This is a genomic window from Pseudoalteromonas luteoviolacea (genome assembly GCF_001696455.1).
GTDB lineage: Bacteria > Pseudomonadota > Gammaproteobacteria > Enterobacterales > Alteromonadaceae > Pseudoalteromonas > Pseudoalteromonas luteoviolacea_C.
On sequence record NZ_MAUJ01000002.1, the window covers coordinates 230,687 to 288,357 of the forward strand.

Annotated in this window: 47 protein-coding genes and 1 pseudogene (1 of these 48 cut by a window edge); 24 read left to right on the top strand and 24 right to left on the bottom strand. The window is 41.3% G+C overall.

Going from position 1 to position 57,671, the window contains the following annotated elements:
• The first annotated feature begins 332 nt into the window (after nt 1–332).
• The 3 genes from A7985_RS09620 (at nt 333) to zapE (ending at nt 4,226) form a co-directional block, all read left to right on the top strand.
• Nucleotides 333–1,940 carry an AbgT family transporter gene (locus tag A7985_RS09620; RefSeq protein WP_065790487.1) on the top strand — a complete coding sequence of 536 codons (1,608 nt, stop codon included), beginning with the start codon at nt 333–335 and terminating at the stop codon, nt 1,938–1,940.
• Between the two features lie 328 nt (nt 1,941–2,268).
• A complete protein-coding gene (locus A7985_RS09625) occupies nt 2,269–2,904 on the top strand; it encodes a glutathione S-transferase family protein (protein WP_065790488.1) in 636 nt (211 codons plus the stop codon).
• Between the two features lie 239 nt (nt 2,905–3,143).
• Nucleotides 3,144–4,226, top strand: coding sequence for a cell division protein ZapE (zapE, locus tag A7985_RS09630; RefSeq protein ID WP_065790254.1), 1,083 nt, complete (start codon nt 3,144–3,146; stop codon nt 4,224–4,226).
• Nucleotides 4,227–4,380: 154 nt separating this feature from the next.
• On the opposite strand, the gene A7985_RS09635 is transcribed toward zapE, so the two are convergent.
• Both A7985_RS09635 and dapA read right to left on the bottom strand, forming a co-directional pair.
• Nucleotides 4,381–5,679, bottom strand: coding sequence for a DEAD/DEAH box helicase (locus A7985_RS09635; protein WP_065790255.1), 1,299 nt, complete (start codon nt 5,677–5,679; stop codon nt 4,381–4,383).
• 56 nt (nt 5,680–5,735) lie between these two features.
• Nucleotides 5,736–6,650 carry a 4-hydroxy-tetrahydrodipicolinate synthase gene (dapA, locus tag A7985_RS09640; RefSeq protein ID WP_065790256.1) on the bottom strand — a complete coding sequence of 305 codons (915 nt, stop codon included), beginning with the start codon at nt 6,648–6,650 and terminating at the stop codon, nt 5,736–5,738.
• Nucleotides 6,651–6,799: 149 nt separating this feature from the next.
• On the opposite strand from dapA, the gene A7985_RS09645 reads away from it, so the two are divergent.
• Entirely contained in the window at nt 6,800–7,453 is a 654-nt protein-coding gene (locus A7985_RS09645) for a DUF6058 family natural product biosynthesis protein (protein ID WP_065790257.1), read from the top strand.
• Between the two features lie 138 nt (nt 7,454–7,591).
• Here A7985_RS09645 and A7985_RS09650 read toward each other — a convergent pair whose 3' ends face one another.
• Complete coding sequence (locus A7985_RS09650; RefSeq protein ID WP_065790258.1) at nt 7,592–7,852, bottom strand: hypothetical protein; 261 nt, start codon at nt 7,850–7,852, stop codon at nt 7,592–7,594.
• Nucleotides 7,853–8,043: 191 nt separating this feature from the next.
• On the opposite strand from A7985_RS09650, the gene A7985_RS09655 reads away from it, so the two are divergent.
• A complete protein-coding gene (locus A7985_RS09655) occupies nt 8,044–8,301 on the top strand; it encodes a type B 50S ribosomal protein L31 (protein ID WP_065790259.1) in 258 nt (85 codons plus the stop codon).
• Between the two features lie 95 nt (nt 8,302–8,396).
• Nucleotides 8,397–8,537: a type B 50S ribosomal protein L36 gene (gene ykgO / locus A7985_RS09660; RefSeq protein WP_063365231.1), complete on the top strand. Its 141-nt coding sequence runs from the start codon at nt 8,397–8,399 to the stop codon at nt 8,535–8,537.
• Nucleotides 8,538–8,729: 192 nt separating this feature from the next.
• On the opposite strand, the gene A7985_RS09665 is transcribed toward ykgO, so the two are convergent.
• Nucleotides 8,730–12,779 (bottom strand): rhombosortase-dependent cadherin domain-containing protein, encoded by a 4,050-nt coding sequence (locus A7985_RS09665; RefSeq protein ID WP_176716720.1) that lies wholly within the window; start codon nt 12,777–12,779, stop codon nt 8,730–8,732.
• Nucleotides 12,780–13,016: 237 nt separating this feature from the next.
• Here A7985_RS09665 and A7985_RS09670 point away from each other — a divergent pair, with 237 nt between their 5' ends.
• Nucleotides 13,017–14,849 (top strand): TonB-dependent receptor, encoded by a 1,833-nt coding sequence (locus A7985_RS09670; protein WP_065790261.1) that lies wholly within the window; start codon nt 13,017–13,019, stop codon nt 14,847–14,849.
• Here A7985_RS09670 and A7985_RS09675 read toward each other — a convergent pair.
• Nucleotides 14,846–15,235 carry a cytochrome b562 gene (locus A7985_RS09675; RefSeq protein WP_065790262.1) on the bottom strand — a complete coding sequence of 130 codons (390 nt, stop codon included), beginning with the start codon at nt 15,233–15,235 and terminating at the stop codon, nt 14,846–14,848. The two genes, A7985_RS09670 and A7985_RS09675, sit on opposite strands and share 4 nt — an antisense overlap.
• A 151-nt stretch (nt 15,236–15,386) precedes the next feature.
• Between A7985_RS09675 and A7985_RS09680 the strand changes: the two genes are divergently transcribed.
• Nucleotides 15,387–16,394 carry an ABC transporter substrate-binding protein gene (locus A7985_RS09680; protein WP_176716721.1) on the top strand — a complete coding sequence of 336 codons (1,008 nt, stop codon included), beginning with the start codon at nt 15,387–15,389 and terminating at the stop codon, nt 16,392–16,394.
• 190 nt (nt 16,395–16,584) lie between these two features.
• A complete protein-coding gene (locus A7985_RS09685; RefSeq protein ID WP_065790264.1) occupies nt 16,585–18,234 on the top strand; it encodes a S8 family serine peptidase in 1,650 nt (549 codons plus the stop codon).
• Here the strand turns inward: A7985_RS09685 and A7985_RS09690 are convergent, their stop codons facing one another.
• The 6 genes from A7985_RS09690 to dnaK form a co-directional block, all read right to left on the bottom strand.
• Complete coding sequence (locus A7985_RS09690) at nt 18,235–19,053, bottom strand: DMT family transporter (RefSeq protein WP_065790265.1); 819 nt, start codon at nt 19,051–19,053, stop codon at nt 18,235–18,237.
• Nucleotides 19,054–19,060: 7 nt separating this feature from the next.
• Complete coding sequence (locus A7985_RS09695) at nt 19,061–20,014, bottom strand: phosphotransferase (RefSeq protein ID WP_065790266.1); 954 nt, start codon at nt 20,012–20,014, stop codon at nt 19,061–19,063.
• 77 nt (nt 20,015–20,091) lie between these two features.
• A complete protein-coding gene (locus A7985_RS09700) occupies nt 20,092–22,344 on the bottom strand; it encodes an acyl-CoA dehydrogenase (protein WP_065790267.1) in 2,253 nt (750 codons plus the stop codon).
• Nucleotides 22,345–22,555: 211 nt separating this feature from the next.
• A complete protein-coding gene (gene ybaK, locus A7985_RS09705; RefSeq protein ID WP_065790268.1) occupies nt 22,556–23,014 on the bottom strand; it encodes a Cys-tRNA(Pro) deacylase in 459 nt (152 codons plus the stop codon).
• A gap of 525 nt (nt 23,015–23,539) precedes the next feature.
• Nucleotides 23,540–24,679, bottom strand: a complete 1,140-nt coding sequence (gene dnaJ / locus A7985_RS09710) for a molecular chaperone DnaJ (RefSeq protein WP_065790269.1) — start codon at nt 24,677–24,679, stop codon at nt 23,540–23,542.
• Nucleotides 24,680–24,798: 119 nt separating this feature from the next.
• Nucleotides 24,799–26,721 (bottom strand): molecular chaperone DnaK, encoded by a 1,923-nt coding sequence (gene dnaK, locus A7985_RS09715; protein WP_065790270.1) that lies wholly within the window; start codon nt 26,719–26,721, stop codon nt 24,799–24,801.
• Between the two features lie 219 nt (nt 26,722–26,940).
• Between dnaK and A7985_RS09720 the strand changes: the two genes are divergently transcribed.
• The 4 genes from A7985_RS09720 to A7985_RS09735 are packed head-to-tail and all read left to right on the top strand — an operon-like array spanning nt 26,941 to nt 31,259.
• A complete protein-coding gene (locus A7985_RS09720) occupies nt 26,941–27,750 on the top strand; it encodes an acyl-CoA thioesterase (RefSeq protein WP_065790271.1) in 810 nt (269 codons plus the stop codon).
• Nucleotides 27,751–27,808: 58 nt separating this feature from the next.
• The gene (locus tag A7985_RS09725) at nt 27,809–29,014 is read left to right on the top strand and encodes a paraquat-inducible protein A (protein WP_065790272.1); all 1,206 of its coding nucleotides are present in this window, start codon (nt 27,809–27,811) and stop codon (nt 29,012–29,014) included.
• Nucleotides 29,011–30,669, top strand: a complete 1,659-nt coding sequence (pqiB, locus tag A7985_RS09730) for an intermembrane transport protein PqiB (RefSeq protein WP_065790273.1) — start codon at nt 29,011–29,013, stop codon at nt 30,667–30,669. Before A7985_RS09725 ends, pqiB begins: the two co-directional genes overlap by 4 nt.
• Nucleotides 30,666–31,259, top strand: a complete 594-nt coding sequence (locus tag A7985_RS09735) for a PqiC family protein (protein WP_065790274.1) — start codon at nt 30,666–30,668, stop codon at nt 31,257–31,259. Before pqiB ends, A7985_RS09735 begins: the two co-directional genes overlap by 4 nt.
• Here the strand turns inward: A7985_RS09735 and A7985_RS09740 are convergent.
• Both A7985_RS09740 and A7985_RS09745 read right to left on the bottom strand, forming a co-directional pair.
• Complete coding sequence (locus tag A7985_RS09740; protein ID WP_081310493.1) at nt 31,213–31,758, bottom strand: GNAT family N-acetyltransferase; 546 nt, start codon at nt 31,756–31,758, stop codon at nt 31,213–31,215. The genes A7985_RS09735 and A7985_RS09740 overlap by 47 nt on opposite strands.
• 584 nt (nt 31,759–32,342) lie before the next feature.
• Nucleotides 32,343–35,216 (bottom strand): insulinase family protein, encoded by a 2,874-nt coding sequence (locus A7985_RS09745; RefSeq protein WP_065790275.1) that lies wholly within the window; start codon nt 35,214–35,216, stop codon nt 32,343–32,345.
• A gap of 349 nt (nt 35,217–35,565) precedes the next feature.
• On the opposite strand from A7985_RS09745, the gene A7985_RS09750 reads away from it, so the two are divergent.
• Nucleotides 35,566–35,754 carry a hypothetical protein gene (locus A7985_RS09750; protein ID WP_065790276.1) on the top strand — a complete coding sequence of 63 codons (189 nt, stop codon included), beginning with the start codon at nt 35,566–35,568 and terminating at the stop codon, nt 35,752–35,754.
• Nucleotides 35,755–35,817: 63 nt separating this feature from the next.
• Nucleotides 35,818–37,401 (top strand): bifunctional UDP-sugar hydrolase/5'-nucleotidase UshA, encoded by a 1,584-nt coding sequence (ushA, locus tag A7985_RS09755; RefSeq protein WP_065790277.1) that lies wholly within the window; start codon nt 35,818–35,820, stop codon nt 37,399–37,401.
• 34 nt (nt 37,402–37,435) lie between these two features.
• Here ushA and A7985_RS09760 read toward each other — a convergent pair whose 3' ends face one another.
• Both A7985_RS09760 and A7985_RS09765 read right to left on the bottom strand, forming a co-directional pair.
• A complete protein-coding gene (locus tag A7985_RS09760; protein ID WP_065790278.1) occupies nt 37,436–38,359 on the bottom strand; it encodes a hypothetical protein in 924 nt (307 codons plus the stop codon).
• Nucleotides 38,356–39,246, bottom strand: a complete 891-nt coding sequence (locus tag A7985_RS09765) for a hypothetical protein (RefSeq protein ID WP_256096693.1) — start codon at nt 39,244–39,246, stop codon at nt 38,356–38,358. The genes A7985_RS09760 and A7985_RS09765 overlap by 4 nt, the downstream gene beginning before the upstream one ends.
• Before the next feature lie 221 nt (nt 39,247–39,467).
• Here A7985_RS09765 and A7985_RS09770 point away from each other — a divergent pair, with 221 nt between their 5' ends.
• On the top strand, nt 39,468–40,304 hold the full coding sequence (locus A7985_RS09770; RefSeq protein WP_065790279.1) for a S1/P1 nuclease: 837 nt from the start codon (nt 39,468–39,470) through the stop codon (nt 40,302–40,304).
• Between the two features lie 60 nt (nt 40,305–40,364).
• Nucleotides 40,365–43,586, top strand: coding sequence for a TonB-dependent receptor (locus A7985_RS09775; RefSeq protein WP_065790491.1), 3,222 nt, complete (start codon nt 40,365–40,367; stop codon nt 43,584–43,586).
• A 434-nt stretch (nt 43,587–44,020) separates the two neighbouring features.
• On the opposite strand, the gene A7985_RS09780 is transcribed toward A7985_RS09775, so the two are convergent.
• Nucleotides 44,021–44,476: a MarR family winged helix-turn-helix transcriptional regulator gene (locus A7985_RS09780; protein ID WP_065790280.1), complete on the bottom strand. Its 456-nt coding sequence runs from the start codon at nt 44,474–44,476 to the stop codon at nt 44,021–44,023.
• A 119-nt stretch (nt 44,477–44,595) separates the two neighbouring features.
• Between A7985_RS09780 and hmgA the strand changes: the two are divergent.
• Both hmgA and maiA read left to right on the top strand, forming a co-directional pair.
• Nucleotides 44,596–45,889 (top strand): annotated as a pseudogene (gene hmgA, locus A7985_RS09785) (homogentisate 1,2-dioxygenase).
• A gap of 79 nt (nt 45,890–45,968) precedes the next feature.
• Nucleotides 45,969–46,595, top strand: coding sequence for a maleylacetoacetate isomerase (maiA, locus tag A7985_RS09790; protein ID WP_065790281.1), 627 nt, complete (start codon nt 45,969–45,971; stop codon nt 46,593–46,595).
• Nucleotides 46,596–46,610: 15 nt separating this feature from the next.
• On the opposite strand, the gene A7985_RS09795 is transcribed toward maiA, so the two are convergent.
• Nucleotides 46,611–46,841, bottom strand: coding sequence for a TIGR02647 family protein (locus A7985_RS09795; protein ID WP_065790282.1), 231 nt, complete (start codon nt 46,839–46,841; stop codon nt 46,611–46,613).
• A gap of 191 nt (nt 46,842–47,032) precedes the next feature.
• Between A7985_RS09795 and A7985_RS09800 the strand changes: the two genes are divergently transcribed.
• Both A7985_RS09800 and A7985_RS09805 read left to right on the top strand, forming a co-directional pair.
• The gene (locus A7985_RS09800; protein WP_065790283.1) at nt 47,033–47,317 is read left to right on the top strand and encodes a DUF1496 domain-containing protein; all 285 of its coding nucleotides are present in this window, start codon (nt 47,033–47,035) and stop codon (nt 47,315–47,317) included.
• A gap of 25 nt (nt 47,318–47,342) precedes the next feature.
• On the top strand, nt 47,343–47,591 hold the full coding sequence (locus A7985_RS09805) for a VF530 family DNA-binding protein (protein ID WP_065790284.1): 249 nt from the start codon (nt 47,343–47,345) through the stop codon (nt 47,589–47,591).
• Between the two features lie 36 nt (nt 47,592–47,627).
• Here the strand turns inward: A7985_RS09805 and A7985_RS09810 are convergent, their stop codons facing one another.
• The 3 genes from A7985_RS09810 to A7985_RS09820 form a co-directional block, all read right to left on the bottom strand.
• On the bottom strand, nt 47,628–48,329 hold the full coding sequence (locus tag A7985_RS09810; protein ID WP_256096697.1) for a substrate-binding periplasmic protein: 702 nt from the start codon (nt 48,327–48,329) through the stop codon (nt 47,628–47,630).
• A gap of 169 nt (nt 48,330–48,498) precedes the next feature.
• Nucleotides 48,499–49,611 (bottom strand): arginase family protein, encoded by a 1,113-nt coding sequence (locus A7985_RS09815; protein WP_065790285.1) that lies wholly within the window; start codon nt 49,609–49,611, stop codon nt 48,499–48,501.
• 283 nt (nt 49,612–49,894) lie between these two features.
• Nucleotides 49,895–50,674 (bottom strand): DUF2189 domain-containing protein, encoded by a 780-nt coding sequence (locus tag A7985_RS09820; RefSeq protein ID WP_065790286.1) that lies wholly within the window; start codon nt 50,672–50,674, stop codon nt 49,895–49,897.
• A 256-nt stretch (nt 50,675–50,930) separates the two neighbouring features.
• On the opposite strand from A7985_RS09820, the gene udp reads away from it, so the two are divergent.
• Nucleotides 50,931–51,695 (top strand): uridine phosphorylase, encoded by a 765-nt coding sequence (udp, locus tag A7985_RS09825; protein WP_065790287.1) that lies wholly within the window; start codon nt 50,931–50,933, stop codon nt 51,693–51,695.
• A gap of 8 nt (nt 51,696–51,703) precedes the next feature.
• Here the strand turns inward: udp and cdd are convergent, their stop codons facing one another.
• From cdd to ppc, 3 genes are all read right to left on the bottom strand, one after another.
• Nucleotides 51,704–52,567, bottom strand: coding sequence for a cytidine deaminase (gene cdd / locus A7985_RS09830; protein ID WP_065790288.1), 864 nt, complete (start codon nt 52,565–52,567; stop codon nt 51,704–51,706).
• A 43-nt stretch (nt 52,568–52,610) separates the two neighbouring features.
• Complete coding sequence (locus A7985_RS09835; RefSeq protein ID WP_063378654.1) at nt 52,611–52,979, bottom strand: hypothetical protein; 369 nt, start codon at nt 52,977–52,979, stop codon at nt 52,611–52,613.
• A gap of 191 nt (nt 52,980–53,170) precedes the next feature.
• Nucleotides 53,171–55,804, bottom strand: coding sequence for a phosphoenolpyruvate carboxylase (gene ppc / locus A7985_RS09840; RefSeq protein ID WP_065790289.1), 2,634 nt, complete (start codon nt 55,802–55,804; stop codon nt 53,171–53,173).
• Between the two features lie 177 nt (nt 55,805–55,981).
• Between ppc and A7985_RS09845 the strand changes: the two genes are divergently transcribed.
• Both A7985_RS09845 and A7985_RS09850 read left to right on the top strand, forming a co-directional pair.
• Complete coding sequence (locus A7985_RS09845) at nt 55,982–56,701, top strand: SDR family NAD(P)-dependent oxidoreductase (protein WP_065790493.1); 720 nt, start codon at nt 55,982–55,984, stop codon at nt 56,699–56,701.
• A gap of 4 nt (nt 56,702–56,705) precedes the next feature.
• Nucleotides 56,706–57,341, top strand: coding sequence for a flavin reductase family protein (locus A7985_RS09850; protein ID WP_065790290.1), 636 nt, complete (start codon nt 56,706–56,708; stop codon nt 57,339–57,341).
• A 75-nt stretch (nt 57,342–57,416) separates the two neighbouring features.
• On the opposite strand, the gene A7985_RS09855 is transcribed toward A7985_RS09850, so the two are convergent.
• Nucleotides 57,417–57,671, bottom strand: the 3' portion of a protein-coding gene (locus A7985_RS09855; protein WP_065790291.1) for a VOC family protein. 150 nt of this gene lie beyond the right edge of the window; 255 of the gene's 405 nt are visible here — the last part of the coding sequence; its start codon lies beyond the right edge, outside the window; it ends in the stop codon at nt 57,417–57,419.

Genomic DNA, 57,671 nt, shown 5'->3' on the forward strand with positions numbered 1-57,671 from the left:
TGGCCCAAACAAAATTGTAAGCATAGATAAAAGAATAAGCCTAAAGTGATGTGGATGGGGGGTTGGCTTCGTCACTTGACTGTACTTATCTTTTTGAAAGCCAAACACTTAGCAATAGAATATTTCATACCTCAATTCACACGAGAAATATAATAGTTCATTTTTCACTCTAAAAAACATCAGAACTTGAGTATAACCTTGTATCACAGCGCTCTTTATCAGCATAACTTGTAATTTTATCTCATTTTCACTTTTAGTTAACTTTAATAAATGACCACTGAATGAAAAAGTGATAAGGTATGCCGCATTTTTTGGAACCGAGAAAAATTGCTATGTCGAATGCAGTAGAGACTAAAGCTAAGCAAGACTCCCAATCTCCCGAGCAACAAGGTGGTTTATTTAACCGCTTTTTGGCGACGGTAGAATTTTTAGGAAATATGCTTCCTCACCCTATCACTCTTTTTGCGATGTTCTGTATTGCAATCGTTATATTCAGCGGTATCGCCGACTGGATGGGATTAAGCGCAATTGATCCTCGCCCAGAAGGCGCGAAAGGTCGAGACGCAGATGGTGTTATCGAAGTTGTTAGTTTATTAAGTGCAGAAGGTCTACAGAAAATTGTCACTGGCTTAGTAACTAACTTTACTGGGTTTGCTCCGCTAGGTACTGTGCTTGTTGCGCTATTAGGCGTAAGTGTTGCCGAACATTCAGGCATGTTATCTGCGGCAATGCGTGGCATGGTGATGGGGGCTTCAAAACGCCTTGTAACCTTTATGGTTGTTTTTGCGGCAATCCTTTCAAACACAGCATCAGAATTAGGGTATGTCGTTCTGATCCCACTTGCTGCCATGATTTTCCATAGCCTTGGCAGACACCCGCTAGCAGGATTAGCCGCAGCGTTTGCTGGTGTATCCGGTGGCTATAGCGCCAACCTATTACTTGGTACCATTGACCCGCTTCTTGCAGGTATTACGACGCCAGCAGCTCAAATGATAGATCCTACCTATCAGGTTGGCCCAGAAGCAAACTGGTATTTCATGATGATTTCAGTATTCCTGATTGCGATTGTGGGTACATTGGTCACGGAAAAAATTGTTGAGCCAAGACTTGGCAAATACGATCCAAATGAAGCGAGCATTGACCTTTCAGAAAATAATATTGAACATCTTACTGAAAAAGAAAAATCTGGCTTGAAATGGGCTGGTGTTTCTCTGTTAGTTGTGTCAGCACTTCTCGCTTTGACAATTGTGCCTGAAGACGGCATTTTACGCCACCCTGAGACTGGCGCAGTAGCTGGCTCTCCATTCTTAAAAGGTATTGTAGTATTTATTTTTGTTACCTTTGCGATTCCAGGCTTTGTTTATGGCCGCGTTGTTGGCACCATGAAAAATGACCGCGACGTTATCGATGCGATGAGTAAAAGCATGAGCTCGATGGGCATGTACATTGTACTTGTTTTCTTTGCGGCTCAATTTGTTGCGTTCTTTAAGTGGACAAATTTAGGTACTATCTTGGCAATCAACGGGGCAGCCCTCTTACAAGCGCTAAACCTAACGGGGCCTGAAGTCTTTGTATTGTTTATCCTTATGTGTGCACTGGTAAACTTGAGTTTAGGTTCATCTTCAGCTCAGTGGGCTGTCACTGCACCTATTTTCGTTCCGATGTTAATGCTGGTCGGTTATGCGCCAGAAACCATTCAGGCTGCTTATCGTATTGGTGACTCTGTTACTAATCTAATCACACCAATGATGAGTTACTTTGGCTTAATACTCGCTGTCGCGACCAAATACAAAAAAGATATGGGCATAGGTACTCTAGTTGCAACTATGCTGCCTTATAGCATGTTCTTCTTTGTAGGTTGGGTTGCCCTATTCTACATTTGGGTGTTTGGGTTCGGTCTTCCAGTAGGCCCTAACTCTCCAATCTATTACACGCCTTAAGTCGTTATATAAGGGCATTATGTGTGAATTCATTTAATGCCCTTAATATCTCTCTCTTAGCTTCTAAGCATATATTTTATACATAATAATATTCATTATTTAACAACACCATTCAAATCCCCTTCACAGAAAATCCCCAATTAAGGTAAAATCATTAACGCTTGAGAAAGTTATGGTTAATCTTGTAAATGACTTTTGCTGGATATAAATTTTTGAATAAAAATAGAGCATTTTATTTGTTATTGTTCAAATGCTGTCCTAAAGTCCTTAAGGAATTACCATAAAAGGAGCTTTCCAGCCAATAAAAAACTTGATGATAAGGCCAGCTATGTACACTTTGTTTTATTACCCACGTAATGCCAGTCTCGCCCCACACTTTGTTTTAGAAGCACTTAACGTTCCCTACCAACTTGAGCTTGTAGATAGGAAAAAGCATGCTCATAAGTCTGCCCAATACTTAAGACTAAACCCCACAGGAAGGATCCCCACCTTAGTCGATGATGATTTTGTTCTATTTGAAAGTGGAGCCATCTGCTTATATCTCGCTGAAAAACATCCTGAATCTCAACTAATACCATCAGAACCAAAAGAAAAAGGCGAGTTTTACCAGTGGCTTATGTACTTTACGACCACAGTTCAAGCAGAGTTAATGATCTATTTCTACCCTGAACGTCACACTCAGAGTGCGTTAATGTACGATGACATAATTAAAACGCAGCAAAGCCGACTAGTTGGTATGCTTGAAATTATCGACCGCCATTTAGCTGGAAAAAACTACGTTGTGAACGAGCAATTCACAATTTGTGACTGTTACTTGTTTATGCTTTGTGTGTGGGCTGATGAATTAAACAAGCCACCACTTCAATTTGAACACTTGGCGAGTTATTTAAGATCGATGGCAAAACATCCCGTGATTAAAAAAGTATGTGAAACCGAACAAACCGATCTTAGCCCTTATAAATAATGATTAACGTGAAGGCGGTTTGCTCACCGCCTTTGATTAACTACATTACCCACTGATTAAATATATAGAAAGGTGTAATTTTACATAATCATATTTATAGCATCTGCGACTAAATAAAATACAACACAAGCACTCTCCGCTAGCCAAACAAACATATAAGGCAATGGCGCTTTCAACCCTTCATATTACTTCCTTGCCACGCTACTATAGTCCGCAGTAAATATTCAATAATAAGTTAAATGTACACCATTCAAACTAAATACGAACAGCTTGTGAGTGAAGGGTCTTTAACCTCTGATAACGCACAGAGCGAAGCAATACTCAAATTAGATCAATTGTTACTTCAACTCGAGCAAAGCCAAGTAAGTAAGGGTATATACCTCTATGGTCCTGTAGGTCGAGGAAAGTCTTTTTTAATGGATTTATTTTTCAAAGCGGTAAAATCAAAGAAAAAGAAAAGGTTACATTTTCACCACTTCATGGCTCAGATCCATCAGCAGCTTAAAGAGATTCAAGGCACTAAGAACCCCTTGCAAAAAATAGCTAAAATATGGGCAAAGACTACAAAAGTACTGTGCTTTGATGAGTTTTTTGTGAAAGACATTGGAGATGCAATGATTTTGGCTGGCTTATTAGATGCGTTCATTAAATCCGGTATCATTTTTGTTACGACCTCTAATTCACACCCGACTGAGCTCTACAAAAACGGGTTGCAGCGGTCCCGTTTCGAGCCAACTATCGATTTGCTGTTAAAACATTGTCACGTAGTTGGATTGTCAGGTGAAATTGATCATCGATTTAGGCATGGCTTTCAAAGCCATTTTTATTTCAACGATAACCAAGAGATGTTTGATTCGCTATTTACTCAAGCCTCAGGCTCTAGACATCACTCAAACATAGAACTTTTGGGCCGAACAGTGCCTATAAATGGCTCATCGCCATCAGCGCTTCTATTTGAATTTATGTCTTTATGTTCCTCACCAAGGGCGACAGCTGATTACATTGAATTAGCTAATCGATACGATGTTATTTTTGTTCAGTCAGTGCCTAAAATGGGCTGTACTCCAACTCAAAGTCAGTTAACGCAAGGTGTTGAAGATGGTTATATTCGTCAAACGTCAATGATACAAACAAGTCGTTTAGATGATGAAGCAAGACGCTTTATCGCACTTATCGACGAATTTTATGACCGCAAAAAGCTTGTTGTTATTTCAGCAAACTGCCCTTTAGAGACACTATATGTGGGAGAACAGTTGTCTTTTGAGTTTGAACGCACAAAAAGCAGGCTAGTCGAAATGCAATCTTGGCATTTAACCATTTAACCATTTAACGCTCAAAATAACGCATTATAGCATCAGCTTTTTGTATGCGAGTACTCAATCGAGTATGTGGATTGAAAAAAAGAGGTGGGAATAGGACTAAGTGAATAGTGGTCTGAAATTAAAACCACTATTCACCGATTAGCTAGTTAAACGCTTATTTGTCCAGTTTCAGTTTAACGCCCTTCAAACGGTTTCTTACCGAGCTTACTTTGCTACGGTTCTTGGCTCTCGCTTCACCACTCGCTTGGTTACTCGGTCTATTTGTACGAACTTTTCTTCTTTGGTGGCTCGGCTTCTTGCTCAGGTTTTCTATTAGATTATCTCGGTTTGCAACTTCGTAGCCTGGTAGATAGTAACGCTTGATCTTCTGCCCAATCAAAGTTTCGATGTGCAATAAGAATTGTTCTTCTTCTCTGCTTACAAACGAAATAGCTTGCCCAGAATTACCTGCACGACCTGTCCGACCAATTCGGTGAACATAGTCCTCTGCGAGGTAAGGTAAATCGTAGTTTACGACTCGTGGTAAACCTTCGATGTCTATACCACGAGCTGCGACTTCAGTTGCAACAAGCACGCGTACCTTACCTTCTTTAAACTCTCTTAGAGCGCGACGCCTCGCGCCCTGCTTTTTGTCTCCGTGACATACGGTCGAGGCTATACCGTCTAGTTCTAGCTCTTTAACAATCGCGTCTGCATCATCTTTCATATTTACAAAGACAAGTACTTGCTGCCAATTTTTCTTACCAATAAGCTCTGATAACAACTCTTTCTTACGTTGTTGCTCTACTGGGTAGACAACATGACGTACGGTTTCAGCAGTCGTATTCTCTGGTGCTGTCTGAACTAGCTTTGGATCTTTTAAAACTTGCTTGGCAAACTGTTTAACTTCTGATGGGAAAGTAGCTGAAAATAGCAACAACTGTTTATCTTCGCGCGCAAGGCCTATAACTTTACGCATCTCATCGATAAAGCCCATATCTAACATACGATCTGCTTCATCCAGCACTAAGTGCGCAATATTCGATAAATCAACACTGCCAAGTCTTACTAAATCTAATAACCTACCAGGTGTTGCCACTACAATATCAACCCCTTGCGCCAGACGTTGTGACTGGCCTTCTACACTAACACCACCAAAAACGGCGACCGTTCGTAATGATGTATTTTGTGTGAAAGACTCACAGTTATTCGCGATTTGTTCAGCCAACTCTCGAGTTGGAGCGAGCACAAGAGCACGTGGAGATGTCGACGCAGTGCCTTTTAGCAGGTTGTGAATTACTGGGAGCGCAAATGCTGCAGTTTTGCCTGTGCCAGTTTGCGCAGTCGCGAGTACGTCGTGCCCTTTCCTAATAACAGGAATGGCCGCCTGTTGAATAGGTGTAAGCTCTTTGAAGCCAATACTATCAAGGGCTTCTAACATAGGCTCTGGGAAACTAAACGATTTAAAATTCATAACGACAAACCTGCGACCAATAATGAGGGTCGCAGATTATACGTCATTAATTGACATTAACAAAGCTTAAGTAGTGTTTCATCCACTAAATTTGCTTTTCCGCCAACGATGTATTGCTCGTCAATGGCATTGATCAGTGATTGCCCCTGCATTTGCTGCTCTTTACTTAGAGGTACATATGGCAATCTGAATACTGGGCTAATTACGCCAGTCATTATCAGAGCGGTGTTAATAGCAATTGGGTTTGGTTCACAGAACAGCCAATTTACCAATGGGTTTAATTCTTTGTTTAACGCATCATTGCGCTCATCCATTAACTGTCTAAACAGCTTAGGTACTAGGTTTGAAGTTACTGAAATTACACCGTGAGACTGAGAAAGGTGTCTGCCATCATGTGCTTCATCGTCATTCCCAGACCAACATGCAATGCCTTGTGCTTCATAATGCGCAATTCTTTCATTACCAGCACATTCTTTAACGCCAATGAAGTGCTTACTCTTAGATAACGGCTCAATAATATCAGGCGTTAAGTCTTGTCCAGTTCGACCAGGTACATTGTAAATAAATGCAGGACCTATTTCGAGTACGCGATTAAAGTGTTCCATCACGCCTTCAGTAGAAGTACGGCCATAATAAGGATTTATTTGAAGCGCTGCGTCCATACCAGAAGCAAAACCATACTCCGTCGCCTTTACGGCTTCTCGAGTGTTGTTACTCCCTGTATTTCCAATGATAATAAGGCGCTCAGAGAACTTACTGACGCTGTGTGCGATCAGCATTAAGTGCTCTTCCCAATTCATTAACTGACCTTCACCAGTCGTACCACCTACAATAATACCATCAACACCGGCTTCAATCTGAGTTTCAACCAAGGCGTCATAAGCAACAAGGTCAATCTCTCCATTCATTTTATATGGGGTTTTTATAGCTGTAATTAAGCTGGCTTTTTTTATGGTTTGTATACTTCGCATGCAAATTCTAACTGATTGTGAATATACGATATGTTGTAACACAATTGGCTCACTATGCCGAGAGTAAAAATAAAGAAATGCGAATTTTCTTGCTTAAATATGAGATTTAATACAAAATCAAAACACTGTACATTTAACCAGTATATACAATGCGACTTTCTGAGTACCTTAAAACGAATTTTTATGACACCCAAGAGTTATGCAGCTTGTTGAAAATTAACTTAGCCCAGCTGCAACTATGGCAGGACAATAGTCTGTTTCCAAATGCAAGCTATAGTATTGAAAATCACATTAAGTGCAGTTCTTACTTGGGGCTATATGAATGTACCGAGATGACCGATTATTACCCTCGCGGTCTTACCGATTGGGCACAAATATTAATAAAAAACGCAATCTCACAATCGAGCCATGCCTTTGAGCTCTTTCAGCAAAAGTATGTTACCACTTTGCAAGCCTGCGCCCAAAGAGGCATCGTTTCTCAAGATGCTAGGTTTTCGGACGATTTACCTGAACATATCCAGCAAGTTTGGCAACAGTTTTTATGTAGCAAATATGGCGTTATCAGCTTGAATGGGCTTATTGAAGAAGTCGTTTATATTGACCTTGGCAGAGCCATTGTAGACTCTATTACCGATGATAGAACAAGCTCTTCTATCCCTGTCGAGTTGAGAAGCCAGCTTCACGATGCAATCAAACTACTAAATCGGGCACTCAGTCACCATGCTAGCCATGAGCGAAACGTTTCGTTACGCGAAAAGTACATTGAGAGTTTGATGCAAAAATACGATTTATCAATCGGATAGCATAGTCACAGTATTTTCAATAAATGGTCTGCCATTAAATTAAATTGTTAAATGAACCATCTAGGGTAAGCCACTTAAAACATCAAGTGGCTTTACATACTTTGTTAATAAGACGACACAGGGTTGGGGATGAGACACCTAATTGGCGTCTTCATAATGGGCACGATATATTTCAAAGCTTTTCAATACTCTGAGTTGATCTTCACATAAATTGTCATACCAATTATCAAATTTTTGATCATCGTCTTGTTCACTCAACACTTGATACTGCGCAAGTAATTCTACAATGTCACTGTGATCGCAAGTTAGTCCATCTAGTTGTTGAGCTAAAGATGAATGATCCTTATTTTGCAATTCCGCAATGACACCATTGTCTAATTGTTGTGATTCTTCAGTCACGGCGTTATCCTCTTTCTCGATCTAGTTCCAAGTTATAACAGTCTGATGTCGAAGATCCAGTAACAATTTGCTAATTAGTACAAACAGTAAGCAAAATCACTTAAAAAAATAATTATTGGAATTAATTGAAAACTATTCTCAAATAGAATAATATTGTGACGTTATCACATTTCATAAGGTTTTAGTTTAATATGAAAGCAAATATCCACCCGGATTATCAAGCTGTTGCATTTCATGACACGGCAGTAGACAAGTACTTCATCGTTGGTTCAACTATCAAGACTGATAGAACAGTTGAGATCGATGGTAAAGAATACCCTTACGTTCCAATCGATGTTTCAAGCGCTTCTCACCCGTTCTACACAGGTAAGCAGAAAATCGTTGCTAGCGATGGCCGTGTTGCTAAGTTCAACCGCCGCTTTAAGAATATTGCTTCTACATCTAAGTAATACGCAAAGCACCAAATTGACATCGCACTGTTAATAGTGCGATGTCAAGACGCCTTCTGGCACGTAAAATTTAAATCAAAAGTAAGGAGCATAAGATGAAAGTTTTGAGTTCACTAAAAAGCGCAAAAAGCAGACCTGGATGTCAAGTTGTAAAACGTCGCGGTAAAGTTTATGTAATTTGCAAAACAAATCCTCGTTTTAAAGCTGTTCAAGGCAACAAGAAGAAAAAGCGTTAAATCTCTGGCGTTTTTCAATCCGAGCACTTTACTCATAAAGTGCTTGTCGACCTATCTCATTTCACAACTCAAAACTCTCTCGTAAAATAATAAACTTCCTGTACATTTCATTCCAAAAAATTTATTTCATGACTAAAAACCGATAGCCGAAAAAAAGCGGCTTGCGCCGCTTTTTAAGTTCAATTTTCTAGCTTATCGCTTACGTCTTCTTAATAGTGCTAATGGCAAACTTAACAGTGCTAAGAATCCAAAAGAGCCTGAATCACCATCGTTATCATCATCGTCATTACCTCTGACGTCAATAAGGTTTACGGTAACTTCTGTATACTCCGATGTATTTCCATCAGTATCTTGAGCTCTCACACCAAACTTAATTACACTTTGGAATTCAAAATCGAGGTTGCCCCGTACAACAATATCTCCATTTGGCTCGATGTTGAACGGTGCATTACCGATAACAAAGAACTCTTTAACTGGCGTTGTGTCTGGGTCTGGATCAAAGAACTCTAAGCGGCCAACGATCGTGCCTAAAGCAGCATTCTCAAGAATTTCAAATACCTGCCCTGTAGGGATTACCGGATCTTGGTTGTCAGCCCCTTGATCATTTGGGTCATCAATAACCATAACCTTAACTTTCGTGTAATCCGACGAGTTACCTTTGCTTCCAATGGCTTTGACTGCAAATTCGAAGTACTCATGAGTTTCGAAGTCAATATTATCTGAAACCGTTACTCCACCACTGGTGTTGATTTCAAATGGAACATTGCCCAGTACCTCAAAGGATTCAACTGGAGAATCATCCGAGTCAGCAAACTTAAGCATGCCAATAACAGTCCCTATTTCTGAGTTTTCTACGACCTCAAAAACTTGTCCTTCATCAATGACAGGATCAACTACATCGTCATCAGCAGGATCATTGGAAACAGACACCTTAACTTCAGTATACTCAGAGCTATTACCCATGGTATCTATTGCGCGCACAAAGAAGCTAAACTCACTTTGCATTTCATAATCCAGCTCGGCTGTTGCAAAGATCTCCCCTTTCTCGTCAATCATGAATGGTACTTCATCTAGAATCATAAACCCATCAACTGGCGACACATCAGGATCTGGGTCACTGAATTCCAGCATTCCGACAGACGCCCCCTCGTCGTTATTCTCCTGAATCTCGAACATTTGTCCTTCGTCAATAGAAGGCGCGCGTTTAGGAGGCTCATTTATATCCAGTCTAAACGATTGCGTCGCTTCTAATTCTCCATCACTCACCATCAATGTCATTTGTTGAGTAAACTCAGTAAATGGTCGCCCAGACAGCACGCCATCAATAAATGACATACCAGGCACTGATGGTTCTAGAGAAATCATAAGTTGATCATTGTCAACATCTTCAATGTGTTCTTTAAAATCAATTTCAACTAGCTCATCAATATATAAAGTTAAATCTTCTAACTGCTGTATCATTGGTGCATCATTCACAGCGGCCACTTTTATATCAATAGTATGCTGATTTGCTACACCATCGTTATTTGGCGTATCCGTTGGTGTGTTTGTTGTACCTCTAAACGTAAATGCGTCGTCGCCATTGAAGTTTTCATTTGGTTTGTATTTCACATTTGCAAAGTCAGCCTGTAACACCTGCGAACCGACCTCTAGCACCTGGTCTCCAGAGAGTAACATGCCATTTTCTGACGTTTGAACTATTTCAATCGAGTCGTAAGCCTGTCCAAATTCATTAACTAACACGTCGCTTAACATCAAGTCCGTATCTTCCGAAACCTCTAAACTTCTGTTTGTATCACTTTTGATCCCAACCTTATAGGTACTGCGCCCATGAGTGAAAGCAAATAATTCAGAGTCTTTAATTGCCAGTTTCGCGATATTGGTGTTGGCTAAGCCCGAACCATCTGCCATCCAATTCATGCCCCCATCCACTGACACAAACACACCTAAGTCAGTACCGACGAACAATCTTTGGCTATTCACAGGGTCAACAGCAATCGTCATGGCTGGTACATTTGGTAAACCATTATCCATTGCTTGCCAGTTTTGGCCGCCGTCTGTTGTTTTCCAAACATGTGTCACATCGAAGTTCGACAACGTTGCATAGATAATTTGGTTATCATTAGGGTCAAACGCGAGAGAGCTGACCGTCGCACCAGCCTCAGGTGTCGCCTCTACCCATTGTGTTTGAGTATCTGCCTGATCTGCGCTATATGACACATATATTGTGCCGCCATTAGTACCTGCTGCCACTGCGCTCTCAGTATTTGGCGCAATGCCAATTGAGTATACTGAGCCGTTTAAAGCGCCTGAAGCAGCTGACCAGCTTTCAGCCTGATTGCTTGTGCGCCATAGTTGATTACCACCGATCCAGAGGACTTGAGGATTTGAAGGCGCCATTTCAAAACGTGTAATAAACGGAAATCCGTTATCGCCTGAAATACCGTTTGTCGCCCCGCTGAAGCTTTGACCGCCATCAGTCGACTTTTGAATCGAAAGGCCTGTATTTTCAGCAAACATCACATTTGGATTAGTTGGGTCGATTGCTGTCCAGCCACCGTCACCGCCGAGTATTTCAATCCAATTATTAAACCCGCCATCTTGACCAGATAATGTGCCATTGTCTTGGGTGCCACCAAAATAGCTTTCACCATTAGGCTTAACAGTACCGTGGTAAAATTGGGTGACCGCATACCCATTATTTAATGTAGACCAACTGACTCTTTGCGCTGGATCCGCTGCTGCGTTGCCGCACACTTCAGCAAGGGTTAAACGGCCCGAGAGCGCATTGTCAGTTCTCTGGATCCCCCCGTCATTACCAACAAACATTGTCGTATTAGTTGTGCCGTTGTAATCCGGGTGAAAAACAATTTCGTGCTGATCTGCGTGAGCATATTGAGGATTTGTTGGGTCAAACCACCATACACTCGTAGGTACAAAAGATTGACCACCGTCATCCGAGCGGAATACATCAATACCACCAGTCCAAACCACGTCAGGATTTACTGGATCAACCGCAATAATGTTATCGTACCAACCTTGGTTAAAGAATTGTGCCGTGCCACCAAAACACTGATCAAATAATCCAAATACAGTGTTACTTAAAAGGAGTTTGGTAAATGAATCCGCCGTGTCTTGCGTAACAGTCGTCGCCCAAGTTGCACCCATATCTGTAGATTTATACACCGCATCCATTGCGTGTGTACCTCTGTTAGCAGATAAAGCGTAAATTATATTATTATCAGACGGTGCCACAGCAATCGTCGTACGCCCTTGGTTTGCTCCAGCAATTACCTGCGCCCAGTTAGCGCCTGCGTCTGTACTACGGTGCACACCGCCTGTATTGAAAGAGCCACAAGCAGTCAATAATACATCCACGCCAGACTGATTTAATACGGTAAGATCTGTACACCCTACCGAAGCACCTTGAGGCACGAAAGCAGAGGTCCATGTAACCCCGCTATCGGTTGACTTTTGAACGCCAGTTCTGGTTGCCGCATACATGGTATTGGCATCATTTTTACTAAACGCGATTTTGTTTATGTACTGAAAGTCGCCATTACTGGCCGTACTAGAAATCTGTTCCCAAGTAACGCCAGCATCCGAAGATTTAAATATCCCATCGCCACGAAGCGCATCAAAATTGAAAAAGCCCTCCCCTGTTCCTGCATAAATAATGTCTGCATTGCTAGGATCAAAAGTCAATGTTGTTACTGCTAGATTGGTTGCAAGATCACTTAACGGTTGCCAAGATGCGCCAGCATCCGTTGTCTTCCAAACGCCACCAGCAACGCCCGCTGTATACATTATGTCGTGATTAGTCGGGTGTATGATAAGCGTCCTTGTACGCCCACCTATATTACCGGGGCCAAGCTCTTGCCAATCACCAAGTTCTTGATTCTGCCCATCGGGCGCATTTAACTGAGGTTGATAGTCAAATAAAACGGTGTTTTCGGCAATCGAGTAATGCGGCATATTTTTTATTTGAGCAAGCGCAGCAGAGTACTTTTCCGTAGGCAAAGAAGAAGCGCCAATGGGTAATCTTTGCTGTACGTAAAATTCATGTGCCTCTTTTGGTTTGTCGTACCTTTTTGGCGCCTGTGACTTACTAGCCGCTTTCTTCGCTAGAAATTCCGCTTTCATTTCATACGGAGTTTCTTGAGTATAATTGTCATAGGCTAGATATGTTGCGCCGCCGAGCGCGATTGCCACAGCAAGACTTACGGGGTGGAGAAGTGTCATTGGTTTTATCCCTTTTTTTGTAACAAATTGCTGTCCTATCAGGTTAACAAGATAAGCGATAAACATTACTACAGGTGCTAAACCACAGAGTTCAAAACATACCGATTTACATAGCGTCAAAATTGTTTGAATCTTCACACGAACACATTTAACATCTTTCATAACGATAGGCATCCGAGCAAAGTGTAGTAACAAATACCAATTAATCCACGGTTAAGACAATGTTTATGGAGATATATGATTGAATTATTGGAGTTAGCAGTCGCGTCAAACAACATTGAAGTTGTAGAGGTATATGCTGGGAAGAACTTGCTAAAAGAAGAGATATTCAAAGATTCTACTGTAGAAACACTACCTCCAAGCACATTTAGTTCATCAAATACAAACATTGCCGACCAATTAGAGCGATTCCCGGGCCTTCACAAATCTGGTCAAGGGGGCTTATTCCAAAGTTATAGCATTCGTGGTCTAGGTGGATGGCGGATCAAAACGCACGTTGATGGTATTCCTATTATCACAGACAGAAGAGCGGGTAACTCGGCTTCGTTTTTGCCTCCTTCGCTAGTATCATTTTACGAGGTTAAAAAAGGAGCTGCTTCCATGATGCATGGCTCTGGCGCGATTGGAGGAGTCATAAACCTTACAACTAATAAACCAGAGCAATCAACGCTTAGCCTCATGCAACAAATACCAAATAGCGCTTCGAGCTTTTCCATTGGTAGTGGCGGCATCTCTAATTCGCTTTTGGTCAGTTATCGTCAGGCTAATAATCAAGAATCGGCCTCCGGGGTGCCTTTAAATACTGGTTATAAACAGCTCGCTACGTCGCTTTACCATCAAGGTAGTTTGCCCGGAGGGCTTGATTACAACATTAGTTGGCTGCCTTCATTGGGTAAAGATATTGGAAAAAGCAGCGCTAAGTACCCGTCCTCACAAATTGCCATTTACCCAAAAGATGACCACAGTCTATTTCAAGCCACATTAAACTCAGATAGGTGGTTATTCAGAGTCTTTCACCACTACCAAAATTGGGACAGCCTTGTAGAGCGCATAGGAGAGCGAAAAAACCTAACGAGCTACCAGTCTCATACATATGGTAGCAATGTGTACTCAAGTAAACATACACAAAGCGCATCGTGGCGCTATGGAGTCGACTGGTTAGCGCGAGACGGAATAAAGATTTCTGACCGAGAAACATCCAATGATTCAACGGTGCAAGGTCAATTATTAATAAATGGCAGAACATTGAATGTCGCTCCTTTTATCAGTACCGCCTTCTCGCTTTCTGATGCCAAACTGAATTTGGGCGCCCGGTATGATTACTTCGAAGCGAAAAATGACAAGAAAAACAGGTCAGATAATTACCTGTCTTACCAAAGTTCAATAGAGAAAAAATTTCAAAATCATTTTTTAAAAGCTGAATATGGAACTTCGTTTAGGTTTCCTGCAATGACAGAGCTTTATTTTAATGGTGTCACCCCTCGCGGAAACACGCTTGGTAATCAACACCTTAAACCTGAAGAAAGCAGGACGCTAGAATTACATTATATTTATACCCATGCCTCTTTTTCAGGCCGGTTCAATGTATATCAAAGTACCTTAAATAATTTTATTGAACGAACAAAATTGGAAAATGGCGATAGAACATATAACAATTTAGAACAGGTCAACTTGAAGGGATATGAATTCACATTAGAGTTTAAGCCCACACCTGAACAAAGCGTCAAATGGCTTGTCGCCAAGCAACAAGCGAAACAAAGTAATGGCAATCATGTACAGGGAATAGCACCGCTAAAAATGAGTGTAATTCATCGTTTTAACTGGCACGAGTTAGAGCTATCAAGTGAAATATCTCATCACTTTAACAAGCATCAGGTTGGCTCAGGAGAACAAGTATTACCGAGTTCAACGATGGTGAATGCCTATGCGAGGTGGCAAATTACAGATAACCTCCGTAGTACATTGAGGTTAGAAAACGTATTCAATACTGAGTATAGAACCACAGCAGATGAAGACGCGCCATTCGTTCCTCAACGTCAGCTCTCTTTACAATTCGATTGGCATATCTAGCGCCCGAATAACAAGTCCCAGACGCTCGGCGGCTCATGTAATTTATGGTACTCCATACGAAGCTCGTCTATTTGTTTGAGTCTTAACTTCGCAGATGCCAGATCATTATCGCCAACCAACTGCTTTGCTTGCATTGCAAGTTTGATTGTTTGGTCTAGGCCTTTTAGAGACTCAATCGCTTTGTCTTGTTGAAACTTTTGCTTTTTGGCTAGTTCTACTAGCTCAATAAAAGCGTCAATATGCACTGACATTTCAATAGGAGCTTGTGACTTTATGGCGAGTTTATATTCGTGGCCCATCTTTTTCATGATTTGATTTAAATCTTGTACTTCATCGCTATGAGCAAAACCAGACAATAAAAGTGCTAGAATAAATATAAACTTCATAACCCCCCCTTCTTAGATTGCGCTAGTATATATAAATATGCAAACTGCACAAGAACAACCGTGTGTAAAGGGCGTTTACATTTTGAAAATTTATAATTATTTATATTTGTTTGTATTCAGTATGTTTTATTTGCTCCTTGGTGTATTGAGCATGAGTACTTATGCCTCTCAACCGCTGAAAGTAACATTCGTCAACCCAGGTTTTAACAATGACAACCCAACTGGCAATTTTTGGTTTAACGTTTCAAATATAATGAATGCCGTCGCGGAAGACACAGACATTGAATTAACCACGTTGTTTGCTGAGCGCAATCATATTCTTATGAAAGAACTCACCAAGCAAGCACTAGAGTCTGATGCACAGTACCTTATACTCGTTGATGAAAAACGTGTGATCACTGAAGTGCTTTTATCGTCTGATAAACCCCACCCAAATATTCTTTTTTTGCTAAACAGCCCTAATAAACTTGCACTAGAAAGACTTGCTGCCAAGGGCTTTGGTATCAAAGCATCGATTTTACCAGACAACTACCAAGCTGGCACAATGCTCGCCAGAGAGCTAGTACACAAAGCAAACCAACGCAACTCGAATAAACACACTCATTCTATGCTCGCATTTTTGGGTGACATTGCAACCAATGCCGCAACGGAGAGAGAACAGGGGTTACTCAGTTATACAAATAGAGCCTCCAATGTCACGCTGGTCGATAAAATAGATGCACAGTGGTCAAAACAACGTGCTTTAGAATTATCTCGAGGGCTACTTCGCCGCTACAGAAGTGTAGACTTGGTATGGTGTGCTAATGATGCAATTGCTTTTGGTGTTAGCCAAGCTGCTGTCGAGCTTGGAATAAGAGATAAGCTACAAATTGGGGGCGTAAACTGGGACAACGAGCATGATTCAAAATTGGATGTGTCCATAGGTGGACATGTTTTATTGGGCGGTTACTTACTTATCGAGTTAAAAAAATTACAGCTTGGGCTAGTGAAATATATTGGCACACAAAAGATAGCCATCTTTCGACCTTATAAACAAGAATTTGCCCCTATCTACAAAGCAATTCATGAAGATAGACTTCGTCGCGTAGACTTTTCTCAATTCATCAATGATAAAAAAGATTACAATATTATGACTATCAATGACGAATTAAATTTCTAATCTTTTAATCCAACCAAAAAACAAATTCAATTCAACGGCCAATAAATAACCAAATATTTAATCTAAATTAAACTTATGTTATAAATACATTAATCACACCGTAAAATTGAATATTTTTCACGCGGTTGACACTGAGAAGAATACCTGTTTTAGTTAATTTGGTTAACAACATGTAACTAGGACAAACAAGATGAAACACAACTTTCTAACAAGCACTAAATGTACTTTACTTGCCCTTGGCGTTGCGTCTGCGCTTGGCACTGCCACAGCACACGCGTCTAATACCGAGCGTATGATTGTTACTTTGAAAAGCGAATCTATGGCGAACACATTGCCTGTTGCGATGTCTACAGCTGAAATTTCTGAGTTCAAAGCACAATCACTATCGCTGTTTGCAAATGATTTAAATACGACTGCAATCAAAACTCTACCAAATATCAATGCAGTTGTAATGGAAGTAACGCCTGAGCAGTTGGCAGAGCTTGAGAAAAACGGTGATGTAGAAACAGTTGAGGTGGATCCAAAGCGTTACGTTCCTGAAGTAATTGAAGCGGGCATTTCACCACTTGCTGAATCTACTCCTTATGGTATCAACATGGTACAGGCTAAGCTTGTAAGCGACGCAGCGGCTGCTAATCGCAAAGTTTGTATCATGGATACAGGTTATCATCGTGCACACGAAGATTTAGTGAGTGCAGGCGTAACAGGTGATGATGGTTATGGCTCCAATGATACTGGTCTTTGGTACAATGATGGTAATGGTCATGGTACACACGTTGCGGGCACAATCGCGGCGCTAGGTGGAAACGGAACTGGCGTTGTGGGTGTTAACCCATCGGGTAACCTTGGCCTTCATATTGTTAAAGTTTTCAATGACTCTGGTCGCTGGGCTTATGGTTCGGACCTAATCGAAGCCATTAATCAGTGTGAAGCTGCAGGATCTCACATCACAAGCATGAGCTTAGGTGGCAGTGGCAGCTCAACAGCAGAGCGTAATGCTTTCGATCAAAGTTATCAGCGCGGTATGCTGCATATTGCAGCTGCAGGTAACGGCGGCAACAGTGCACTAAGCTACCCAGCATCATACAACAATGTTGTATCTGTTGCGGCAGTTGATAGCTCAGAAAACAAAGCGTCATTCTCGCAATATAACAGCCAAGTTGAAATTGCAGGTCCTGGTGTAGGCGTAAACTCGACGTGGAACAACGGTAGCTACAGAAGCATCAGTGGTACATCAATGGCAACGCCTCACGTGTCAGGTGTAGCAGCACTAGTTTGGAGTAACTTCCCACAATGTTCAAACGCAGATATCCGTGCAGCGCTTAATGCAACAGCTAAAGACAAAGGTGCTGCGGGCCGTGATACGTCATACGGTTACGGTATTGTTCAAGCAAAAGCAGCTTATGACTACTTAGCACAAGGTTGTGGCGGCGGTGACCCAGTTCCTGTTGCAAACTTTAGCTTCACGACTCAAGGTTTGAAAGCAACATTCACAAACTCTTCAACAGTAGGTTCTTATAACTGGACGTTTGGTGATGGAAACTCTAGTACACAAGGCTCGCCAAGTCACACATACGCGCAAGCAGGTACTTACGATGTAACACTTAAAGTTACTAATTCTGCTGGGGACTTTGACAGCATCGTTAAGCAAGTAACTGTTGACGACGTTGTAACACCGCCGGGTTGTAGTGGCCTATCAGCTTGGAGCGCTTCAACGTTCTATCGTGTCGGTGACAAAGTATCTTACAACGGATACGAATACCACTCAATCTGGTGGTCACGAGGTGCACGTCCAGATGTATTCTCTAATGTTTGGAGAAAAGTAGCTAAGTGTAACTAATCACATAGAAAATAATACACTCGTTACTAATATAACCCCAATGCAGGACCACTGTGTTGGGGTTAGTTTTTCTTGAAACAGATATACCCCAATCAAGCCAGCACCGATAATGCCAATAGCCCGCTTTAGTGCTTCCAAAATACCCGGCTGTATTTCGAGTAATGCGATAAATTGAAATGTAACAGCAAGGGAAAAACAAGCTGCAGCACTCAGCCACAGCCACATATATTGCGTAATTTTTGCTAGACACAGTTTGGGACGAAACAGCAGACCGTTAAAAACGAGTACCACTAGCGTAATATAAACAATGTGAAATTCTATTGAGCTCAGCTTGAGTGCCTGTTTATCAAATACGATGCAACAACCCCAACAGATAGCAGTCAGTAATATATAACCACTACCAGGCTCCAAAAAAGTCAGCTTCCCGCCCTGTAAAATAAATGAGGCACTTACCAAAATAGCGATCGCCAAAAGCTCGAGTCCCCCCAATGACTCACCGAGCCAAAACCAAGCGAAAACACCTGAAATTACGGGAGTTAAACAGAGCATAGGCAGCATAACCGCCACTTTGCCAATCGCTAATGCACGAATAAAACTGACGCTGCCAATGCCAGCTAACAATCCGCTGATTGTTGCAGGATAAAAGTACTGAATTGTAGGTATAGATCTATCTTCGAAAAGCCAATAAATGAAGTAGCACGGCAATACTAAGGCACTGAAGACGACCGACATTAAAGGCGCTGAAAAAAAAGCAGCTAGGCGCTTACGAGTGTAATCGAACCCAACCCAAAATAAAGCACTAACAAGAGCAAACTCCATGAATGGTTCATCGCCTCTTAATTAACATGTGAGCAGACTGCGCCTTCATATAATCGTTGATTTTTGGGTGCTCTGGCTTCCAACCAGCTAAAAAACGGTGAAAATCGACCCATACTAACGGCCACAAGGCTCGCCAATCATTTTCGACGTCTTTTCCTACTATGGCACTTTGATTTCTATTCAATTGTGTCGTTAGCGCTTGAAAGTATTTGTCTAATAATAATTCGCAATGCTTTTCCAAACCTTCACTGTCTAGCACGGTTGTTAGCAATAACATCACATCTGACAACCCAATGCCCACACCAACATGCTGAAAGTCGTAGCCAATAACCCCCTTACTACCAAAAGCAAAGTTTGCCAGCTTCGCATCCCCATGGATCATCGTTTTGTATCTTGTTGACGTTAAAGCGACATCAAGACGACGCGCGTTCTCTTTAAGTAAACCTGATGGCATTTTTTCAAACTCATCGGGGCGGGTTTTTAGGTGCCAATAATTCCCTTCTCCGTATTCTTCAAATTGGGAGTGAATCTGTGCTTCCTCTAACCATGTAGCATGAAAATGCGCAAGCCATTCAATGACTTTATTGATATCTTCAATATTAGCAGTATTTTTATTTATAAACCCTTTTGCTTCATAATCTTCTAGCAATGTAACAAATATCCCTCGCTCAGCATGTAACTCAAACATTTTTGGCACAATGCAAATGTCTTTTAAAACATCTACACACTGCTTGTAAAACAGTTGTTCCTTTTCGTAACTGCGTACCTTTCTCTTAAGGGAGAAACTCGTTTGTTTGATGTTCTTGTGCTGCAAATCCTGAGGAACTTGCGTCACTTTTGCAACATAACATTGATTGCCAAGAGTGAACTTTTCCAACGTACCACACCCATTCCAAAGGGCTATGCGTTGATCTTTACTTTGAGTATTAAGAAACTGTTCGTATAGAGAAGAGGACTGCATACATTTTCATCGTAGTAACTTTTTGTGCAGTCTATATGAAACACCCGCTTATAGATATAAGCGGGTGAAAAGGCGTGTTACTGATTAACTGCCGTTTTTAGTCTTTCGTCCGTTTTTTCATCGGCGATCAGGTTTAAGTCAAAATCGTACTCATCAACGCGAATCGCTTTTTCACGTTTGCGGTTATAGTCAACCAATTTAATGTATTCTTGTTCATTAACAATATTGGCAACAAACGCATTGCTTAGTGTCTCGTCAAAGGTGACACCCGCTTTTACCTCTTTACGGCGAAGGGCTTTTTTGACTTTTGCGAGTGAATCTAAGCAAGCCATTTTAGCTTTGTATGCTTGTTCATTAATATCATGTCCGTCGCCTTGAGTTGGCGTCACTAAGTGCGTAATTTGCTGTTTGAATGCAGTATCAAGCTGCGCAGCTTTCGCTAGTTCACGGATCATATCATCGCTAATTTTAGGCATACGATGACTGAAGTTCATTGTTGCGACGCGCATAAAACGTCTGGCTGCTGTGCTCGGGAAGTTATCCAAGAACTTGTGTAATGCTTTTTCAGCCTCAGCGAGTGCATAACGAGTCGCATAATGGAAATAAGGTGATGCTTGAGCTCTTTCGCTTTCAGAGACTTTTTGCTCGTAATAACGAATTGATGCCATAGCTGCATATACAAAACTCATCACGTCGCCAAGCCTTGCTGACAATAACTCAGCTTGCTTCAGTTTGCCACCTAGCACAAGTAAAGAGAAATCAGCATAAACAGCAAGCTTCGCAGATAACTGTTGTGCAGCTTTTTCATACTCTACGACTTCAGGCAATCTTGACGTACCTGACGCTAGGAAAGGAAAAGCACCTAACTTAAACGCTCTAAGTCCATTTCCTACGCTATAACCGATAGTCTTTCGAAGAATCTTATTGAATTCTTTATCAGCGGTTGGCGATTCACTGTGAATTGACTCAACCATACTTTGTAAATATGGGTGACAACGCATAACCCCTTGACCAAATATCATCAGGTTTCTTGTGAGGATATTCGCACCTTCAACCGTGATTGCGATCGGCTGAGCTACGTAACCACTTGCTAATGTATTCTGTGGGCCATTTTGGATGGCTTTACCCGCCAATATATCCATTGCAGAGTCTAAAACATCTCTACCAAGTTCAGTCATGTGATATTTTGCGATAGCAGTTACCACTGAAGGCTTTAAGCCCATGCCTAACCCTTCGGTCGTCAGTACTCTCATTGACTCTTGTAAATATGCTTTGCCTGCAATATCCGCAAGCTTTTCTTGAATGCCTTCAAACTGGCCAATGGCTAAACCAAACTGCTCTCGTACAGCAGCGTATTCAGATGCTGATTTCAGTGCGACTTGGCTAGTCGACACGCCAAGTGCTGGTAGAGAGATCCCCCTGCCCGCTCCAAGACAGCTGACAAGCATTTGCCAACCTCGTCCGATGTTCTTCTGACCACCGATGATAAAATCCATTGGAATAAACACTTTCTTACCACGAGTAGTACCGTTATAAAAACGGATACCCATTGGATCATGTCTGTTTCCTAACTCAACACCAGGGTGCGATTTAGGGATCAAAGCACAAGTAATACCAAGCGACTCTTTACCACCTAGCAAACCCTGTGGGTCAAACACTTTGAATGCTAAACCAAGTACCGTAGCGATCGGTGCAAGTGTTATATAACGTTTGTCCCAAGTCACTTCTAAACCAAGCACTTCTTTGCCTTCGAACATACCTTTGGTGACGATGCCTTGATCTGGGATACCGCCGGCATCAGAACCAGCCTCAGGGCTAGTCAATGCAAAGCACGGAATATCACGACCATTTGCAAGTCTTGGTAGGTAGTGGGCTTGCTGCTCAGCAGTGCCGTAATGAAGTAGTAGCTCACCTGGGCCTAACGAATTTGGCACCATCACGGTTACCGCTACAGCAGATGACTTAGTTGCTATTGTGCCAACGATGGTTGAATTTGCATAAGGGCTGAATTCTAAACCACCGTACTGCTTTGGGATAATTAGTGAGAAAAATTTTTCTTGCTTCAAAAAGTCCAAGATGTGCTCAGGCAAGTGCTTAGAGTTTTGAATCTGATTTTCATCAATCATTGACATCAAAGTTTTAACTGGCCCATCCAAAAACGCTTGTTCGTCTGCAGAAAGCTTAGCTTCTGATACAGATCTTAACGCGCCAAAATCTGGCTTTCCTTGATAGATAGAACCTTCTAACCAAACATCCCCTGCGTCTAACGCTTCTTGTTCTGTAATTGAAATGCTTGGCAATATTTTTCTTAGCTGTGTTCTTAAACTCATAATAAACTCATCCGACCAGATAGATATACTTACATTACGGCATAAAATTCAAATTAGATCAATTGCTCAAATGAAAAAATTAACGATATTTTTACTGAATTTGCTTATTTATATGGAAAAGTAACCCAGAATTAATAGCTTACACGTGTAAGCTGAAATTAGTGTTCGCTGCTTTTTTTGTCCTGTAGTAGCGATGTTAAGACTGGATAAACTAAAATGTGGCTAGTTTTGCTTTTGTAATTGCAATTAGAATGTCTGGACATATTGAGATTTCTAGACCTCGACGCCCACCACTAACATAAATATTAGGGTATTGTTTTGCTGTTTCATGAAGGACAACTGGAATATTTTTCTTATGGGCAAAAGGACTAATTCCACCCAGTAGATAACCGGTCGCAGTTTGCGCCCGATTTTTATCAGCCATTTGAGCTTTTTTACCACATATTGATTTTGCAAAAGACTTTAAGTCAACTTGTTGATTTGCTGGTGTTATTCCAATAAAAAGCTCGCCATCTACATCAATAACGAGTGTTTTAAAGACCTGATGATGGTCCAGATTGAGCTTTGTTGCCGCTTCTTGTGCATAATTGGTAAGACTCGGATCGTGCTTAAATTTTAATACTTCAAATGCTACTTTCTGTTTTCTCAATAAGTTTATAGCGGGAGTCATGGTTCCTCCTTGGCAAAATTACCGCAGTTCTAAGTTAGGCATTCAGCCTGTTCTTGCTCTGTTCGAATGTCTTTTATGCTTCGCTTTCGAATCATTATCAGAGGGAAAATAAAGCGCATATTATACTAAAATATGCTCGACAATATGGGATTGTCTACTAAAGTAGTATATACCGGCAAACGCTTATAGAGCAGGTGTTATAAAAGTCAGGCTGTATTGTTTGATGACTCTATAAGTACCTTTAGCCGAGTGAGAAAAGTAACATGAGTGTTCAGGTTGTAAAAGCATTAAGCGTGTCGATTTTTGCATGTTTAGTAGTGATTTTTTTAAGTAACGAGTATCACTTTTGGCTTGACAGGTTAGCGTGTAATGAAAAATGTGAAGTCTTAGGGTGTAGCTCTGGAACACTGATTTCAGGAGAAGACCGATCGGACCTACTGTGCCGATGCAACGATGATATGGATTATCTCGTAATTTTAGACTGAGAGGTAAAACGCGCCAATGGCGCCGTTTTGATTAAGCTTTCTATTTGGTTAGGTCATCAAAAAACTTTTTAACGCCATCAAAGAAGCCTTGAGCTTTAGGGCGATTTTTACTGGTATCACCGCTCATACTCTCTTCGAGTTCACGTAACAGTTCTCTTTGACGCTCATTCAAATTCACAGGTGTTTCGATAACAACCTTGCAAATTAAATCACCTACAGAACCACTGCGAACAGATTTAACACCCTTGCCTCTCATACGGAACATTTTACCCGTTTGGCTTTCAGAAGGGATCTTAAGATTTGCTCTGCCATCTAGTGTCGGTACTTCGATTTCACCACCTAGTGCCGCGGTAGTGTAGCTGATCGGCACTTCACAGTATAAATTGTTACCATCACGCACAAAGATTGGGTGTTCACGCACAGTAACTTGCACATACAAATCACCTGCCGGCGCACCATGCATACCTGCCTCGCCTTCACCAGAAAGCCTAATACGATCTCCCGTATCAACACCTGCTGGGATCTTAACAGACAGTGTCTTTGTCTTCTCTACACGACCTTGACCATGACATTTGTTACATGGATCTGAGATAACTTGGCCAGTACCTTGACAAGTAGGACATGTTTGCTGGACAGCAAAGAAACCCTGACGCATTTGGACTTGGCCTGCACCATGACATGTTGTACACGTTTTAGGTTTTGAACCCGCTTTTGCACCACTGCCATCACAAGGCTTACAGCTAACCCATGTAGGCACTTTGATTTCTACATCTTTGCCCTTAACAGCCTCTTCAAGCGACAGATCTAAGCTATATCTTAAATCGGCACCACGTTGCTGTCTCGATTGACGACGACCGCCTCCGCCGCCACCAAAAATATCACCGAATACGTCCCCGAAAATATCGCCAAAGTCGGCTCCACCACCGAATCCGCCATGGCCTCCACCACCGTTTTGTTCAAACGCTGCATGGCCGTATTGATCATACATCTGGCGTTTTTGACTATCCGTAAGGACTTCGTACGCTTCTTTTACTTCTTTGAATTTAGCTTCTAAGGCTTCATCACCCGCAGTACGGTCTGGGTGATATTTCATAGCTAGGCGCTTATACGCCTTTTTAATATCACGTTCGTTAGCGTCTTTTGATACGCCTAATACTTCGTAATAATCACGTTTTGACATAGTTATCACACTACTCTTACAAGACAACTCTTCGGATATAACCCGATATACTGAGCCAAATTTTAAAAACACTAAGGGCGCATCTGGCGATATCGCCGCGCGCCCTTAAAAGTCAACAATTACTTATTGTCTTTAACTTCTTCAAACTCAGCGTCAACTACATCGTCGTCTGCTTTAGCTGAACCTGACTGAGCACCAGCTTCTGGACCTGCTTGCTGTGCTTGTGCATTTGCTTGTGCAATCTCCATTAGCTTTTGAGACTTTTCAGCAAGTGCTTGAGTTTTAGCATCGATATCTTCTTTGCTATCACCTTTAATCGCAGCTTCAAGTTCTGTTAAAGCGCCTTCAATTGCTGTTTTGTCTTCAGCTGGTAGTGCTTCACCTGCTTCTTCTACTTGCTTACGAGTTGCGTGTACAAGTGCGTCAGCTTGGTTACGTGCACCTACTAGCTCTTCAAACTTTTTGTCTTCTTCAGCATTTGCTTCAGCATCACGTACCATTTTTTCTACTTCATCGTCACTTAGACCAGAAGAAGCTTGGATAGTGATTTTCTGCTCTTTACCTGTATCTTTATCTTTCGCAGATACATGTAAGATACCGTCAGCATCTACATCGAAAGTAACTTCGATTTGAGGCGCGCCACGTTGAGCTGGGCGAATACCTTCAAGGTTAAATTGACCAAGTGACTTATTATCAGTTGAACGCTTACGCTCACCTTGTAGTACATGAATTGTAACCGCAGATTGGTTGTCTTCAGCTGTTGAGAAAACCTGTGACTTCTTAGTTGGGATAGTCGTGTTTTTCTCGATAAGCGCAGTCATTACCTGGCCCATAGTCTCGATACCTAGAGACAGAGGGATAACATCAAGAAGAAGTACATCTTTAACGTCGCCAGACAGTACACCACCTTGGACAGCTGCACCTAGTGCTACGGCTTCGTCAGGGTTAACATCTTTACGCGCTTCTTTACCAAAGAACTCTGCTACCTTAGTTTGAACTAGAGGCATACGAGTTTGACCACCAACTAGGATGATGTCATTTACATCGCTAACTGACAGGTCAGCATCAGCAAGTGCACGCTTTAACGGCTCGATAGATTGGTTTACTAGGTCTTCAACTAAAGACTCTAACTTAGCACGCGTTAGTTTAACGTTCATGTGCTTAGGACCAGTCGCATCAGCTGTCACGTAAGGAAGGTTAACTTCTGTTTGCTGTGCAGATGACAACTCAATCTTAGCTGTTTCAGCAGCTTCTTTAACACGCTGCATCGCTAAAGGATCAACCTTAAGGTCAATACCTTGCTCTTTCTTAAACTCTTCTACTAGGTAGTTGATAACACGGTTATCGAAGTCTTCACCACCAAGGTGAGTATCACCATTCGTTGCTAGTACTTCAAATGTGTGCTCGCCATCGACTTCATCAATCTCGATGATTGAGATATCGAATGTACCACCACCAAGGTCATATACTGCAACTACGTTGTCGCCTTGCTTTTTGTCCATACCGTAAGCAAGTGCTGCGGCAGTTGGCTCATTGATGATACGTTTAACATCTAGACCCGCGATACGACCAGCATCTTTTGTTGCTTGACGCTGTGAATCGTTAAAATATGCTGGTACTGTAATTACGGCTTCAGTCACTTCCTCACCAAGGAAATCTTCAGCTGTCTTTTTCATCTTCTTAAGTACTTCAGCAGAAATTTGTGGCGCAGCACGTTTTTCGCCACGTACTTCAACCCACGCATCACCATTGTCAGCTTTAACAATGTTGAATGGCATGATGCTGATATCACGTTGTACTTCTTCGTCTTCGAAACGGCGACCAATAAGTCGTTTAATTGCATAAAGCGTATTTGTAGGGTTAGTAACCGCTTGACGCTTAGCCGGTTGACCTACTAATGTTTCGCCTTCTTCTGTAAATGCAATAATCGACGGGGTAGTACGATCGCCTTCAGCGTTTTCAATTACGCGCGTGTTCTCACCATCTAATACTGCTACACAAGAGTTAGTAGTACCTAAATCGATTCCAATAATTTTACCCATGTGAATCTTCTCCGACCTCAAAAAATTCGTTGTTCTGTTAGATGAATTGATAGATAAGGGCGGTAATCTCTAATTCAACCTTAAATTCGAAAAAAATTTCATTTTTTTTCAATTTTTTTTATTTTTAGGATGAACAGAGCAAAAAGCAGACAAAATAACTGTATTTATTGAGTTAGAGTTTATATTCTAATTCAATAAATAATAACATTTGGAAAAACCATGGACTTTCAAACCCTCATTTCATCTTCGCAACTACATGAAGCGCATCCCCTAATTACAGTTCCAGATACTTGGAGCCAAGGGAGAACTGTATTCGGCGGGTTAAGTGCAGCACTGATGTTAAAACACATGTACCTTCGAATTAACGATGACTCTCGAAAGCTACTGTCGTTTAACTGTAATTTCGTCGCCCCTTTATTATCAGAGACACCTTTTACTATTTCGACGAAAATTCTCAGAAGCGGCAAGAATGTCACTCAAGTCGAAACTATTATTGAGCAAAATGAATTGACATGTTTGGTGTCACTGGCATGTTTTGGCGTTGAGCGCCAATCAAGCGTCAACGTGCCCGCACACGAAACACCGGCTAAATTAAACCAAAGCATCAACCCAAAACAGACGCTCCAATATATAGAAGGGCTATTCCCCGCTTTTATTCAAAACATTGATTTGAATTTACAACACGGTGCAATGCCATTTAGCGGAGCAACCACCACTGAGATCCACGGCTGGATGAAGTTTAAAGGAGAAGAAAAAGGTAATTTGAACGAGTTACATGTTCTTGCGCTGGCTGATGCATGGCCACCAACTTTACTTCAACTGTGCAACTCACCATCCCCTGCCAGTACTGTATCTTGGTATATCGAGTTTTTACAACCTCTTGCATCAAATGATAGCCAATGGCTTGGATATCAAGTCTCTACTCACCAAGCTGGCGGGGGATATGGCACTGAAGATGCCAAAATATTCTCGCAAACTGGGGAACTAATCGCGTTAAGTAGGCAAACTGTCGCCGTTTTTGATAGTTGATATTCTTTTAATGGTCACTCACAATAGAAGGTATCATTTATAGTACTGCATTTTTATTGTGATAATAGCTTGCCAACATTGCGACCACCTTGTTTCTATCGCACACATGGGCAGACAACAGCGCGCTGTTTGCCCTCATTGTGGGAATGTGTTGGCTCATTGCCAAGTGAATTACAACCAAAGTATTAATGCATTTGGACTGTCATCGATTTTATTTCTTTTAGTGAGTCTACATCCTCATTTTATTTCATATGCACAACATGGGTTAAAACAATCTATTAGCCTAATTGAGGCTATCTCGCTGCTTGCTGAAAACTTCAGTACCCTGCTAGCAGGACTTTTGGGTTTTACTATTTTGCTCATGCCACTGGCTGCATTACTGCTTATTTTGTTAGCCCACTCTCCTTTTTGGAAGCATCTCAACCCCCATAATGCCAGAGTATTTGTTAGAGCTTTAATGATACTTAAGCCACTTAATCTCGCTGATATTTTCTTAGTTGCAGTGCTTATAAGCGCATTTAAGTTAACAGAGTTCGCCGAGATTGAAGTTGGGTTGGGTTTTTGGGCTTATGTATTATTTGTGTTGTGCTTTGTAGAAACTCTGTCACTGCTAAGCAAAGAACAGCTTTGGGAGCGAGAACAACAGACTTTTTGCCCAGACGAAAGAACGTGCTCTGCGCGAGCACTCCAACAAAACTTAAAACAATGCCATGTCTGCGGACAACTCAGTGATTCAATTCACTGCCCTCGTTGTATGACCAAACTAAAATTTAGAAAGAAGGACTCACTGGCAAAAAGTGCCGCATGGATGGCAACAGCAATGGTTCTGCTCATACCCGCCTTAGCGCTTCCTATTATGGATACGATAAATTTAGGTTTACATACTAAAGCCACAATATACAGCGGCGTAGAAGTGATGTGGAATGCAGGCTCTTACCCTGTCGCCATTCTTATTTTTCTGGCCAGTGTTTGCATTCCAATAATTAAAGGTGTTGCACTCTTCTACTTACTTTACCAAGTCAAGCGATGTACCCACCCCAAACTTGCGAGCAAGCTATATAGAGCGCTTGAATTTATGGGAAAATGGTCAATGATAGATGTATTCGTCGTAATTCTCTTGGTTTCTTTGGTACAACTTGGTACTGTTTTAAGTGTTGAGCCTCAATCAGGTATCGTATTTTTCACTGCTATGGTCTTATGTCAAATAATCTCCGTTAATCACTTCGACCCGCGCTTACTTTGGGACAATCTAGAACAACAATGAACGAACAAGCCTACATTGAATCCAAGCCGAAATTTTCAGTTATCTGGATTGTACCCATTATTGCCGTTCTCATTACTGGTTGGATGCTTTATCAACACCAATCTAATAAAGGCCATGTCATATTTCTTAAGATGGAAAATGCAGATGGCATCATTGCTGGAAAAACAGAAGTTAAAGTGCGGAGCGTGCAAGTTGGTTTAGTTGAGTCTCTAAGACTTCAGATTGAGCAAAATGCAGTGATCGCGACGATACGTATAAATAAACATTACGACTCGTTGTTGACAGAAGATGCGAAGTTTTGGACTGTGAAACCGCGCGTGGATGAGACCGGGATCTCGGGGTTAAACACCTTACTTTCTGGAGTTTATATCGAATTGTTACCTGGTGAAAGTCGCAGTTCTGCGAATTTATTTACGATGCAAGACCAACCAGCTCTGATATCCCCTGATGTAGATGGGTTAAGATATAGTCTAACAGCTGCAAATGCAGAAGTTTTGGATGTTGGTACAGGTATTTTCTTCAGAAATTACAAAATAGGCCAAGTAGAGTCCGCCAAATTTAACGAAAAAACGCTCGAAATGGACTACGGTATTTTTATCAATTCACCATATGATGAGCTCATATCAAAAAATGTTATTTTTTGGGTAAATTCAGGAATAGAAGTTGATTTGTCAACAGAAGGGATCCGAGTCTCTACAGGCTCTTTATCAAAATTGATTAAAGGGGGTATCTCAGTCGACTATCCTCCTGCCGCTGAGGCAGACGAAACGGCCCCCGAAAATACCCAGTACAAGCTTCATAAAAATTTTGCTGTTGCATTAGAGCGACGTTTCGACCTATTCGATCTCTACCTCATAGAGTTTGAGCAATCAATCAAAGGCTTAAGGCCTGGTGCTCCCGTTGAGTATAGAGGTATGCGCATAGGTACTGTGGAACAAGTACCAGCACAATTAGTAAGAGATGGGCAACCACTTTACTTCCAGCAAGACAATACCTCGATCCCTGTCCTTATTAAGGTTGAGTATGGGCGTATATATGACATTGATGAACAAGCTAAACAATATTGGCAAGGCAACATAGAAAAATGGATTAAAAATGGCCTTCGAGCATCGCTAAAAAGTGGCAATTTGTTAACAGGTGCGGTATATATAGAGCTAGACTTCTATAGTTCTGCTAAGCCCGAGTCGATTGCCAAGCACTCTATTTACCCAATTTTACCGAGTGTGCCGAGTGGCTTTACGGCTTTGTCTGAACAGGTCATGGCACTATTAAACAAGTTAAACAAGCTGCCGCTAAACGATACCTTAGGCGAAGCGAAAAACACACTCACAGCTTATAAACAATTGGGCTTAGAGACTGAAAAACTCATAAAAGAATTAAACAACAAAAAAGTATCAGAAAAAGTGGATAAGAATTTAACTCAATTACAAGGCACGTTGGTTCAATTAACTGCAAGCTTAAAGCAATTCGAAAAGACTTTGACAACCTATCAGCAGGGTTCTGGCGTTATGGAGCAACTTACAGACACATTAAGTGAGTTAGAGAGCTTGTCAAATACGTTAAAGCCGGTGACCAAAAGTTTAAATGAGCAACCCAGCATGTTGATTTTTGATAAGAGCTCTGGCCAAGACCCAATCCCGAGGAAAGGGCAATGAGATTAGCATCATTACTTGGCGTATTGGCTTTGTTTTTAGCAGGCTGTAGCAGTAACGTCGACTCTCATAAATACTACAAGTTTTCGGTCACAAGTAATGGCAATCCTGCACAATTATCGGCGTCTAAGCAAAGGGTTTATATTGACACAATATCAATTCTTGGTGCGGCGAATCAACAAGCATTGATTCAATATACTGATGAAAACCAAGTCAATATAGCTAACTTTCATTATTGGGCTGAACACCCCAAAAATATGCTCGCGCAAGCGACAAATACTTATTTAGCTAATGAGGGGATTAACGCCATTCCACTTAGCTATGCAGGCGATGATTTAGAGAAACACCTTACGCTTAAAATTGTTGTTTATGAGTTTGCGGGCCATTATAACGATGGTGCAGTATTAAAAGGCAATTGGTATATATATCGACATCACAAACGCAGCAAAGTGCTGCATAGTAGTCGTGCGTTCTCACTATCAAGTTCATTAGAAAACAATGGTTTTGAGCCGCTAATAGCGGCGCATAAAAATAATTGGCTACTGCTTATGAAGGATGTTGCACAGCAACTGCATCAGCCAAATTATGAGTGAATAGTTTAACTGGGTCATTTTGGGGATCTATCTTTAAAAACCCTATTTCCATAAAGCCCAATTTAACTAGCAATTTTTGACTTGCTGCATTACGAATATCTGTAATTGCATTAACCGCCTGTAAAGCTAACTCCGTTTTAGCTAAATTCATTAACGACATACAAGACTCAAAGCCATAGCCTTTACCAGTATACTTATCAATAAAAGCATAGCCCAAATCGGGGGCCTGTAAGTAAGGCCTCTGGTAAAACCCCGCGACACCTATTGACTCCCCACTACTCAAACAAACAATAAATGGGGCGATGAGACCGGACTGATAAGGCGTTAAAAAAGATTTCTTGATATATTCATTGGCACTATGAACATCAAACACGTTCTTATCACCAATATTATCTATAAAACTCTTTTGGTTAAGTAATTGGATGATAAAATCAGCATCGGACAATAACGCCTTTCTGAGCATACATCTGTTTGTGCTTGCTATGATACCTTCAGCCAAGTTAGCTCCTTGTTAAAAATATGAATAAGCGAATACTTTTACTCTAATATATTTCAAATATACTTATAAAGCCCTACTAAACTTTATTACCTTAAAGGCTAATACGCAAAACAGCAACTATAGGATGATATCGAATGCCTATGAAGGAACCTTTAACGACTTGACAGTTTTAACTTTCTAGAGCCCTCCAGTATTACCTTTTTGATAGTCGCCAACTTTGGCGATGTTACTCTTCTCTAGTAAGTTCCTCCCTTACAGGGAGTGCATTCGAATCTTTTGTCTTAAAGTACTATAAACGGCAGTTGAATATAAAACAAAGAAGATGGCATCTATTAACAGAAATATGCTTTACGAAACTCCGTCGATTTAGGCGAATATACCTTCGCCAAAAAGCCTAAGCTATGTACAGGTTTCAACCAAGGAAGTACATGCTCTTGCAGATTGAGTCAAATAAGCAGAACGCTTATCTTTAAATACAGGATTAGGTAATGGCTTAATGGCCATAAGTAATTAGGTTGTGTGTATTTTCTTGATCAATAGATACTGGCGGCTACCATTAACACGTTTGTAGCCGCCATAATAGTTTATTTAAAGTCTGCCATTTTATACAAATCAGAAATATTTTTTATTTGCTGCTGATTTGGCAATGTTGCAAACGGTTTGTCAGCAAACTTTCTTCCTCGTACTTGTATGTTTAAGCGTGCGGCATCTTGATTGAGTAGCGTTTCATTGTAATACGCCTGTACGTTTTCTAAAGTTACCTGCTTTGCAGCTTCAATTAGCTTTTCTTTTGAATCGAAAGTCAGCTTGTTTCTATACCAATCAGACAAAATTGGTTGAGCCTCTTCAGACAAATTCTTTGGCTCCTCCATTAAATTGGCAAGAACAGAAGATTTGATTTTATTAAACTCATCCTTTGTTAGTTTATCTAATTCTAATGCGTAGCTTTTCTTAAATTCATCAAAGCGCGCTTGCATATCTTGCACACTTTTAACTGGCGTTTGAATAAACAACCCTATCGCTGAATACTCGTCGATGCTTGTGGACAAGGCCCCTACAGCGTAAGCGAGTTGTTCTTCCGTTCTCAACGTATTGAACGCTTTTTGGCGAAGGTGTGCTTTCAAAATTAACGCAGCTGCTTTTTGCTCATAACCTGGCGTTGGGTGAACAGCAACATCTACGATTGCTACGTCAGCAACATCTGCATCTTTTTGCCAAACCAGAACTTCGCCTTTTTTCGGTTGCCAAAACCCCGCTCTCACATAATCAGATTGACTTTGAGCGTCTCCGACTTCTTTTTTTAGAATAGCAACAGCATTGTTTATGTCTTCATTGCTGTAATTGCCGTATCCAAAAATTCTGATTAAGTTGTTGTCTAACATTTCATCACGATACTTAGCGAATGTCTCCGGGGTCATTTCCTTTGCAGTGTCGATCAGCAATTCATGGTCGAAATTTCCTTGTCTGGTTAGTTGGCGGTAAGCACCAAACGCTTGATAATAAGGGATCTGCTTATCTTGGTTTTGGATCTGACGTACATACCTATCTACCGCTTGCTCTAATTGCTTAGCTGTCGGTGACACTTTAAAGTCCACGAATGCTTGCTCTAGCAACAAGGGCTGTTTATCTGTGAAACCCGACAAAGACATGACAAGGCCATTGGAGTAAGTCAGATCCAGCCCCATGCCCGCAACGTGCGCTTCGGTCATTAGTTTTGCTTTTTGAATGTGGTAGAGATCTACCCAAAGCTGTGCGGCCACTTTATTCGCCACATTATTAATTGGCGTAGCGCTATTAATGACAACTTCAAGTGTGCCTTTGGGTTGTTGCGCATATCTCTCACTTGATTTGCGCCAGGCGTGAATTCTCTTACCTTTATATACCTGTTCGACACTGTTACCTTGGCCTTTTTTCGCTAACTTTAAATCAAAATTTTCAGGTAGTAACCTGTTTACACTCGGTAACGCAAGTGCCAGTTGACTCGGTTTCGACCACTGTGCAATTTCTTGATCAGAGATCTCCTCAACTTTATATTGCCCGTCATAAAAGTGTAGCTTGCTGTCTACAGGCTCATCCTTACTGATATACCATACTCGCATTGATTCGGGCGTGAGTTGTTCTAATACTTGGTTTATCGCGCGAGGTTCAAACTTAGCAAAATGGTAACCCGCATTCACGGCATGATTAAGTGGATAATCTTGCATGTTTGCAGCTAAATCACTGACATAATCAAACTCATCTTGTTTTTCTAAGAATCTAAATTTATTGTCCAGTGAAGTTTTAATTTCTTCAAAGTATTTAGCATCAACGCCCTTTTCTTTGATGAGGTTAATATATTGCATCACGGTCGCAACAATCTGCTCTCGATTTTTCATGCCCTCTTCTGTCAGTTCAATACCAACCGTTATCACACCATAGTTTCCATAGTGATTCGGCGCGTCATAGGCACTTAATGATGCAATCCACCCTTTATCTTTAAGGAGTTGAGCTGGACTTCCTTGCATCTCATTACTTAGAAGATAAGAAACAAAGTAATTTGGCTTAACAGCAAAGTCAGACATGTTATTTTCAATAATAAACTCTATATTGAGCGACTTCACATCTTGATTTGGTTGATAGTGAATACGTTTTTTTCCAGCTTGCTGAAAATCAATTGTTTCATTTACGACTGGTTCTTCGATATTCTTGTTCTTAATACTACTAAAGTGTTTTATTGCTTTTGCTTCCATTTCCGATAGAGGAAGGTTTGATATCATGGCAAGTTTCATGATATTTGAAGAATAATACTTGTCGTAAAAATCGACTGTTTCTTGATGCAAATTGCTGTTTGGCTTATCACCTAAAGTTTCAAGGTTACCGATTAGAAATCTATTTGCGGGGTGTTCCCCCAGTAGTGAACGCGCCAATTTAAACTGGCCGAAAAAGTCCATTTCACGTCTCATTGACCACTCTGCATTAACTGCATTTTTTTCTTTTTCTGTGTACTCTGGGTACAGCTTTGGAGCCTTAAAAAAATCCGAAAAACGAGCAAGCGCCTCTTCATATGCGTCATTATTAATTTTCAGCATATAGTTAGTCACGTCTAACCATGTATAAGCATTATGGCTACCGCCGTTTTTCTGCATAAATTCAGAATATTCATCCGGGTTTGGAAATTGCTCGGTTCCCAAAAACAACATATGCTCAAGGTAATGGGCCATCCCCTGTTGCGACATAGGGTCATGCAACAATCCGATGCCAACACTTAGCGCTGCAGCAGACTTTTCTGCGCTAGGGTCAGACACAAGTACAACGTCTATCCCATTTTCGAGCGTCAATACTTTATACTGTCTGTCATCACTTGGACTAACAACCAAGTGGTCTGCTATGAGTGAATTTTGAGAAGAAGAGAAGTTGGTCGCTGAGCATCCCGCTAGCAAGCCCAGAGTAATAGCTCCAATAGCAAAAAGTTTTTTCATTCGTAACCCATATTTTGCGCCAACCTTTGAGGTGAAAGAAATCACTAGTTGGACAAGTTTTTGATAAGTTTAGATTCTATTAATATTGATTGTAATTTATCGAGTGCACAACCATTATTAAGAAAAAAGTGTAACTGATTGTGAGACGCAACTTAAACCTCTTTATCTGAACTGTTAGTTAACAGTAGTTACCTATAAATTTTCTTGAACACACCAGATATTAATTTTTTTGATGAAAAGTATTTTTTTTGTTACCAATAGACATTAAACTGTCCAGTAATCACACTGAGTACACAACGACTTATTACAAGGCAAGTATTAAAAAGTGACAACAACAGGGGCAATTAATATGACTGACGAGCAGATCTGTGACTTCGGACTTCACGCAGGAGAACCATACAGCAAACTACCCGCTTGTTTTTTAAACTGGATGATCGAAACAAAGCACAGCAAGCAAGATATCGCTAAAACGGAGTTGAATAGAAGGGAACTCGCTGTTTCCGCTTCACGAGCTCAGGTAAATTCGTCTACTTTGTAATTCCATTTTCGTGCAATTGCTTTAAACTAGGCGCATAAATAAATTTAGAAGTATAAATAATTTATGCGCATAATAATTTCAGTTTTACTACTGTCTTTTTTGGCTGCTTGTCAGCTACTTCCAATTTCACAAAAAGAACAATACCTTACCGTTCTGCATACCAACGATCACCATGGTAGATTTTGGCACAATGAAGATGGCGAGTACGGTATGGCTGCTCGCAAAACTCTAATTGACCAACTTCGCCATGAAGCCACACAACAAGGTCATAATGTTATCCTGTTATCAGGTGGTGATATTAATACGGGTGTACCAGAGTCTGATCTACAAATAGCTGAACCAGATTTTAAAGGTATGAGCCTTATTGGTTATGATGCAATGGCCATAGGTAACCATGAGTTCGATAATCCTCTGTCTGTATTGGATCAGCAAATTGCATGGTCAAACTTCCCTCTATTATCAGCAAACATCATAGACAAAAAAACCAATCAGCCTGCTTACCAGTCATATGCGATCATTCAAAAAGGTACGCTTAAAATAGCTGTTGTAGGTTTGACGACCACAGACACCGCAAAAATAGCTAACCCTCAATATATCGGACATTTAGATTTTGTGACTCCGTCTGTAGCGACTCAACCTCTGGTTGATAAAATCAAATCTAAATACAATCCGGACGTGGTTATCGCTGTAACGCATATGGGTCATTATCACAATGCAAGTCATGGCATTAATGCACCAGGAGACGTAACCTTAGCCCGAGCGTTAAAACCAAATACACTAGATATGATAATTGGTGGCCACTCTCAAGAACCCATTTGTATGGACAAACAAGGCAATCCTGATACTAAATTCAAAGCAGGCAAAGCGTGCTGGCCAGACAAACAAAACGGTATTTGGATCATGCAGGCGCATGAATGGGGTAAGTATGTTGGTAAAGCAGTATTTAAGATTTCAAACGGTGATAAAGCACTTGTAAGCTACGAGCTTATTCCTGTAAATCTGAAAAACGAGCATGGCCACTTCATTTCAGAAGAAATCGCGAAAGATGAAGCACTATACAACTTTCTACTGCCTTATCAGGAACAAGGCGCATTAAAATTAGCCGGCTCTGTAGGTTCTGTTGACCAATACCTAGACGGGAAACGCAATACAGTGCGTTTCGAGCAAAGCTTGCTCGCCGATTTAATCATCAATGCTCAGGCTGAGGCTGTTGGTGCAGATTTTGGCATTATCAGTGGTGGCGGGATAAGAGCGAGTATTAAAGAAGGCGAAGTAAGCTATAAAGATATTCTAAAAGTACACCCATTTAAAAATCGCGTTGCTTACATTGATTGGCGCGGACAAGATCTCGTTCAGTACCTCAATGTTGTAGCAAGCTTTCCACCGGATGCTGGGGCTTATTTACAATATCATAAAATTGATTTTACCATTAACAATGGCGCAGTTACTGTCAAAACAATTAACAATAAGCCATTTGACGTAAATAAAACTTACAGAATGAGTATCAATAGTTACAATGCTTCTGGCGGTGATGGTTACCCAGTAATTTCAAATTATAAAAACTATCAAAGTACTGACGTAACGGATGCACAAGCACTACGTATATACATTGAGAAACACTCCCCTGTTAAAGTCGAGCAACTTTAATCAAATAGGGCGCTAATTTTATTAGTGCCCTTCTCTACTTACCCACAATCTCAACATCATCAAGCGTAATATTGGACAAGGCATAACTGTGAAGCTTTGATCTAGACCCTTCCCCGTGTGCCTTCGGTGGGTAATACTTGGCTTTAAGTTCTGGTGTGTTCGCTAATAGTTCATCCATCGCAGCTCTAATTTCGCTCAACGTTTTTTCTAAACTATTCGAGAAGTTTGGTCGTTTGCGTATTGTATGGCCCAATGAAATCAATCGGTGAAAGTACTTATCAGCAAGTTCTAGTAACTCTTCTGGTAGCTCTTTGTTTTGATTCAAGGATGCTTCAGGGTTCGCTTCACAATATTCAATCAAAGCTAAGTAGAAACACATTGGTTTGTTCGCTAGCTGAACTTTTACCTCTTTATTGTTCGAAAGGTGTAATGCTTTTGAGTAAAGATCAATATGTAATATGGGCTTTTTTTGTTCAGCAGGTGCTATATTTTTTGTTTTCAGTGATTTAACCCTGTGTCTAGCAATGCTTTTCAGTGCTGCAAAATTAAGAAGTGAAAACATAAACGGAATAATATAAAACGGGAGCTTATGGCTCTCATCAACACTGAACATCAAGTAGGTCTCATGGGTAGTCCCTGACAACACTTCAACGACTTCGTGTTCTTTCGCATGTAGCTCTTTACTAGAAACCGTAGTCAAACGAACTCGGCTCTGCTGCTCGGATAAAATCTCATTTAATGAATATATATATTCTCCTAGTGCTTCCTCATCACCGGAGTAGTTAAGGTTTGGATCCTCAAGAGAAAGACTTGACCGATCAATTGCCACTCTTAATTTTACGCTTTGTATATCACGTAAAATATTCTCACTAATTGTGTATTTATTTGAGAGGTTAAATATAGTAAGAAAAATAATTAAATAAAGCGTAAACATAGAAACTTGCTTTAATGTAATCATTGATTTTCCCCTAAATAATTGTAAGGAAAAGTATTGCATTGCCAATATTGATTTACACTATTGAAATAACTCGAACCACCATCTTTCGCTACGCGCTGCAATACATTCTGTAAAGAACATGCCAGTTCAGTATTGTCATTCAGCATTTTAAGGTACCACTTACTACCACTTATGTTCTCACCAATTGGTGTGATGTAATTCTTTGAAAAAAAGCGCTCGTCTGACTCGTTCCAATAACTGGCAATGATATCTAACTCACCAGCAGCCAATTTATCACGCAATATTTGGTGGGAGCTTACATATTGAATGTTTAAGGCATCTACGTCTATATCCAAACTTTTGAATGCCTTTTTAGGAATAATGTGTCCTGACCGACTTGTCGGATAATCAAGTAACCCAATCTTTTTATCTAGGAAGTAAGCCTTCTCATACTTAGGTTTTTCTCTGTTTGAGATGAAGAATGCAGTATAAGTTGGATACCCGATAACTGGCATATAACTGTATGTTGACTCTGCCATCAAGGCTTTCATCACGTTATCTTTGGATAGAGTCAAATCCGCCAGCCCCTTTGAAATAAAGTCAATTTGCTCAGCAAGGTTACCGCTCCACCACACTTCAACCATACCATACTGCTTTGCCAATATAGGGTCTTCACAGAGTTGTGGGGCTAGAGACTCAGCTAAACTTTTAATTGGTACATGTACGCTGAAAACTTGTGCATTCGAAACTGAGCGCGTTTGGCACGCTACATACTTTTGCATTACAGGCGGAAACTCGAGCCCAGCACGGTTATTCAGCTGGTTTGCCAAAAACCAACAGCCCAGAGCGGACAGAAACAAAACTGTAACAATGGTTGTATTATTGCTTAAATTGAGATTGTATTTCACATTGATGATTTTCTTTTCCTTCAACCATGCTTATTAGATCAATTTTTATTACTTATTGCAATAGGTAATTTTACCAATAAAGTTTAAACCTTTGTTTTTTAAGCTTTATTAATAAGAAATTATGAATCTCATTGACTCCTTTTATTTTCCGAAAAAATCCGGACAATTGACCTCATTGAAATGACTGGTTACATCCAGCTTCACAATGTATAGAGTTAGTAATGTTAAGAAGTTCAATTAAAGTTTTAGCCGTTTCTTGTGGGTTATTAAGTAGCTCGGTTTTTGCGTGGGGCCAAAATGGCCATCGAGTGATTGGTGAGCTCGCGCAGAATAACCTTACCCCAACGGCATCTTCTCATGTTCAGCTTATATTGGGTGATGACTCATTAGCAGAAGTATCGACGTGGCCAGATGAAATGCGCTCAAATCCAGAACACTTCTGGCGCAAACAAGCTGGGAAATGGCATTATATTAACATTGATAAGCCAGAACTCATGCATGACCACAGTAACGAAAAAATTGCAGACCGACATCAAGTAAAGCATATTCTAGATGGCATTCATTACACAGCAAATGTCCTTAGAGATCCTTCCTCAGACTTAATAGACAAGCAATTTGCATTAAAGTTCCTAGTACATTTAGTCGGTGATGCGCATCAACCGTTTCATGCAGGCAGAGCCGATGACCATGGCGGCAATAAAATTAAAGTCGAGTTTTTCGGTAAACCATCAAACCTACATAAAGTCTTTGATACCGAATTAGTAGAGCATGAAAGGCTTTCTTATACTGAACTTACAAAATTTTTATCTACATCAGATAAAAACATAATTACTGAATATTTAAATAGCTCCCCTTCAGACTGGTTATTAGAATCAAACCAAATTGCAGAAGAAATATATGAAAGCAATGAAACTGAAATAAGTTGGGGTTATATATATAAACATTCGCCAATGATTAAAACCCGTCTACAACAAGGCGGTATTAGATTGGCAGGTTTACTAAACCAAATTTTTGACAAAAACTCAAAACCTTTAGTTGATGCACTTGCAAAACGATAAGAGTTTTGAAAAATGATATTTAAACTAACTGATAAACCTAATAACACGGGAAACAACATAATGAAAAACGTTCGCTTAACTAAGGTAGCTGGTGCTTTAGTCTTAGCCCTAGGCGTATCTGCTTCAGCTTTTGCTTCAGACACATCATCTGCGATGCGAGGCAAGATAACAACACCTGAAGGTAGCGCAGCCGCAAACGTTAAAGTAACTGTAATTCACGAACCTACTGGTACAGTGAGCCACTTCGTAACAAATGACTCTGGTGCATTCATCGCTAAAGGTCTACGTGTTGGTGGTCCATACAAGGTCATCTTAGATTCTGACGCTTACAGCGACACAGAACTAGACAATATCTTTCTAGACCTAGGCCAAACTCGCCGTGTAATTTCTCAGTTAGAGCCTAAAAAAATTGAAACTATCCAAGTTTCTGGCTACAAAATTGTTCAGCAAGCTGGTGGCTCATCAAGTGTTTTCGGTGAAGAAACACTTAAAAATATGCCAAGCTTCAATAACGACCTTAAAGACGTTGCACGTTTAAACCCGTTAGCTTCAATTAACGGCAATGGCGAACTAACAATCGCGGGTAATAACCCAAGAACAAACAGCTTCACCGTTGATGGCATTGGTCAAAATGATGACTTCGGTTTACAATTTGGCGGTTACGCAACTCAACAACCACCAGTAGCACTTGATGCGGTTGAACAGGTATCAGTAGATGCTGCTCCTTTCTCTGCTAAAAAGGGCAACTTCGGTGGCGGTACTATCAACGCTGTAACGAAATCTGGTTCAAACGAGTATACGTTTACTGGTTTCTACGAGGTTTCAAATCCAAGCCTATCGGGTGATTTGCAGTCAATCAATGAAATCGATGGATTAGATAGCGATCAACACCGTCAATATGAAACGGTTGAATCTGATTCGATTGTTGAAGAAAACCGTTTTGGCTTTAGTACCGGTGGTGCAATTTTAAAAGATCAATTGTTCTATTTCGTAAACTATAACTCATGGGAAAAAACACGTGAAATGAGTTATGGCTGGGACGATTCAGGCACAACTCACGAACATGATGTAAGCCAAGCTGACTACGATCGTTTCACTAACATTTTGAACAACACTTATGGCCTTACTGATGAACTTGGCGGTGACCCAGTAAGTACTAATGATTCATTACTTGTTAAATTAAGCTGGAATATCAGTGATGCACACCGTGCAGATTTTACTTACCAATGGCAAGATGACACGGAAGACCGCAATGTTGCAGAAGGTGGTAATACGGTAAAACTGGCATCAGGTCGCTACACAGAAGAGAAGTCGTTCAATAACTTCGCAACTAAAATATACTCAGACTGGACAGACAACCTTTCAACAGAAATTGGCTTAGCATATAAAGATGTTAACAGTGAGAGTGCCAACAACTCTGACCTTGGTACTGTAGAGGTAAGTATTGCTGATGGTCGAGGTCCGGGCTTCCATTTCGGTCGTGATGAGTTCCGTCATGAAAACCAATCTGAAACAGAGACAATTGCGTTTACTTTCGACGGTACATACTTCTACGGTGACCACGAAATTAACTTCGGTACACACTTAGAGAGCCTGCGCCTTTATAACCTATTTGGTGCGAATACTCGTGGCTTTTGGGAATTTGAGAGCTTAGAAGATTTCGAAGCCGGTAAAGTTAAAGAGTTCTCTTACCGTAACGCACATACCAATGACGTAAACGACTTGGCTTATGACGCGACGCGTAAGCAATTCGCAATCTACGTAGAAGATAAGTTCTACCCTACTGATGACTTAGAATTAAACGTCGGCCTACGTTATGAGCGTTTATCTTCAAGTGACAAGCCTGTACTTAACCAAGCGTTCCTTAACACTTATGGTTTTACAAACCAAGAAAACCTAGACGGCTTAGACATCATCCTACCTCGTATTGGCTTTAAGTATTACGCGACTGAAGCGCTTACAATCAGTGGTGGTATTGGTCGATTCCAAGGTGGTATTCCTAACGTATGGTACAACAACCCATACCAAAATGACGGTGTAACATACGCGTCTGCGCCACAAAGTGCACTTGACGCATATGTTGAAACAAATAATGCAATTGCTGCTGGCAACAGTGGTAATATCACGGCAGATGGATTTGGCAGCGTACCTAAGTCAGTACAAGACAAAATGGTAAGTGGTGCTGGTAGCACAAACTACACTGATCCTAATTTCGAGCTACCTTCGAGCATCCGTGCTCAAATCGGTTTCGACTACGAGTTTGATTCAGAGCTTTTAGGTGATGGCTTCAAATGGTCTGCTGAACTTTCATACCATAAAAAGCAAAATGAAGCGGTATGGTACAACACTGCATTGATCGATCCGCCGGCTGGTGAACTAGCTGCAACAAAAGATGGCCGCAAGATTTACACTTCTCGTTACGAAGGTGATCTAGCAGAGAACTTTGACATTATGATGACCAACGCGTCAGAAGATGCTCGTTCTATCATCTTCACGACGTCACTAGCTAAAGAGTGGGATAACGGTCTATACGTGTCTGCGACTTACACACACCAAGACGTAGAAGACATCTCGCCGGGTTCTTCTTCACGTGCACAAAGTAACTACAAGCATGCAGTTACAAAGAGTCGTAACGTAGACCACATTTCTACTGGTCACTATGAAATTGAGCACAGCTTCAAATTAAACCTAAGCTACAAGACTCAGTTCTTTGATGGCTATGATTCTCAGTTCAACGTGTTCTTTGAGCGTCGTTCTGGTCGTCCATACAGCTACGTCATGGGCTTCTTTAGAGATGGTGACTATGGTGATACACGCGACTTTTACTCAAACAGCGCATACTTGGCATATATCCCATCAGGTCCAAACGATGACAACGTGACGTACAAAGACGGTTTTGGATGGGCTGATTTAGAGAAGCTACTTAACCGTGCTGGTATTTCAGAGCGTGGTCAAATCCTAGACCGTAACACTTACAAGCAGCCATGGGTTACGACAATGGATATTAGCTTTAAGCAAGATATCCCTGGCTTCTACGACGATCACAAAGCGCAAGTTTACGTGATGATCGAGAACTTTGCTAACATGCTTAACAGCGATTGGGGCGTTGAACGTCGTTTACGCTTCACAACGCAAAGCATCTATGACTTCGGTGGATACGACGATGACGGTCGCATTATCATCGAGAATAAGTTCCGCGGTGCAGACGTACGTAACTACAGCGAAATCGAAGATAACAAGTCAGCTTGGCGTGCTAAAATCGGTGTTCGTTACACATTCTAATATCTAACTTAAACATGTAATTAGATTCCAAAGGCCAGTTTTAAACTGGCCTTTTTTATTTCTTGCACTTATTAAATCTGGTCCAGCTATAAATATTCAATTTTTCGAGTTCAACACAATCTGCCTTAAACACATTGAATGGCGTGATACTTAGTAAAACACCGTTGGATAAAGCCTTGTCTTTAAAAAGTATAGGACGTGTATCAAACCTCAGACTCAGATGGGCAGAACCCGACAGGACTATTGCGCGAGTATCTAATTTCCCTGTTGCGAGTTACCAAATTGAAATGTACGGGATATTATAAAAGCGGCGACCACGCATTGCGCTCAGTTTGATATTACGACCCACCTTCTCAGGAGTATTCGGTAAGTACAGCAAGCTCGAAGCAGCATTTTCTAAGCAGGCATTGATTTAGAGCCCGCTTTCTTGCTTGTTATATTTCCCCTTTCTCTTCTACTGATCTAGACAATTTAGCGATCAGCTCTCTAAACACAGCTTTCTCATTGTCTGTAAAGTTAGATAAAAGCGCACTTTCCCACTCTTTTGCTTTTGGCGTTAGCTGTTTGTAGAGTTTTAAGCCCTCTTCAGTTGCTTGTAATACCGAGGCGCGTTTGTCCGCCGGATGCTTTGTTAGACGTAATAACTGCTTTTCTTCTAACTGTTTAATCGCACGAGAAACCGTAGATTTATCCATGTTAGCCAATTCACAGACTTGTTTAGCGGTTGCGATTTCCAAATTGAACAGGTGGGACAGAACGCGCCATTGTGCCTGTGTAAGACTAGCTTCGGCGCTATAAACCTGTGCAAAATCATCACTGACTTTAGTCGATAAAGATACTAACTGATAAGGTAAAAACTGACTTATGTCTAATATTGATTTATTGCTCACAGTGGAAAGGGCCTCTCACATTTCGTAATTATTTTTTTACAGTACATCTTTATCGGGATGTTTGCAATTACTCTCACATGAGAGTATCTTACAGGAAACATTAATGGAGTCTAAGTAAAATGAGTACAGAATTCGAATATATGACAGGATTCGGTAACGAATTTGAAACCGAAGCATTACCTGGCGCGTTACCTGTCGGTCAATTTTCACCGCAAAAAGTTAAATACGACCTATACGCTGAGCAATATAATACAACAGCATTTACCGCCCCTCGTGCTGAAAATCGCAGAAACTGGTTCTACCGCATTCGTCCGTCGGTCCTGCAAGGCGAATATGAAGCGATGGATAACGGCCTAGTTCGAACTGGCCCTATTACAGAGGTCCCTACTCCTCCATCGATGTTACGTTGGAACCCTGTAGATGTACCTAGCGAAAAAACCGACTTCATTGATGGCTTAATCACTATGGCGGCAAATGGCAGTGCCAACAGCCAAGTAGGTATCGGTATCCATGTTTATGTGGCAAATGCTTCAATGGAAGGCCGTTATTTTTATAATGCGGACGGCGAATTATTATTTGTACCACAACAAGGCGAATTAGTTTTACACACTGAATGTGGCAATTGATATCAAGCCTGGTGAAATTGCTGTGATACCTCGAGGTTTAAAATTCAGAGTTGAATTAATCAGTGAAACTGTAAGAGGCTATATCTGTGAAAACTATGGTCATCCATATATTCTTCCAGAGCGTGGTCCTGTAGGTGCAAATGGTTACACTAACGAACGTGATTTCCAATACCCAGTCGCTGCTTTTGAAGACTTAGAAGGCGATTTCGAGCTCGTCGCAAAATTCAACGGGAACTTATTCCGTTGTGATATCGGTCATTCTCCGCTGGATGTAGTTGCTTGGACTGGTAACAGCGGGCCGTATAAGTACGAACTATCACGATTTAATGTCATGAATACGGTTAGCTTTGATCATCCCGATCCCTCAATTTTCACAGTCTTGACCTCGCCATCTGGACAAGAAGGCGTCGCAAATGTTGACTTCGTCATCTTCCCTCCACGTTGGATGGTGGCAGAGAACACATTCCGCCCACCTTATTACCACCGTAATATCATGAGTGAGTTTATGGGTTTGATAGAGGGTGTATATGACGCAAAAGAACATGGGTTTGTGCCTGGTGGTATGAGTTTGCATAATTGTATGTCTCCTCATGGTCCAGAAGCTGACGTATTTGAAAAAGCATCAAATGCAGAGTTAGAGCCTCAGCGCTACGAAAACACACTAGCGTTTATGTTCGAGTCCCGCTACGTCATTTCTCCGACGAAATATGCGCTCGAAGGTAAAGAGCGTCAGCCAAATTATGCTGATTGTTGGAAAGGCATTAAAAAATACTTTAAAGGCGCTTAATCTACTGTAGATTAAACTACAACTAGAACGCTTTAAATTGGCCACTTCATGTGGCCTTCGTCGTGAAAAAGGATCAACAATGAAACTGTATACTTATTTCCGTTCATCTGCGGCTTATAGAGTACGTATCGCATTAAATCTTAAAGGCATAGAGCATGAGCTTGAAGCTGTTAACCTATTAAAGTCTGAGCAACAGCAGCAGCCTTACACGGACAAGAACCCTCAAGGTTTGTTGCCAGCAATGGAAACTGAGCAAGGTACACTGGCACAGTCTTTAGCAATATTAGAATGGCTAGAAGATACACACCCAGAAATACCATTGCTTCCTAGTGACCCGTGGGAAAAAGCACAAGTGAGAAACTTCAGCTATGCGATTGCTTGTGACATTCACCCAATTGATAACCTTCGTGTTTTGAAATATTTAGCGAATGAGTTAAATGTCACGGATGAACAGAAGACAACTTGGTATCAACATTGGATCATAGAAGGATTTAAGAAATTAGAGCCAACGCTTGGAAATGGGCCGTTTTGTTTTGGGGAGCAGCCGACCCTAGCGGATCTTTGCCTAGTTCCACAAGTATTCAATGCATTACGCTTCAAAGTTGATATGGCACAATTTCCAAAAATTGCCGCTGTATACGAGCACTGTAATACTTTAGATGCATTTATTAAGGCTGCACCTGAAAACCAGCCAGATGCAGCTTAATCTGCTCATGGCGCGCTATTTAAGCGCGCCATGTACTTGATCAATGTGGGCCAGTAAATCGTGGCCCAAGTCAGTTAGATATCCCCCATCCGGGCGATCAATAACGCCTTTCTCAAACAATCGCTCCGCTGCAGCTAAAATGCTCTGATCAGCACTACTATGTATTTTAAGACCTTGGTGCAAACTGCTCCTTGGAAATTTTGCTAAAAGTTCTAGTTCCGCCATTAACTGAGTGTCAAATGCCATACTTCCCCCTATTACAATCAAGCTACCATTCGGGCATGACTTGTGCTTACATTTAGATATAACTCGTTCGACGAGGTTGCCGTCGAAAATCCCTTTGACAGTAGTTCAAACAAGCAAACATGCTACTTAATATTATTGTTGTTTTAGCTACTTTGACTTAATAAACATTAGCCCAGACTATGAGTAATGCCATGTATAAGATCAATTTTTTAGCATTTTTAATACTTTTTTTATTTATCAGCCCCATAAATGCAAAAGAGCAATCAGCCAGAGTCTTTATTGATGCGCCTGAACGCGTTTGCTGGTTCAATTCTTCAAAGTACAGTGAAGGCGCACTTATTAAGCAATTTGATCAAGTTTACATTTGCAGCCATAGATACACAAACCAGCCTGACAGCCCTTTGGTTTGGTTGCAAATGAATGAACGAGGAGAGATAAAAAGGCTGGATTTACGAGGCAAGATACGAGTACACTAGCGCGTCGTAACAAATGAGACACACTATGAGTAATGAACAACCGAATAACCCGCTCCACGGCGTGAAGTTACAAGAAATTTTAGAACGTTTGGAAGCAGAGCTGGGGTGGCAAGAAATGGCCCAACAGGTCAGCATAAATTGTTTTAAGTCAGATCCATCAATCAAATCGAGCCTAAAGTTCCTACGTAAAACACCTTGGGCACGAGAAAAGGTTGAGCAGCTTTACTTAGACACTTTTCATGGTTTTTCTTGGCCGACCACACCTAAAAAGTAATTCGGCAGTTTGGTAGCACTTTGACACCTGTCACAACTACTCAGCTTGTTTGTATGCATGCTTTATCTTTTTCACTATGTGTGGCGCTAAGTTTTTGTTGCAGGCAAAATAAAGCTGAGTATTGAGGTTTTTCAGTGTTAATACGGGCTCTAGTTGAGCGCTCTTTGGCTCATGTTGTTGTTTAAACTTAAACTGGTTATCGCTTAAAATGACCAGATCAACAAAACCTCTGCGAGCTTCTAATAGCTCAAATACTCTTTCAAATGAGTTTATCAAGACCAAGTTGTAACCTTCGATAAAGCCATTTTTTATCAAAAATTGGTGACTGTAGTTGTCTTTGATAACCGCTACTTTGTATTGCTTGGCATCCTCGACATCCTCTATCGTAATTTTTGAAGATTTCAGAGCATAAAATGACGTAGTAAACTGACTAATAGGAAAAACCCAATCAAACTTTTCCCCTCTCAGATCATTTTTTGCCATCGAAAAAATACAGGTATTATTGTCTCTTGCGGCTGTATTGTAGGCCGTCGTCCAAGTTTGTACACTGATGTGATAGTCAATTTTCGCTTTACTGAGTACAGCCCTTACCTTATCCGCCGCAATACCAACTAACTCTCCTTCCCCATTAATATATTGAAAATTAGGAAAGTTTTCAGTCACCACATTTAACTGGTATTGAGCTTTAGCACCACCAACATAAAGCATCAAGAAAGCGACAAGCAAACACTTAAACAACTTAGGATCCTTCTACTATATCAACATCAATCTAAACTATAGGAAAAAATAACTAGCGTGTGAAATAGGACAGTCAAATTTGCTACGTAGGAAAGAAGGTTGTTAAAAAGGCTTAATTGAAATTACAAGGGAAGAAAGAGAAGGAGACTATGCTCCTTCGGTTTAAGCATTATGCTTTGTTCATCGCATCAATCAAGAACGCTGACAATTTTGCGCCCTCTCTTAATGTTGTCTCTGAGCTAGATTGGCCAGCTAAAGAGCTATCTGTGAATGGGGCAATTTCCATCATATCAGCCCCTGTAATTGGGAATTCGTCAGCTAACGCCTTAAGGATAGTCATCGCTTCATCAGGGGTTAGTCCGCCAGTTTCTGGGGTTCCAGTTGCCGCGGCAAATTCCTCGTCTAATGCGTCAATATCGAAGCTGACATATAGTTCATCTACATTGTCTGATTTCAGTTGTTCGATAACTTGTGCAACGATTGCCTCAGCACCTTGAGAGCGGATTTCATGCGCCCAATGCTGCTTAACACCAAATGTGCCTTCCCAGTGCTCTTTTGATTTGCCGCTAGAGCGGATACCAAACTGAATGAGATGATGCGGTGCAGGTAAAAACTCAAGAATATGTGTACACCAAGAGCCAAAACACAAATCAATACCTAGCCTTTCAACTAGTAAGTCAGTGTGCGCGTCAAAATGAATAATCGCAGTACGCTTACCTTGCTCTCTTTTCGCTTTCAAATAAGCTTTTGTCAGTGGGTAACTGATGGAATGATCACCACCAATACCAAACACGCCCTTGTCAGGGTAGTGTTTGTAAAAGCCATCACATACATCTTCGGTGATGGATAATGGCGCGACAAAGTACTCGCTATTCTCATCTTGATAAAGTGCTTTTTGACAGTTTGAGATTGTGCCTTCGTTCAAATACTTGTCGTGCAATAAATGAGGAATAACACGTACGTCACCCAAATCAAAAGCAGAAGTCTGTGGCTGTTGCTCTATCAGCGTACTGCGTAAAAACAGAGGGCCCCAGTTTGCACCACGTAGAATACCACCACCGCAATCCGAGCTAATGCCCAAAATCGCTGCTTTGTATTCGCTTTGCTCTAATGTTTTTAACGAGTCTTTCCAAAGGGTTTCTACCCCTTCTGTTTGCCCGTATAGCTTCTGTCGAAGTGCTTCTTTTCTTTCTTTTGCCGTATTTACAGTGAATACACCATCGCCCGGTGGGCACAAACAATTTTCTAGTTTTTCAAGGTATTGTGATTTACTGTTGCTCATAGCGTGCTCCTCAAAAATTGCATAATCATGCTAGATTAACTCTATCTCAATAACGTACGACGCGATTGAATTCAGCTGACTTGAACTTAAATTAAGGCACATAACACTTTTTCTTAGAATAGAAAAACTAAATATAAACAATACCTTAAATATATTACAAGATGACCTTAGAGAAAATCAAAGTTGGAATATGGCTGGTATAACACGGCTGATTTATAAGTCAACCGCTGCCACGAAATGGGGATCGGTGTGCAGCGGTTTATTATTCATAGAACCTGTCTACTTATTCGTAACCTCTGGGCTTTTTGGTTTTGATAATAGCGATATATCCGTGCCAGCTTGCATATGCCAATAAAGGCATAATCACAATGAAACCAGCAGCTCCAGTTAAAAACCCAATCAATACCAAGGTAACAATCGTTGCTCCCCAAACGAACATCGCAGGTGCATTTGTTTTGACAGCGTGCACAGACGATACCACCGCAGTCATAATATCTACCCTACGCTCCATCATGATTTGAGGTGTAAAAGCTGAAATTGCAAAAACGCACAACATCAATACGCCTCCAACAATAGACCCTAACGCCAAAAAAGCCTGTAGTTGTTCAAAAGTTGGATTGGGCACATTGGGATATAATGCATGGATGAGCGCTGCTAATCTCATCCAAACAATCATAATAACCATCAGTAAAATCGCAAAGCCCCACTCCCCCGCAGGGTTTCTAAACATGGACTTTAAACTATGCATCAGCGTAGGCTTATGGCCTTTTTCTAACTCCCAAGCGACATCATAGAGGCCAGCTGCGAATGCTGGCCCAATTAAGGCGAAAGCGACTGAAGCGGGTAATATCACTAAATGAGTACCTGACTGAAATACTAACCACATTATAAAGGCAGGAATTATGCTAAATACCAAACCATAAATCAGGCTTAACATTGGGGCTCTAATTATATCTTTGCAAGCCAATGATAACCAATGGAATGGAGCTAGCGCACTAATTTGGTTGCTCTCTAAACACCGAGCAAACTCTTGGTTCTTATCGATAGGTTGAGATGTTGGCATAATGTTTCCTCTCTACATTGCTATATTAAGGTTTAGATGAGCACTGCCTAACATGCAAGCATTGCAATAATTGACTGTTAAATTTGTTAGAAAATAATCTCTATAACAACTCAAACGGCCATGTTATTCATGCTCAGATATAGTTACGCCTAAATTGGGCTATTTAGTTAATGACGTCAGTGATAGCGGACATGTGTCCTGTACTTAAAAGCCCGTAACTTTAACCATTACGTTTTAGAACATAAAAAGGTTTTTTATGGAAAAGGTATTTCATTTGGGGTTAACCCAAGCAGATCTTAAAGGCGCAACGCTGGCAATTGTTCCGGGTGACCCTGAACGCTCTAAGCGAATCGCACATCAACTAGAAGAACCCATCTGCTTGGCACAAACCAGAGAGTTTCACGTATACCTTGCAAACATCAAAGGTCACCCAATTGTTGTTTGCTCTACAGGCATCGGTGGTCCTTCAACTTCTATCGCGGTAGAAGAGCTTGCTCAACTAGGTATTAAGACATTTTTAAGAATTGGAACTACAGGCGCTATTCAGCCTCATATCGATGAAGGTGATATTTTGGTAAGCACTGCGTCAGTAAGGTTAGATGGCGCAAGTCAACACTTTGCTCCGTTATCATACCCAGCTGTCTCAGACTTCCATTCTACGCAAGCGATGGTAAAAGCGTGTGAGCATGAAGGTGTGCCGTACCATACGGGTATCACGGCTTCTAGTGACACCTTCTACCCTGGACAGGAGCGCTACGATACCTATTCGGGTTATGTTTCAAAGGCGTTCCAAGGCTCGTGCGAAGAATGGCAAAAGCTCAATGTCATGAATTACGAGATGGAATCCGCAACCTTGTTTACGATGTGTGCAGCCTTAGGGTTAAACGCTGCCTGTATTGCCGGCGTACTTGTAAATAGAACAAGGCAAGAAATCCCTGATGTTGACCATCAAATGGTGGAAAAACGCGCAGTGTCCGTCGTGATTAAAGCGGCTGAAATCCTCGTTACGCAAACAAAGTAGGCACAGGCCTACTTTGTTTCAAATACATGGTGTAGCAAGGATGAATCACCATTTAAATTAGTCAAAACCGCCTCAGCAACTGCTTTTTGATTCTCACAGCCTTTCGTTTCAACTAAAGTCACACGTTCAACTTTCGCATCCGCCAGCGTCTCACCAGCTAAAGCGAGTTGACTCAGTACGCTACTCATTGGAGATAAACTTGGGCTGTATGCAGCATTTTCGGCATATCGACCATAAAACACACGGCCATCTGTTAACACCAATTCGGCCGCACTCATATTTTTGCTATACGGCACATATGCCAGCCTGACTTGCTCTTTGAGTTGCTCCGAAATAGGGAGAGAAATTTCAACTTGCTCGGCACTTTTCGCCATCAGAGCTTCTTGGTTACCCAAATCTTTAGGGCCAAAATCACATGGTAAAAGTTCTTCAAGGGAGTACCTACCAGTCGGCAGCAAAATCTCTAATGTGCCTGCAGTGCTCAGTTCATTCATAAATTGGCGACAAAACCCACACGGAGCGGCATTTATTGCAATAGTGGTGATCTCTTTAGCACCATTAATCCATGCGTTATTTATCGCGGCTTGCTCTGCATGAACGACCAAAGACAGTGCTTGGTGTTTAAATTCCAAGTTGGCGCCGAAGTACATGTTGCCAGTGATTTTGTCAAAAATGACTGCACCAACGTAAAAGGAGGAAATTGGGGCTTGCGCAAACTTTGCAGCTATTGGTAACAACGCTTGCTGTAAGGACTCTACATCACAATTCAGCTGTGATGTTAATTGATTGACCAAGTCTGCTTTGATCACGCCATGTGACTGCTTGCACGACTCGATAATGAATAATTCAGTTTTATCGTCTATTAATGCCATAACTTTTTTATTATAGAATATGGCATGCCAGTTTACGCACCTTTTAAGCGTTACTCAACCATTCCTTTGCCGATTTAAAACATTCAAAATTTTCCGCGTGGATACCAAATCGTTTTACTTTCTGTAAAAACAAATCGTGCATATATCCTTCAAAGCCAACAACACGCGCGATTTGCATATTTGAAACGTAATGGGCTACTTTAGGCATTACATTTACGATATCGATTGCAGCAAATTTATGCTCCAACTCAGAGACATCCACCAGCACTTTATTGCTGCCATGCGACTCAGAGTATTTCTTCACTGCTTTATATGCATTTAATACGTCTTCCACACCGGCACAGCCTCTCAGTGTCATCATAATTAATGAAGTAGATTTGTCGTAAGTAATGCTAGTCGATAACAATGACATTTTTCGCTCGATATATTCAGTTAAACGTATAAAAGTGCTTTGTGGCCGTGAATTTTAATTTATAGAGGCTGCCTGTCAATAAATTACGATTTAAAAACTAGAAAAAAATAAAAAACCAACCCTAATGGATTGGTTTTTTATTTCCAGTTGTTATTTAAAAGTTTACTTTTAAAACTTTTAGGAAAATAGGATTACCCCGTATTGCGTAATCCAGCCGCTATGCCCATCATCGTGATCATCAAAGCACTGTCCAATTTCTGATCCTCAGACTCTCTTGTGCGCTTGAGTAACTCGACCTGCAATAAATTAAGCGGATCTGTGTATGGGTTTCTTAATTTAATTGACTCTTTTACCCAAGGCTGTGCCGACAGTAAACTCCCTTTCGGTGCTAATCTTTGAACGCCTTCCATTGTTTCTTTTAATTCGATACGCAGCTTTTCACCAATCGGACGCAAATTATCTGGAACTAAACGTTCATCGTAATATTCTGTTAGCCAAAGGTCAGCTTTGCAAAACACCATCTCAAGCATTTCTAGGCGAGTCCTAAAGAATGGCCACAAGTCGCTCATTTCTTCAATTAATGCTTCACCGCCTAGATTCAAAACAGCTTTAATGCCTTCATTTGCACCTAGCCAAGCCGGTAACATTAACCGGTTTTGGCTCCATGCAAAGATCCATGGAATTGCTCTCAAACTTTCAATACCACCTTGGGGGTTACGCTTTGCAGGTCTTGACCCAAGTGGCAGTTTAGCTAACTCAATTTCAGGCGTCGCACTGCGAAAGTAAGGCACAAAGTCAGGCGTATTGCGCACGTACTTGCGGTATTGATCACAGGATGCTTTACTGAGCAGTTCCATCGCCTCTCGCCACTGTGATTTTGGTGTTGGGGGTGGGAAGAGATTATTTTCAACAATAGCACTGGCGTACAAAGACAAACTTTGGATAGCGACATTAGGCAACCCAAACTTAAATCGGATCATCTCTCCTTGTTCTGTGACGCGCAAGCCATGCTTCAGCGACCCTGGCGGTTGTGAGCGAAGAGCTTGTTGTGCCGGAGCGCCACCTCTACCAATCGTTCCACCACGGCCGTGAAAGAGCTTCATTTTAATGCCATGCTGCTCACCCAAAGAAATTAAAGACTCCATGGCACGATACTGAGCCCAACCAGCGGCCATCATACCTGCATCTTTCGCCGAATCAGAGTAACCAATCATAATGTACTGCTGATGTGCAAGATGTCCCTTGTACCAACTAGAGCTCAAAAGCGCTTTCATCACCTCTGGAGCACGATTTAAGTCATCCAAGGTTTCGAACAATGGCGCTACCGGTAAGTTAAATCTGACCCCACTTTCTTTTAGCATTAATTGCACAGCCAAAACGTCTGAGGCATTTCTCGCCATTGATATAACATATATACCCAGTGCAGCTCTGTCCTGTGCCGCGATTGTTTCAAATGTATTGATAACCTCTTGAGCAGCATCACTTGGCTGCCATTGCTTAGGAATAATGGGTCGTCTTGAGCTAAGCTCTGACAACAAAAATGCCTGCTTGTCGGCTTCGGACCACTGTGCATAATCACCGATACCTAAGTATCTCGTGAGCTCTGACAATACTTCTGTATGGCGGGCTGAGTCCTGCCTAATGTCGAGTTTACATAAATGCACACCAAAACAATCTAAACGGCGCAATACATCTTGTAATAGTCCTTTCGCTATAACTTCCATACCTTGTTCATTGAGCGAGTTAAAACAAACAAGTAATGGCTCCTTAAGCTGATCAGTGAAGCGGATCTTGTCGCTGCTCGAGCTTGGGACACCTTTGATTTTATCTTCTAAATGATTAATTGTTTCGCGTAAATCCGCCTTAAGTGTCTTCAATAACTGGCGGTATGGCTCACTACTACCATTAGTCATCGAAAGCAGTGTCTCATTCGCTTCGCTCATGGATAACTCAGCGCTTAATTTGTCCAAGTCACGGAAATACAAATCAAGTGCCATCCATCGGCCATGATCAAGTACACTCTGTGTCACCTCTGCGGTTACATTTGGGTTTCCGTCTCTGTCTCCCCCCATCCAAGAAGCGAGTTTCACTGGCGCATAGTTAAGAGGGAGATCGATATTTAGATATTGCTTTACGAGCTTACCCAAGTTGTCAACAAACTGAGGAATGGCGTGCCACAAGCTGTTTTCAACAACCGCAAACCCCCATTTAGCCTCCTCTAATGGTGTAGGTCGTTTGTCGCGAATTTCGTTGGTATGCCACGCTTGGCAAATCAATTGCGCGACACGTGACAATATACGTTCTCTTTCGATACTATCTGATTCATTATTCTCAAGCTGCTTTAAACAATCACTCAGTTCAACGTGTTTACTGATAATCGTTCTTCGGGTTACCTCTGTAGGGTGCGCAGTTAAAACCAACTCTATTTGTAAGGCCTCAAGCGCCCCCATTGCGTCCTCTAGTGAGCACTCTCCTTTTTCAACCCGGACTTTAAGCGTTTTTAAAGTTTCTTCAATCGTTACAAAGGGGCCTTGTGGCGCACCAGATTTAGAGACGGTATGATACTGATCTGCAACATTCGCGAGATTTAGAAAGTGATTAAACGCTCTACAAACGGGGAGCAACTCTTCATTACTTAGAGACTTCAAGATTTCAATTAATGTTTGACGAGCTTGGTGATCTCCGCTTCTAGACGCTTTAGCTAGGTGTCTTATTTGCTCTACTTTTTCTAGCACTTTTTCGCCTTGTGCATGCTCGATAGTTGCACCCAGGCACTCACCAAGTAAGCTCACATTGCGGCGTAAATTTGTATATTGCTGATCCATACACACTCCTTGAATACTAATTAATCAACCCAATATACTGCCAAACCAATGGAAATGAAAAGACCATTTCATTACAGCCATCATAGTGCTTGTAAGGTGCCAAGCCACTCTATATTAGATATTGATCCAAAAGCTGAAGTTGATCGTAGTGTTAATAAACAATTTAGTTTGAAAGCGATGAATCAAGATATAGCAGTTGTTATCGGTGCCAGCGGAGCGATTGGCAAAGCAGTTGTAAACGAAAAATTGAAGCACAACATGCACGTTATCGCCGTTAGTAGGTCCCCCGTAAACATCAAACATCCGTACATGACTATGTACGAATGCGACTATTCCGCTCAAAGTATTCTCACGATAGCAGAGAGGATTGGTCGGATTTATCCCAAGGTAAGGTCGATAACGGTGTGCAATGGGGTATTACACACCCATGAAAACATGCCAGAGAAGAAAATAGAGTCCTTTAACAACGATTACTTCGCCACGCTCTTACACGTGAATACCACGATCCCATTTAGCTGGCTGCAAGCATTCATGCCCTACCTAGTGTCAACCGAGACGCCCTGTGTCTTCACGGCTTTAAGTGCACGGATCGGCAGTATCAGCGACAACAAATTGGGAGGCTGGTACAGTTATCGTGCATCAAAAGCTGCCTTGAATATGTTGTTTAAAACTGCATCCATAGAACTGGCGAGGCGTAAATGCAACGCTAAATTGATGCTATTTCACCCCGGCACAACAGACTCAGAGTTATCGAAACCATTTCAAAGTAATGTTCCCTCGAGCAAACTATTTACACCTGCCTTTGTTGCCGAACAGTTGAACAAGTTCGAGCAAAATAGAGAGTTCAACCACGAGGTAGACTTTATAGATTGGCAGGGAAAACCCATAAGTTGGTGATACCATGATTTTAAAAAATGCTGATTTAGCACAGTTTCACGAGCGCTACAGAGCTCATTTCGTCAATTCGCTGTCCGGCTATAAAAGTGCAAATTTAATTGGTACTCGGAGCTTGCAAGGTGATGAGAACCTATCTATTGTCAGTTCCGTTTTTCATTTGGGCGCGAACCCACCTTTGATGGGCGTTATTTTTCGGCCACACAGCGTTAGAAGAGACACATTAGAGAACATTATTGAAACAGAGTCCTACACAATAAACCATGTTAACTCGTTGATATGGAAAGAAGCACATCAAACGTCAGCAAGATATGATGAGCTTCAATCGGAATTCACAGAAACTGGCTTAACACCTCATTATCACGATGATTTTGACGCCCCCTTCGTGGCACAAAGTCAGGTCAAGATCGGCCTCAAGCTACGAGAGTATCAAACGATTGAACTTAATAAGACAGTTCTGGTGATCGGCGAGATTGTTCATGTGGAAGTGCCCAATGGTGCAGTGAATGAAGATGGATATATCAATATTGAGCAATTAGACACCGTGGCCGTATCAGGCCTAGATTGTTATCACACGACTCAAAAGCTCGCACGTTTAGAATACGCTAAACCTGAAAAGCAAGTATCAATAAAGCATCAATAATTATCAAAGGGCCTAAGGCCTGTCAGGCCCTTTGAACAAAACGCTTATTACTACACTGAACCGTACATAGCTACTCTAAGGTACGCAATTAAGCTCCCAAGGAATGCCAAATCGGTCATTAACTATCGCATAGCTTGGTGACCAAAAGGTGTTTTGAGGCGGTAAAATAACCAGCCCTCCCTTTTTAAAAGCGTCAAACAATATCTCTACTCGCGCTTTCGAAGGCAACCCGAGTAGTAAACAAAAACCTCTAGGCTGCTCGTATTCTTCTGGGACTGTGTCGGAACCAACTAACTCAAAATTATCAATCGCTATCACACCATGAATAAT

Bases quoted from the DNA above. Each gene is read 5' to 3' on its own strand.
- A7985_RS09620 (WP_065790487.1), top strand. From the start codon at position 333: ATGTCGAATGCAGTAGAGACTAAAGCTAAGCAAGACTCCCAATCTCCC.
- A7985_RS09625 (WP_065790488.1), top strand. From the start codon at position 2,269: ATGTACACTTTGTTTTATTACCCACGTAATGCCAGTCTCGCCCCACAC.
- zapE (WP_065790254.1), top strand. From the start codon at position 3,144: ATGTACACCATTCAAACTAAATACGAACAGCTTGTGAGTGAAGGGTCT.
- A7985_RS09635 (WP_065790255.1), bottom strand. From the start codon at position 5,679: ATGAATTTTAAATCGTTTAGTTTCCCAGAGCCTATGTTAGAAGCCCTT.
- dapA (WP_065790256.1), bottom strand. From the start codon at position 6,650: ATGCGAAGTATACAAACCATAAAAAAAGCCAGCTTAATTACAGCTATA.
- A7985_RS09645 (WP_065790257.1), top strand. From the start codon at position 6,800: ATGCGACTTTCTGAGTACCTTAAAACGAATTTTTATGACACCCAAGAG.
- A7985_RS09655 (WP_065790259.1), top strand. From the start codon at position 8,044: ATGAAAGCAAATATCCACCCGGATTATCAAGCTGTTGCATTTCATGAC.
- ykgO (WP_063365231.1), top strand. From the start codon at position 8,397: ATGAAAGTTTTGAGTTCACTAAAAAGCGCAAAAAGCAGACCTGGATGT.
- A7985_RS09665 (WP_176716720.1), bottom strand. From the start codon at position 12,779: ATGACACTTCTCCACCCCGTAAGTCTTGCTGTGGCAATCGCGCTCGGC.
- A7985_RS09670 (WP_065790261.1), top strand. From the start codon at position 13,017: ATGATTGAATTATTGGAGTTAGCAGTCGCGTCAAACAACATTGAAGTT.
- A7985_RS09675 (WP_065790262.1), bottom strand. From the start codon at position 15,235: ATGAAGTTTATATTTATTCTAGCACTTTTATTGTCTGGTTTTGCTCAT.
- A7985_RS09680 (WP_176716721.1), top strand. From the start codon at position 15,387: ATGAGTACTTATGCCTCTCAACCGCTGAAAGTAACATTCGTCAACCCA.
- A7985_RS09685 (WP_065790264.1), top strand. From the start codon at position 16,585: ATGAAACACAACTTTCTAACAAGCACTAAATGTACTTTACTTGCCCTT.
- A7985_RS09690 (WP_065790265.1), bottom strand. From the start codon at position 19,053: ATGGAGTTTGCTCTTGTTAGTGCTTTATTTTGGGTTGGGTTCGATTAC.
- A7985_RS09695 (WP_065790266.1), bottom strand. From the start codon at position 20,014: ATGCAGTCCTCTTCTCTATACGAACAGTTTCTTAATACTCAAAGTAAA.
- A7985_RS09700 (WP_065790267.1), bottom strand. From the start codon at position 22,344: ATGAGTTTAAGAACACAGCTAAGAAAAATATTGCCAAGCATTTCAATT.
- ybaK (WP_065790268.1), bottom strand. From the start codon at position 23,014: ATGACTCCCGCTATAAACTTATTGAGAAAACAGAAAGTAGCATTTGAA.
- dnaJ (WP_065790269.1), bottom strand. From the start codon at position 24,679: ATGTCAAAACGTGATTATTACGAAGTATTAGGCGTATCAAAAGACGCT.
- dnaK (WP_065790270.1), bottom strand. From the start codon at position 26,721: ATGGGTAAAATTATTGGAATCGATTTAGGTACTACTAACTCTTGTGTA.
- A7985_RS09720 (WP_065790271.1), top strand. From the start codon at position 26,941: ATGGACTTTCAAACCCTCATTTCATCTTCGCAACTACATGAAGCGCAT.
- pqiB (WP_065790273.1), top strand. From the start codon at position 29,011: ATGAACGAACAAGCCTACATTGAATCCAAGCCGAAATTTTCAGTTATC.
- A7985_RS09735 (WP_065790274.1), top strand. From the start codon at position 30,666: ATGAGATTAGCATCATTACTTGGCGTATTGGCTTTGTTTTTAGCAGGC.
- A7985_RS09745 (WP_065790275.1), bottom strand. From the start codon at position 35,216: ATGAAAAAACTTTTTGCTATTGGAGCTATTACTCTGGGCTTGCTAGCG.
- A7985_RS09750 (WP_065790276.1), top strand. From the start codon at position 35,566: ATGACTGACGAGCAGATCTGTGACTTCGGACTTCACGCAGGAGAACCA.
- ushA (WP_065790277.1), top strand. From the start codon at position 35,818: ATGCGCATAATAATTTCAGTTTTACTACTGTCTTTTTTGGCTGCTTGT.
- A7985_RS09760 (WP_065790278.1), bottom strand. From the start codon at position 38,359: ATGATTACATTAAAGCAAGTTTCTATGTTTACGCTTTATTTAATTATT.
- A7985_RS09770 (WP_065790279.1), top strand. From the start codon at position 39,468: ATGTTAAGAAGTTCAATTAAAGTTTTAGCCGTTTCTTGTGGGTTATTA.
- A7985_RS09775 (WP_065790491.1), top strand. From the start codon at position 40,365: ATGAAAAACGTTCGCTTAACTAAGGTAGCTGGTGCTTTAGTCTTAGCC.
- maiA (WP_065790281.1), top strand. From the start codon at position 45,969: ATGAAACTGTATACTTATTTCCGTTCATCTGCGGCTTATAGAGTACGT.
- A7985_RS09795 (WP_065790282.1), bottom strand. From the start codon at position 46,841: ATGGCATTTGACACTCAGTTAATGGCGGAACTAGAACTTTTAGCAAAA.
- A7985_RS09800 (WP_065790283.1), top strand. From the start codon at position 47,033: ATGTATAAGATCAATTTTTTAGCATTTTTAATACTTTTTTTATTTATC.
- A7985_RS09805 (WP_065790284.1), top strand. From the start codon at position 47,343: ATGAGTAATGAACAACCGAATAACCCGCTCCACGGCGTGAAGTTACAA.
- A7985_RS09815 (WP_065790285.1), bottom strand. From the start codon at position 49,611: ATGAGCAACAGTAAATCACAATACCTTGAAAAACTAGAAAATTGTTTG.
- A7985_RS09820 (WP_065790286.1), bottom strand. From the start codon at position 50,674: ATGCCAACATCTCAACCTATCGATAAGAACCAAGAGTTTGCTCGGTGT.
- udp (WP_065790287.1), top strand. From the start codon at position 50,931: ATGGAAAAGGTATTTCATTTGGGGTTAACCCAAGCAGATCTTAAAGGC.
- cdd (WP_065790288.1), bottom strand. From the start codon at position 52,567: ATGGCATTAATAGACGATAAAACTGAATTATTCATTATCGAGTCGTGC.
- A7985_RS09835 (WP_063378654.1), bottom strand. From the start codon at position 52,979: ATGTCATTGTTATCGACTAGCATTACTTACGACAAATCTACTTCATTA.
- ppc (WP_065790289.1), bottom strand. From the start codon at position 55,804: ATGGATCAGCAATATACAAATTTACGCCGCAATGTGAGCTTACTTGGT.
- A7985_RS09845 (WP_065790493.1), top strand. From the start codon at position 55,982: ATGAATCAAGATATAGCAGTTGTTATCGGTGCCAGCGGAGCGATTGGC.
- A7985_RS09850 (WP_065790290.1), top strand. From the start codon at position 56,706: ATGATTTTAAAAAATGCTGATTTAGCACAGTTTCACGAGCGCTACAGA.